Raw genomic sequence first — 55,749 nt, 5'->3', positions numbered from 1 at the left:
CCAATGAAGAACGCCTGCTGCACCGCGTGACCTGGGCCGAGAAAACCTTTCGCGGTGAAGCCGAACGCGGCGATGCCGACTACCTGTTTGTGCTGGAAGACGACGACGGCAAGGTGGTCGGTATTTCGGCCATTGCCGGCGCCGTGGGCCTGCGTGAGCCGTGGTACAACTTTCGCGTCGGGCTGACCGTCAGCGCGTCGCAAGAACTGAATATTTACCGCGAAATTCCGACGCTGTTTCTGGCCAACGACCTGACCGGCAATTCGGAACTGTGCTCGCTCTTCCTCGGCGCGGATCACCGCACCGGCCTGAATGGCCGCTTGCTGGCCAAGGCGCGGATGCTGTTCATCGCCGAGTTCCCCGAGCTGTTTGGCAACAAGATCATTGCTGAAATGCGCGGCATGTCTGACGAAGCCGGGCGTTCGCCGTTCTGGGAAAGCCTGGGTCGGCACTTTTTCAAAATGGAATTCAGCCAGGCCGACTACCTGACCGGGGTCGGTAACAAAGCGTTTATCGCCGAGCTGATGCCCAAGTTTCCCGTGTACACCTGCTTCCTGTCCGAAGACGCGCGCGCCGTGATCGGCAAGGTGCATACCCACACCGAGCCGGCGCTGAACATGCTTAAAAGCGAAGGGTTCAGCTATCAGGGCTACGTCGATATCTTTGACGCGGGCCCGGCGGTGGAGTGCGAGACCGACAAAATCCGGGCGGTGCGCGAAAGCGAAGCGTTGGTGCTGGCCATTGGCACACCGGGCGACGACGCCACGCCTTACCTGATTCACAACCGCAAGCGCGAGGACTGCCGCATCACCGCCGCCCCGGCGCGTCTGGCCGCGGGCACGCTGGTGGTCGATCCGATGACTGCCAAGCGCCTGCAATTGAGCGCTGGCGATCAAGTGCGCGCGGTGACGTTATCCGCCCAGCCAGTGGCCCCACGGGAGAAGCAATAATGAGCACGTTGTACATCGCAGGCGCATGGCAAAACGGGCAGGGCGAAGCCTTTGAATCGCTGAATCCGGTCACCCAGCAGGTGCTGTGGTCAGGCCAGGGCGCCGATGCCAGCCAGGTGGATGCCGCCGTCAACGCAGCGCGTCAGGCGTTTGCGGGCTGGGCCAAACGTTCTTTCGACGCGCGCCTGAAAGTGCTGGAAGCCTTTGCCGACAGCCTCAAGGCCAACGCCGACGCGCTGGCGCGCTGCATCGGTGAGGAAACCGGCAAGCCGCTGTGGGAATCGGCCACTGAAGTCACCAGCATGATTAACAAGGTGGCCATCTCGGTTCAAAGCTACCGTGAGCGCACGGGCGAGAAGAGCGGCCCGCTGGGGGATGCCACGGCCGTGCTGCGGCACAAGCCCCACGGCGTGGTGGCGGTGTTCGGCCCTTACAACTTTCCGGGGCACCTGCCTAACGGTCACATCGTTCCGGCCCTGTTGGCCGGTAACTGCGTGGTCTTCAAACCGAGCGAGCTGACACCCAAAGTGGCCGAGCTGACCGTCAAGTGCTGGATCGAAGCCGGTCTGCCTGCCGGGGTGCTGAACCTGCTGCAAGGCGCGCGCGACACCGGTATTGCGCTGGCGGCCCATGCGGGTATCGATGGCCTGTTCTTCACCGGGTCGAGTCGCACCGGTAACGCCTTGCATCAGCAGTTTGCCGGTCGCCCGGACAAAATCCTGGCGCTGGAGATGGGCGGCAACAACCCGCTGGTGGTCGATCAGGTGGCTGACGTTGAAGCGGCGGTGTACACGATCATTCAGTCAGCCTTTATTTCAGCCGGTCAGCGCTGCACGTGCGCGCGCCGCTTGCTGGTGCCCGAAGGCGCCTGGGGCGACAGCCTGCTGACGCGTCTGGTCGAGGTCAGCCAGCGCATTGAAGTGGGTGCGTTCGATCAGCAGCCTGCGCCGTTCATGGGCTCGGTCATTTCGTTGCAGGCCGCGCGGGCCCTGATGGATGCGCAAGAAGTACTGCTCGGTAGCGGGGCGGTGGCCCTGCTCGAAATGAGTCAGCCAGACAGCAATGCCGCGCTGCTGACGCCGGGCATCATCGATGTGACCGAAGTCAGTGAGCGTAGCGATGAAGAGTTGTTCGGCCCGTTGCTGCAAGTGATCCGTTACGCTGATTTCGACGCCGCGATAGCGGAGGCCAATAACACAGCCTTTGGTCTGGCTGCCGGTTTGCTGTCCGATTCCGAAGCGCGTTATCAGCAGTTCTGGCTCGAAAGCCGTGCCGGCATCGTCAACTGGAACAAGCAGTTGACCGGGGCTGCCAGCAGCGCGCCTTTTGGCGGAATCGGCGCTTCGGGTAACCACCGTGCCAGTGCGTATTACGCCGCTGATTATTGTGCTTACCCGGTGGCCTCGCTGGAAACGCCGACCCTCGCGTTACCGACGGCGCTGACGCCGGGCGTACGTTTGTCATTTTGAAGTGCTTATAAAAACCGTTTGCCGGAGCCTCGCTGATGAAGTCCTTTGAAGTCAATTTTGACGGTTTAGTGGGGCCGACCCATAACTACGGCGGGTTGTCCTTCGGCAACGTCGCGTCCCAGAGCAACAGCCAGCAGGCTTCCAACCCCCGGGAAGCCGCGCTGCAAGGCCTGGAAAAAATGAAAGCGCTGATGGACATGGGCTTTGTTCAGGGCGTTCTGGCTCCGCAAGAGCGTCCGGACGTGGCCGCCTTGCGCAGCCTGGGGTTTGGCGGCACCGATGCGCAGGTCATTGAAAAAGCGGCGAAAGAAGCCATGCCCTTGCTGGTGGCCAGTTGCTCGGCATCGAGCATGTGGGTGGCCAACGCAGCGACGGTCAGCCCGAGTGCCGACACGGCAGACGGGCGCGTGCATTTCACTGCCGCCAACCTTAACTGCAAGTTCCATCGCAGCATCGAACACCCGACCACCAGCCGTGTGCTAGGGGCAATGTTTGCGGACCCTGAGCATTTTGCTCACCACGCAGCCTTGCCGGCCGTGGCGCAATTTGGTGACGAAGGCGCGGCCAACCACACCCGGTTCTGCCGTTCATACGGCGAAGCGGGCGTTGAATTCTTTGTCTATGGGCGCAGCGCGTTCGACAGCCGTTACCCGGCCCCGCAGAAATACCCGGCACGCCAGACGCTTGAGGCCTCTCAGGCGGTCGCGCGGCTGCACGGCCTGAGTGACGCGGGCGTGGTGTTCGCGCAGCAGAACCCGGCTGTCATCGACCAGGGCGTGTTCCATAACGACGTCATTGCGGTGGGGAATGGCGAACTGCTGTTTCATCACCAGGATGCCTTCCTGAACACCGAGCACGTGCTGGCCGAATTGCACGGCAAGCTGCAGGCACGTGGGGCGGCCTTCCAGTCTATTAGTGTGCCTCGCGACCAGGTGGCCGTTGAAGATGCCGTGCGTTCGTACCTGTTCAACAGTCAATTGCTGAGCCGCGCCGATGGTTCGATGCTGCTGATCGTGCCAGAAGAGTGCCGCAGCAACCCGCGCGTCTGGCAGTACCTGCAAAGCCTGACCGCCAGTGGCGGGCCGGTCCGTGAGGTCAAGGTGTTCGATCTCAAGCAAAGCATGCAGAACGGCGGCGGCCCGGCTTGCCTGCGGCTGCGGGTCGCACTGAAAGAAACAGAGCTGGCGGCGGTCAATCCGGGGGTTATCATGACGCCCGCGTTGTACGGCACGCTCACCCGCTGGGTGAACACGCACTACCGCGATGCGCTGCGCGAAAGCGATCTGGCGGACCCGCAGTTGCTGCTTGAATGCCGGACGGCACTGGATGAACTGACGCAAATCCTTAAACTGGGCGCGGTCTATCCATTCCAGATCAATTGAATAGCGCCTTGTACCGGCATTGATGCCGGTCCTGGCCACTCCACTTTTCACTGAGTACGAAACTATGAGCGATTCCCTGCAGCTGATCCTTGAAGACACCGACGGCACGCAATTGCAAACGTCCTGCACCCGCGTGGCGGTCATGTGGCAGGGCAAGGAGCTGTGGATTCAGCAAGACGGCCGCGGCCAGTTGCTGATCGGTGTAGACGTGGAAGAAGGCGACGCCGAATATGCCAACCTGCTGTTGCGTCCATTGGCCACCAACCTGGTGAGCCTGCAACTGGAAATGGAACCGGCTGACATGAGCGATGACGAAGACGGTCACGTCCACGGCCCGGACTGCAATCACTGATTAAGGATGCACTATGCTCGCCCTCGGCAAACTGCTTGAACTGACCCTGGCCGGTCGCGAACCGGCCCAGAAAATTCAACTGACGGCCGATGGCGTGCGATTGCGCTGGCTAGGCGAGGGTGCGCTGGAGGTGACGCCGCCCGGTGGTCAGGACACGGGTCTGGATTTACTCTTGTCAGCGGGCATTCACGGTAACGAAACAGCGCCGATCGAACTGCTCGATCGCCTGTTGCAAGGCATCGCACGGGGAGACATCAAACCGCGTGCACGTATTTTGTTCTTGTTCGGCAATCCGGGTGCCATGCGCACGGGGAATCGTTTTGTCGAGGAGGACCTCAACCGGCTGTTTAACGGCCGTCACGAATGCAGCTGCGGCTCTGAAGCCCTGCGCGCCTGTGAACTGGAGCAACTGGCCACGGCGTTTTTCAGCCTGGCTGGCCGGACCCGTTTGCACTATGACCTGCACACCGCCATTCGCGGTTCGAAACTTGAACAATTTGCCTTGTATCCGTTCAAGGAGGGGCGCGTCCCTTCACGTCGCGAACTGGCGCGTCTGCGCGCGGCGGGGATGGAAGCGGTCTTGTTGCAAAGCAAACCGTCGATTGTCTTCAGTGCCTTCACCTGTGAACAACTGAATGCCGAGGCGTTCACTCTTGAGCTGGGCAAAGCGCGGCCGTTTGGGCACAACGCCGGGGTCAATGTCGTACGTCTTGAACAACGTTTGAAACAGATCATTGAAGGCACTGAGCCGTCACTGGAAGAGGCGTCGCTGGACGGTTTGCAGCTGTTTAGTGTGGCGCGGGAAGTGATCAAGCACAGCGAGGCGTTCATCCTGCATTTGCCGGCCGATGTTGAGAACTTTTCAGAGTTGCCCAAAGGTTATTTGCTGGCCGAAGATGCCGGGAAAACCCGCTGGATCATTGAGGAAAAGGGCGCGCGGATCATCTTTCCCAATCCAAAGGTCAAGAGTGGCCTGCGCGCCGGAATCATTATTGAGCCTGCGTCCGAAGCGTTGCTGGATCAATCATTGGCGTAATAAATGTAGGTTTTGCGCAGTTGCAGGCCCAGCTCCTCGAGTAACGCATTTTCGGTGTAGGGGGTTGGGTTAGTGACGCGGGCGGGGGTCGACGGGTCGGCGTCGAAGTCAAACGGTTCAACATTGCACGGCAGCCCAACGACCTGCAGTTCGAGGTTATTGACCATGGGCGCGGACTTGGTCCCGCTGTGGCCGTCAGGGCTCATCCCCTCGAAGACCGAGCCTGTTACAAAGTTATAGGCATGACACAATTCGTGATACAGCGTTGCGAGCGGGATGTCTTCGGTTTCTGAATAGGTCGGGTTGTAGTAAACCGTGCCGCCGTAGGCCCGCGTACCCGGCCTTCCCGATACAACGAAGGCGGTGCCGTCATTCAGAGTGGGGACATACAGGCCGTTTCGCACATGCTTGAACTCGGCAATGGTGATGGGTTTTTTGCTGTCACGGATGCTTTTGGTCAGTGCCTTTAACAGTTGATGACCATTGGCAGAGCCGAGCAATAACCTGAGGTCGTCCTGAACCCGCTCAATGAACATGTCGCTGCCTTCGATCATCAGTCCAGTCTCGGACAGTGGCTGTGACGTGACCTTGAAGACCGTTCCAATTTGCGTGTCGGGCGTAATCCTGCCTTCTGAGAGGGATGTAATGTCGCTGCCTGTGAAGATCCGGTCAGTGTCCTTGATGTTGTCGAGGATGTTTTGCCCGGCGCCTGTGTAGATCACGTTAGTGGCCGGGCCTGCGGTGATCAGGTCATCCCCGTCGTTGCCACTGATGATGTTATGGCCCTGCCCACCGATGAGGACGTCGTCACCTTTACCGCCATCCACAAAGACCCTGCCTGCATCTCCCCGGAAAAAGTCGGCGCCACTGCCCAGATAAGCCGTGGTAGTGCCTGAACCACTGACATTCACGATGTCATTGCCCTGGCCCGTATTGATATAACTGCGCCCGGCACCGGTCATCACCATGTCGTCGCCAGCCCCTGTGATGACGTTTGATTTTTTCGCGAGGGTGACCACCGTGTCATTGCCGTCACCGGTTTGGATATGAAACGGATTTTTGAAGGCGCTGGCGACATACACCGTGTCGTCACCGTGTGAGGTGTGGAGTTCGATGATCTGTCGGCTGCTGGCGGGGCGAATGTTGAAGCGCTGGTGGTTGAGGTCAATCACGATCGTGTCGTTTTCGCCTTGAGTCACGAAGATGGACGAACGTGGCGCTGTAGAGCGGAACTCCAGCCGGTCAACAGGTCTTTCGAAAAACACACCCTCAGTGACGTAGCGCACGATCGAGGCATACGTGCTCAGGTGCAGCAGGCTTCGGGTGGTGGTTTGGGGGGCGTGCGGTGTGGGGCTGGAAACGGTTTTTTCGATCAGTTCCGGCGGTGCTGTGTCGCCGCCGTCTATATCAAACTGATGGCGTGCAGGTTCGGGACCCGCTGTTGCTGAAGGGGGGGAAGGGCACATAGGCAAGACTCCATCGCAGTGTGTTCAAACGTCTGGGGGTTCCCAGTGGCAACGATTGAAACGCGTTGAGGGCTTGCAGGTGCTTTAGATAGTTAGTGCGCGATCCCGACGGCCCGCAGGCGGGGCAGTCGGGAATTCAGGCGTTATACAGCGCGTTTTTGCTGGGTATCGAGACGCTTGATATGACGGATTTTCTGCAGGGTATCGACGCAGGTTTTCGCCGCCTCCTGGCCTTTGTGCACAAAGTGGTCAAAGAAAAACTTCTGGTGCTCTTCGCCCGCATGGAAATGATGCGGGGTCAGGCTGACCGAGAACACGGGGACTTCGGTTTCCAGCTGCACTTGCATCAGGCCACTGACGACTGACTGCGCGACGAAGTCGTGGCGATAGATGCCGCCGTCCACCACCAGTGCCGCGCCCACAATGCCTGCATAGCGACCGGTCTTGGCCAGCAGCTTGGCATGCAGCGGGATCTCGAAGGCACCGCCGACTTCAAAGAAGTCGATGTCGCTTTCCTGATAGCCCTGTTCAAGCATCTCGGCCAGAAAGCCCTTACGACTTTGATCGACGATTTCTTTGTGCCAGCTGGCCTGAATGAACGCGACGCGCTCGTTGTGGTGGTTTTTGCTTTTGCTGTCGATTGCGGTGGGTTGCATGTTCAGACTCCTGTTTGTGTGAAAAACAGGGCATATGAATCGAATGGGATTTAAGGGTGCGTCCAGACAGGCCGCGCGAGCAAGTAACCTCGACACTGACCTGTCCGACTGACGGCCCTTTGGCGCCAATCCCGTTCTCTCTTCATCCGGACTATGACCGTCGGCCCCGGAATCACACCGGGTCTGCTGACCTTGCCAGGCCGTCAGCCGTAGCTTTGGGACCTGCCAAGCGCTCGCGGGCTATACGCATTGCGCGTAATTACCGCCGGTGGGGAGTTACACCCCGCCCTGAGAACGTTGCCGCCAGCCTTTCTGGCGGCGGGCATTTTGTATCACAAATGTTTCAGGGATGCATCGATGCTTTTTGCTAATGGTCATCGAAATTTCTGATGGTTTTAGCGGCCGGTTCGAGCAATACGGTTTGATTCATCTCGCCATAACCCGCACGCCTCTTGTTCGACAGGTTATTCACCGCTTAGCATCCAGTGCTTATCTCCTTTGGCCGAGGCTTCCAATGACTGTTATCGATCTTCGCAGTGACACCGTGACTCAACCCGGGCCTGGCATGCGTGAGGCCATGGCCGCTGCGCCGCTCGGGGACGATGTGTATGGCGAAGACCCGACGGTCAATCATCTGGAAGCCGAGTTGGCGCACAGGCTCGGGTTTGCACAGGCCCTGTTTGTGCCCACCGGGACCATGAGCAATCTCTTGGCCCTGATGGCGCATTGCGGGCGGGGCGAGGAATACATCGTCGGGCAGCAGGCCCACACGTATAAATACGAAGGTGGCGGGGCGGCGGTACTGGGGTCTATCCAGCCGCAGCCGCTGGAGGTTCAGGCCGATGGCTCGCTGGATTTGAAACAGGTAGCGGCCGCGATCAAGCCGGATGACTTCCATTTCGCCCGGACCCGCTTGCTGGCCCTGGAAAACACCATGCAGGGCAAAGTGCTGCCGCTGGAGTACCTGGCGGCGGCGAGTCGCCTGACCCGCGAGCATGGGCTGGCGCTGCACCTGGACGGCGCGCGGCTGTATAACGCAGCCATCAGGCTGGGGGTGGACGCCGCCGACATTACCCGCCACTTCGACTCGGTGTCGGTGTGTTTGTCCAAGGGGTTGGGCGCGCCGATAGGCTCGGTGCTGTGCGGCTCGGCCGAACTGATTGCCCGGGCCCGACGCCTGCGCAAAATGGTCGGCGGGGGAATGCGGCAGGCCGGGCAGTTGGCCGCGGCCGGTTTGTATGCGCTGGATCATCAGGTGCAGCGCCTGGCGGATGACCATGCCAATGCGCAGTATCTGGCTGAGGGGCTGCGTGCCTGCGGCTATGACGTTGAACCGGTACAGACCAATATGGTGTACGCCGATCTGGGCGACCGCGCCGAAGCGCTCAAAGCCTTTGCCGCCACGCGCGGCATCAAGCTGAGCGCCGCCCCGCGCCTGCGCATGGTGACGCACCTGGACGTCAGCCGCGGGCAAATTGAGCAAGTGGTCACGGTTCTGGACGAATTTAACCGGCAATGAGTGCGTAACCCGTCCAATTGAGGGTGCCTATCGTATAAACACGCTGTACCCAGGGCGCAGGGCCGATATAATGCGGCCCTTTGCGAGTCGCACTGTCGACCGACCTGATTGACTTGCCTCTGGCCTCAGCCTCCGTGGAAGAACCTATGAAAAGCGCAGAAATCCGTGAAGCCTTCCTTCGCTTCTTCGAGGAGCAAGGTCACACCCGTGTCCCTTCCAGCTCCTTGGTGCCGAATAACGACCCGACCCTGCTGTTCACCAACGCGGGGATGAACCAGTTCAAGGACTGCTTCCTGGGTCAGGAAAAGCGTGCATACACCCGTGCAACCAGCAGCCAGAAGTGCGTGCGTGCCGGTGGCAAGAACAGCGACCTGGAAAACGTCGGTTACACCGCCCGTCACCACACCTTCTTTGAAATGCTCGGCAACTTCAGCTTTGGCGATTACTTCAAGAAAGACGCGATCAATTTCGCCTGGACCTTCCTCACTGGCGTGCTGAAGCTGCCTGCCGACAAGCTGTGGGTGACCGTCTACGCCAGCGATGACGAAGCCTATGACATCTGGACCCAGGACGTCGGCGTACCCGCCGAGCGCATGATCCGCATTGGCGACAACAAAGGCGCTCCGTACGCATCCGATAACTTCTGGACCATGGGCGATACCGGTCCGTGCGGTCCCTGCACCGAGATTTTCTACGATCACGGCCCCGAAATCTGGGGTGGCCCGCCAGGCTCGCCAGACGAAGACGGCGACCGTTACATCGAAATCTGGAACAACGTGTTCATGCAGTTCAACCGCACCGCCGATGGCGTGTTGCATCCGTTGCCAGCGCCGTCGGTAGACACCGGCATGGGCCTGGAGCGGATCAGTGCGGTGATGCAGCACGTCAATTCCAACTACGACATCGACTTGTTCCAGAGCCTGCTCAAAGCCGCCGCCGACGCCATTGGTTGCGCCAATGAAGGTCAAGCTTCGCTCAAAGTCGTGGCGGACCACATTCGTTCGTGCAGCTTCCTGATTGCGGATGGCGTATTGCCGTCCAACGAAGGCCGCGGCTACGTGCTGCGTCGCATCATTCGTCGCGCTTGCCGCCATGGCAACAAGCTGGGCGCGACCGGCAACTTCTTCTACAAGATCGTGGCTGCGCTGGTGGCTGAAATGGGTGCCAGCTTCCCCGAGCTGGTGCGCGAACAGGCCAACATCGAGCGCGTACTCAAGGCTGAAGAAGAGCAGTTCTCCAAGACGCTCGAACAGGGCCTGAAAATCCTGGAGCAGGATCTGGCTGACCTAAAAGGCACCGTGGTGCCGGGCGACGTGGTGTTCAAGCTGTATGACACGTACGGTTTCCCGATGGACCTGACGGCGGACATCGCCCGTGAGCGCAACCTGACGGTCGACGAAGCCGGTTTTGAACGTGAAATGGAAGCTCAGCGGGTACGTGCCCGCTCGGCCAGTTCGTTTGGCCTGGACTACAACACGCTGGTCAAGGTGGATGTGCCGACCGAGTTCATCGGCTACAACGCCACGCACGGTTCGGCGAAGGTGGTGGCCCTCTATAAAGAAGGTCAGTCGGTCCAGACCCTGAATGAAGGTGATGAAGGTGTGGTCGTGCTCGACCGGACGCCGTTCTACGCTGAATCCGGCGGTCAGGTGGGTGATTGTGGTTACCTGCAGGCGGGTGCTGCGCGCTTTGACGTGCGTGACACCACGAAAACCGGCGGTGCGTTCCTGCACCACGGCGTGGTTGCCAAGGGCGGCCTGAAAGTGGGCGAAACCGTCGAGACTCAGGTTGATGCCGATGTGCGCCACGCGACGGCTTTGAATCACTCGGCCACGCACTTGCTGCACGCTGCATTGCGCAAAGTGCTGGGTGAGCATGTTCAGCAAAAAGGTTCGTTGGTGGACAGTCAGCGCATGCGTTTTGACTTCAGCCATTTCGAGGCCATCAAGCCTGAGCAGATCAAGGCCCTGGAAGACATCGTCAACGCCGAGATTCGCAAGAACACACCGGTGGAAACCGAAGAAACCGACATCGAAACCGCCAAGCAAAAAGGCGCCATGGCGCTGTTTGGCGAAAAGTATGGCGACAACGTGCGCGTGCTGAGCATGGGCGGCGATTTCTCTGTGGAGCTGTGTGGCGGTATTCACGCCCAACGCACGGGCGATATCGGCCTGATGAAAATCACCAGCGAAGGCGGCGTGGCGTCGGGTATTCGTCGAATTGAAGCGGTGACCGGTGCGAGCGCACTGGCTTACTTGAGCGCCGCTGAAGAGCAGCTCAAGGAAGCGGCGAACCTGATCAAGGGCTCGCGCGAAAACCTGGTCGACAAGCTCTCGGCGGTGCTGGAACGTAACCGTCAGTTGGAGAAGCAACTGGAGCAATTGCAGGCCAAGGCCGCAAGCGCGGCTGGCGACGATCTGTCGGCGTCGGCTGTGGACATCAAAGGCGTGAAAGTCCTGACCGCTCGCCTGGACGGTCAAGATGGCAAGGCGCTTCTGGCGCTGGTGGATCAGCTGAAGAACAAGCTCGGCCGTGCAGTGATCCTGCTGGGTGGGGTTTATGAAGACAAGGTCGTGCTGGTTGCAGGCGTAACCAAAGACCTGACCGGCCAACTCAAAGCCGGGGATTTGATGAAGCAGGCCGCTGCGGCAGTGGGCGGGAAGGGCGGTGGTCGCCCGGACATGGCGCAAGGTGGCGGTGTTGATGCTGCTGCTCTGGACGCCGCGCTGGCCCTGACTGTGCCATTTGTCGAACAGGGTATCTGAGGTCCAGAACGCGCCGCTGTCTAGTGGCGGCGCGTCGTTTGAATGATAAATGGGCGCCCTTTAGGGGCTGAGGCTGCTTTGAAATGGCTTTGATCGTACAGAAATTCGGAGGCACCTCGGTCGGCACTGTCGAACGAATCGAACAGGTCGCCGATAAAGTTAAGAAGTTCCGCGAAGCCGGCAATGACCTGGTGATTGTCTTGTCGGCAATGAGTGGCGAAACCAACCGCCTGATCGATCTGGCCAAACAGATCAGCGATCAGCCGTTGCCGCGCGAGCTGGATGTGATCGTGTCCACGGGCGAGCAGGTGACCATTGGCCTGTTGGCCATGGCGCTGAACAAACGGGGCGTGCCGGCGGTGTCCTACACCGGCAGCCAGGTGCGTATCCTCACCGACAGTTCCCATACCAAAGCCCGCATCCTGAAAATTGACGATCAGAAGATTCGCGCCGACCTCAAGGCCGGGCGTGTGGTTGTGGTCGCCGGATTCCAGGGCGTGGACGAGCAGGGCAATATCACCACATTGGGCCGTGGTGGCTCCGATACGACGGGTGTGGCGCTGGCGGCGGCGTTGAAGGCTGACGAGTGCCAGATCTACACCGACGTGGATGGCGTCTACACCACGGACCCGCGCGTGGTGGCGCAAGCCCGGCGTCTGGAGAAGATCACCTTCGAAGAAATGCTGGAGATGGCCAGCCTGGGCTCCAAGGTGCTGCAGATCCGTGCGGTCGAGTTTGCCGGCAAGTACAACGTTCCGCTGCGCGTATTGCACAGCTTCAAGGAGGGTCCTGGCACCCTCATTACTATTGATGAAGAGGAATCCATGGAACAGCCGATCATTTCTGGTATCGCGTTCAACCGCGACGAAGCCAAGCTGACCATCCGTGGCGTGCCGGACACCCCCGGCGTGGCGTTCAAGATTCTGGGGCCGATCAGTGCGGCCAACATCGAAGTCGACATGATCGTGCAGAACGTCGCGCACGATAACACCACCGACTTCACCTTCACGGTGCACCGTAACGACTACAACGCGGCGCAGACCGTGCTGGAAAACACCGCCCGCGAGATCGGCGCGCGTGAAGTGGTCGGCGATACCAAGATCGCCAAGGTGTCGATCGTGGGTGTGGGCATGCGCTCGCACGCCGGTGTGGCCAGTCGCATGTTTGAATCGTTGGCTAAAGAGAACATCAACATTCTCATGATCTCGACCTCCGAGATCAAAGTGTCGGTGGTGATCGAAGAGAAATACCTGGAGCTGGCCGTGCGTTCCTTGCACACCGCTTTTGAATTGGACGCGCCTGCCCCACAGGGTGAGTAACGCGTTGCCCGAAGGGCGCGGTTGATCCGCGCCCTTTGTTTTTTTGATAAATGTGAACGAAGGCCTCTTGTTTCGTCATGTTGGTCAATACTGAAGGCGCGTCGGGCTATAGCTATTTAGCTAGTAGGCCGAAGCCCTTTTTTTTTGCAGACTGTTGTCCCTGAATGAATAGCGTGAGGAGAAACCTATGCTGATTTTGACTCGCCGGTGCGCAGAAAGCCTGATCATAGGCGACGGTGAAATTACTGTGACCGTGCTCGGTGTCAAAGGAAACCAAGTGCGGATCGGTGTGAATGCCCCCAAAGAAGTGGCTGTACACCGGGAGGAAATCTACCTGCGGATCAAGAAAGAAAAGGACGAAGAACCAAGTCTTTAATTTTATTTAAGTTTTTGGTTGCATGCGGGGAAAAGGCTGGTTATTATACGCCCCGTGTTGCGGAGAGGTGGCCGAGTGGCCGAAGGCGCTCCCCTGCTAAGGGAGTACATCTCAAAAGGGTGTCGGGGGTTCGAATCCCCCCTTCTCCGCCATTATTCATGTAGCACGTTCGAATCTAGCCATTTCAGTAAGTCGTTGATTTTATTGAAAAAAACACTTGGCAGAGAGATTCAACGGTCTATAATGCGCAGCTTCAAATGCACTCGTAGCTCAGCTGGATAGAGTACTCGGCTACGAACCGAGCGGTCACAGGTTCGAATCCTGTCGAGTGCACCATTTAAGAGTTAGTTGCTTCGGTAGTTAGCTTGGCTCCAACCAGGGTGGTCTGGTTTAACAAGCACACTTGCACTCGTAGCTCAGCTGGATAGAGTACTCGGCTACGAACCGAGCGGTCACAGGTTCGAATCCTGTCGAGTGCACCATTTAAGAGTTAGTTGCTTCGGCGGTTAACTTGGCTTCAACCAGGGTGGTCTGGTTTAACAAACACACCTTGCACTCGTAGCTCAGCTGGATAGAGTACTCGGCTACGAACCGAGCGGTCACAGGTTCGAATCCTGTCGAGTGCACCAAACACCAAAAAGCCCGCCTTCAAAGCGGGCTTTTTGCTGTCTGTCATTTATGTTTTTTCCTCTCGTGTGGGGTCTGATGACGCTGCGCACAGGTGTGCTCACCACCGATCAGGAATTAACCCGCTCCAAGGGTGTCTGTTAAAGGGTGTGATGCGCCTGAGCCGTTTTTCGCAGGGGCGTGTGTTCTCTTCCTTGAATCCGGCGTCGCAGATTCAGTCTCGCGACCATTGGGTTGCGCATGATGCGCAAGCTTTTGTATCCCCGAGATTTTTAAGCGTCATTAATTTTTTAAGCCGTGTATGATTGCGCCCGTCAGCCCCGCCGGGGCTTGTGGAATACCTCCATGGACTTACCCAGTAGTAACTCAGCATCCCGCTTTACCAATCATGAATTGACTGATTGAACCTTCCGGCGTGCCCTGCTGCTGGGAGTGGAGTTCGCCTATGACCGAAGTTGAAGTAAAAAAGACTCAAGACAGCCTGCAAAGCCGTCTTGCGCAAGTGATTGAACTGCTTAACCGCCAGCGTGTGGTCGAAGACCTGACACATCGTCAGGAAGGCCATCACCATGATCGGGTCGAGAACCTGGTTCACCGGCAAAACCTCGTAGAACTTCAGCGCAAGCTGGAAGACCTGCACTCCGCCGACGTTGCTTACATTCTAGAAGCGTTGCCTCTGGACGACCGTCTGACGGTCTGGCAGTTGGTCAAGGCTGACCGTGACGGCGACATCCTGCTTGAAGTGTCGGACTCGGTTCGAGAAACCCTGATCGCCGACATGGACGATCATGAGCTCCTGGCAGCCGCCAAGGAGATGGACGCTGACGAGCTTGCTGACCTGGCCCCTGAGCTGCCGCGAGACGTCGTCCATGAGCTGATGGAAACCCTCGACGGCCAGCAGCGTGAGCGTGTGCGCTCCGCGTTGTCCTATAACGAGGACCAGGTCGGCGCCTTGATGGACTTCGAGATGGTCACCATCCGCGAAGACGTCAGCCTTGAAGTGGTTCTGCGTTACCTGCGTCGCCTCAAGGAGTTGCCCGGCCATACCGACAAATTGTTCGTGGTCGATTACGACGGCGCATTGAAAGGCGTGTTGCCGATCAAGCGCTTGCTGGTCAATGACCCTGAAAAGCAAGTGTCCGAGGTGATGGCCAGCGATCCGGTGAGTTTCCATCCGGATGAAGACGCCTACGATGCGGCGCAGGCATTTGAGCGGTACGACTTGATCTCGGCGCCGGTGGTCGACAAGAACGGCAAGCTGATCGGTCGTCTGACCATCGATGAAATGGTCGACCTGATTCGTGAAGAAAGCGAAACCGAAGTCCTCAACATGGCCGGTTTGCGCGAAGAAGAAGACATTTTCGCTTCCGTCTGGAAATCCCTGCGCAACCGTTGGGCCTGGCTGGCAATTAACCTGATCACCGCGTTTCTTGCCTCGCGGGTCATTGGGTTGTTTGAGGGGTCGATTGAAAAGCTGGTGGCACTGGCGGCGCTGATGCCTATTGTAGCGGGCATTGGTGGCAACTCCGGTAACCAGACCATCACCATGATCGTACGGGCGATGGCGCTGGATCAGGTCAACACAGGCAGTACCTCGCGCCTGATGCGCAAGGAGCTGGCGGTCGGTCTTATCAATGGCCTGGTGTGGGGCGGGGTGATTGGCGTAGTCGCCTATCTGCTCTACGGCAGTTGGTCGCTGGGGGTGGTGATGACCGCTGCCATGACGCTCAACTTGTTGCTGGCGGCATTGATGGGGGTATTGATCCCGATGACGCTGGCGCGGCTGGGCCGTGACCCGGCCATGGGGGCCAGCGTGATGATTACGGCTGTAACAGACAGTGGCGGGTTCTTCATCTTCCTGGGGCTGGCCACGATCTTCCTGCTCTAACCATCAACGGCTTGATCTGACTGTGTCGATCAAGCCGTTTTTGTTTCCGCTGAGCGGGAGTGTGCGGCCCGGCCACAAAAAAGCCAGCACAAGGCTGGCTTTTAATACCGCGTCTAGATCACGATGCGTCGGATGCCATTTCGACATCATGCGCAATCAATGAAACCAGTGCGTTTTGCTGACGATGTGACAGCTGGCGGAAGCGTTGCAACAGTTCGCGTTCATGCATGGACAGCTCCGGGCTGTCGAGGCGCAGCGCGGGCTCGTCGCCCAAGGCGCCTTCCTGGATAAGGCTCTGTTCCAGGCGGGCGATGATTTCTGAGTTCATGCTGCGATGGTGATTACGTGCCACCTCGGCAATGCGCTCGCGCATTCCGTCTGGCAGGCGCACTACGAACTTGTCAGCCGTACGGCTGGAATAAATAGCCTGTTTCAATGGGCGCATATAGTTAACCGGTTAGTTCAGGGGAGCGGTTCTCGGGATCGGCCGCAGGATGTGTTTTAAGACCATCCTTGAGGCCAAATGTTCAACCTGAATTGCTAAGAGGCCGGCATCATGCCTCAAATTAGCCACTTCCCTGGCGTCAATTCTGTGACAAATATTGAACCGGATACAGGCTTTTTGCCAGTAGTGATTATCAGAAATGCGCACTGGGTTGGATAGCGGTAACCGGTTCCATTCATCTGAAACACGTCATATAACGCCATTTGCGCGCAAATTGTTTGGAAGACGGAGCGGCAACCCTTATTTAAACCGCCACGGGTGCAGCGCCAGGATTTAACCGATCAGCATCAGAAGAGGGTCGCAGATGTCAGGCAAATTGATCTATTTGATGGGCCCGTCTGGCTCGGGCAAAGACAGCCTGATCGAAGCGGCACGTCCCTATCTGGCCGAGCGCGGGTGTGAGGTGATGCGGCGTGTCATCACCCGCTCTGCCGAATCTGTGGGTGAGGACGCACAAAGTGTTTCAGCCCAAACGTTTGAAGCGCTAAAAGAGCAGGGGGCCTTTGCCTTGCACTGGCAGGCGCATGGCCTCAGCTACGGAATTACCACGCAGTTGGATGACTATCTGCGACAGGGGCGCCACGTCTTGGTCAATGGCTCACGCGCCTACCTGCGCCAGGCCCGCGAACGCTATCCGGATTTAGTCGCGGTCATGTTGTGTGTCAACACAGAGGTACTGCACGAAAGGTTGCTTAAGCGGGGCCGCGAAACGCCGGAGCAAATCCGGCAACGCTTGCAGCGTAATGAGCTCTTTCTGGATGCGATGGCACTCTTGGGGGACGATGCCATCGAGGTGCTCGACAACTCCGCCAGCATCACCGTCGCGGTGCGAGGGTTGCTGGCCTTGATTGATGACGCAGCGGGGTATCCGGCTTCAGCGTAATTGCGGGTCAAACTTGATGCGTCGTCCTACCAGCAACGCCACCAGCCAACAGCTGAAAAACGTAGCGGCGGCAAATAACGGCACGTCGCCCAGCGTCCCGTTAGGGATAAAAATATCCAGCGCCAGACTGGCCAGCGCCAACATCAAAAAACCAAATGCAATTTTGGACATGATTCTTTAAAGCTCTCTTTAGAAAACCCAGCGTTCGCCCTGAACGGCCTGCGTCTGCGCAGCGTGCTCGGAGGTCAGGTGAGGTGTGCCGCTTTGACCGGGTGTCATCACCGCCAACTGGGGCAATGGCGCGTGGGGTTTGTACATTCCCGCCACTTCAACGCCCTGTTGATCAGTCGCCTCATCGGGTTGGAATTGAAAAATGACCAGAACGGCCAGCGTGAGTGCATTCAACAGGATCAATGTGCTGTTCATGGCGGTCATCTCTGAGGGCATGGACTTAATACTGTTGTGGTTGCAGTCTTCGTGCCAACGCAGGATACCTATAAAAGCCTTGTAAAACAGTCATTTACTGTCGATTTTTAAGGGGTGTGAGTTGCAAATTGCAATGACGCCATTTTGCTGCAATGCAAATTGCACGATGGCCAAGTGACGCTGTCCAGCACGCCGATCCATGGGCGTATATGAGCTATGCAGGCTGATGTCCTGTCTGGCAGGCATTGAAGCCCTTACAACTAAAAAGCCAACGGACGACATGACAAATCCCGACATCGCCGTTACCATGCACGCCGACCTGCACACCACGTCCTGTGCGTGGTACGCGTGATCAGTCTCAGTAGCTCAATTGGATAGAGCATCCCCCTCCTAAGGGGAAGGTTGCAGGTTCGAACCCCGCCTGGGACACCATATTTCACAAGGCTCTAACGTTAAACGCGGTTTTCACAGTTTGCTTTTTGGGTGCAAGGTGGGTGCGTTTGCAAGGTGGGTGCGTTTGATAGGTGAGGCCTTCCTGGGTAGCTGCTCCGTGCGCTCAGTTTGCAAAGAGTTGGCACGCCAAGTGAAGTCATCTCGTGCATAAAACCCTCTATTCCCATCACAGATGAGCTTGAGCTTCTCATTCAAGCCATTGGCGACTCATTTACTGACGATTCTCCTCTTTACATGGGTCATGACCACTGGACATTCCCAGGCCTCACCCGCTTGTGCAGCTCCTCATCTACCGGTCGCCCCTGATACTTGCCTGCAGCTTTCGCCTTCTCAATGCCCTGAGCCTGACGCTCGCGACACTGCTCTTAATCCTTGCGCGCGATCGCGGCCATTATTTCCACTCGCATTGAGTTGATCGCCCCCAGCATCCGGCGGGTGAATTCGTCCCCCTTAACGCTGGACAAGCTGCTGTGTCAGCTGTCATCCGCCTTGTTCTTGTCCTCCCGGATCATGGTTAGCACCCTGATCCGGGGATGACTGGCCAAGGGCTCTCATTCATCGATGAACGCGAAGCCCTGCCTTTGCGCTCATATGTTCATGATCGTCCTGAAGGTGAACCCAATGGTGGGGCGTCGCGCTAGATGTCTTGGGCGCTTTTAACCGGGAAAGAGACAAAGGGTTTGATTTCTTTCAATACGAACATGCTCTGCATCTCTTTGATACCCGGCAATCGCCTGACGACTGACATGGCGAAATCGGCAAAAGAGTCCAGATCACGGGCGACCACTTGCAGCAAGAAGTCGGCGTCGCCGCCGATGCTGTAGCAGGCTACAACGTCTTCGAGGAGCAGGACTTGCTCCTCGAACTTTTTGGCTTCTGCCTCGCTGTGGTGACCAATGCTGATACGCACAAATACCATGACCCCTAAACCGATCTTGCGTCGGTCCAGTACCGCGCGGTACCCCTGAATGTAGCGGTGCTCTTCGAGTTGGCGCACGCGGCGCCAGCAGGGGGACGCAGACATGCCGATCTGATCGGCTAAGGTCTGGTTGGTGATCCGGCCGTCCTGTTGCAAGGCCGTAAGAATGCGCACATCTGTAGTGGTTAGCACCGGCGTGGTCATAAATTCCAACTCCCTGTCATCAGGCGCAAGATTCTACCTAAATCGATTCGTGCGGCAATCAAAATAGAAATAATTATTCTGCTTAAAGGTTTAGTATTTTTTAACGTCTTAATCGTCAACTTGCACGCACACCTTGAATAATTTTCGTGGTGAGGGTTAACCCTTGCTTATATAAAAATAACAGCGATGTGCGCCGTGGGGTGCATGTTCAGGGGATTGCATGATTCTTCATTTGGTGTTTTTCAAGTTTATTGAGCCGTATCAATGGGGTGATGAAGAAGTTATTGATGCTGAATTAACGACCCGCCAACACCCTTTACATATTGATGAGATTCGGGGTTGGGCCTGTGGGCGCAATATAAGTGAGCGCGCACAGGCTATGGATTTTGTGGTCATGGGGTTGTTTGAAGATCACGCACACTTGTCCGCTTACTTGATACACCCGGATCATATGTGTGGCGTGCATAAGTGGCGGCGTATTGCGACGTGGTCGGTGGTGGATATTGAAGTGGACAGCCAAGCCTCCAGTTTTTCCGGGTGGTTGGCCGGGGGCGTGGGTGGCCAGATAAAACAGTGGGATATTTTGAAAAGCCGGCAAGTCCAGGGAGAGACACATGAAGTTTGATGCGGCCATTCACAAGTGCGTCATTGTTGTCGACAAGGCTCTGGGGCTGGGGCATGCAGCCAATGCCATCAGTGTGATCGGGGTCAGTTTCGGCGGGGCGATCGAAGGCTTGGTAGGTCCGAATCTGCACAGCCGTGATGGTATTAACTACCCCGGTGTCATTTACGCACCGTTGCCTATTCTGGTGTCTGACAATGCGTTGTTGCACAGCCTGCAAGAAAAGGCACTGGCGGATGAAGGCGTGCATGTGATGCCGTTTAGTGCGTTGGCGCAGTCCTGCAAAACCTATGAGGAATATGAGTCGCGTATTGCCGAGGCTGACAGTCCGGCCATTGAGTTAGTTGCCATTGGTCTGGTGGGGCCGAAAAAGATAATCAGTAAGTTGACCGGCAATCTCGCGCTCTTCAAATAACAAGGAGGTTATGTGTACGCATTATTCAAGCCTGAACGTTTAGACCTGGCGCGCGCGGTGAACGTCACATTGTGGGGATGATAGGTCCTACTGAATTGCATTCTGCGTACATCAAGTCCGGCCCCTATCAGGGCTTCGGCCTGAAGTCCGTGGTGGTCAAGTTGGGCGAGGCTGCCAAAGGCCCGTCGCACAGTGGCAGTGTGTTGATCTATGACGAACCCGGTGCGTCACCCGTGGTGGCCGTGGATGCCGGTGCAATCACGCAGATTCGCACCGCGTCAGCTTCGGCCTATGCCACCGAGTTGCTGGCGCATCGCCAGGCTTCACGCCTCGCCATACTCGGCACCGGGTTGCAAGCACGTGCTCACGTGTTGGCCATGCAAAGCGTAAGGCCAATCAAGCACGTTTCAATTTGGGGCCGTAACCCGCGAGCCACCCGTGAATTGGGCCAATGGATCCAGAGCACTTGCGATCTGCCGGTGAGCGTATGCGCCAGCACCGCAGGGGCGGTCCATGACCGCGACATTGTGTGCCTGACCACGGCCGCCAGGTCACCGATTATCAGGCGCAGTGATCTACCCAGGCGCTGCCACGTCAATGCAATCGGCTCATCGGCGCTGGGGTTTCAGGAGCTGCATGAGGATGTGTATCAAGACAGCCTTCTGTTCACCGATTGCAATCAGTCGGTGTTGGCCGCCAGTGAATGCGTGATCAAAGCGGTCAACCAAGGCGTTTTGAACCCGCAGGGCGTGGGCGCTGAAATCGGTGCTGTGCCGACTGATCGACTGTGGCGGGCGGAAGGGGGCGTCACACTCTTCAAGTCCGTAGGGTTGGCGGTGCAGGACCTGGTGTTTTCTCGTGAGGTAATCCGCCAGTGGCTCGCCTCATCGGGCTGAGGAAACAGACCGGTTTGAGCCCTGGCCCTACGTAAAATTTATGTCCCGAGGGGGAACGCTATGCTCGATTTGACACAGGTACTCACCTACAGCGCGGCATTAGGTATCGCCGCAGCCATTCCGGGGCCAGGCATGGCTGCACTGGTGGCCAGAAGTGTCAGTGGCGGTGCACTGACCGGGTTTTGTTTGTTGTTGGGTTTGATTCTGGGGGATTTGACGTACCTGTCATTTGCCGTGTTTGGCCTGGCGATGATCGCTGAGCACTTTAACGAGCTGTTCCAATTGGTACGTTGGGGGGCTGCGCTGTATCTGTTCTATCTGGCCTGGCAATTCTGGTTTGCCGATCATCAGGCGATTGAAGTCGGTAAGCCTGTGAAGCGTAAAGAACTGCTGTCAGCGGCGGTCTCAGGTTTGACCATCACCTTGGGCAATCCTAAAACCATTGCGTTTTACCTGGCCTTGCTGCCGTTGGTGATCAACCTTGAAACCGTATCACTGGCGACGTGGGGGTTGATGCTGGTGCCGTTAACGGTGCTGGTGCTACTGAGTGTCGGGGCACTGTTTGTTTTGGGTGCGGTGCGTATTCGTCACCTGTTGTCGAGCCTGCGCGCGCAACAGCGATTGTTTCGCGGTGCGGCCGCGATCATGGTGGCAGCCGGTGCGGCCATGCTGGTTCGCTAAGGGGCGTGACTGACTGGCCTGCCCAGATGCTCGGCGCAGGGTGTGCCGCGTGTGCGGGTCAGCCGGTATCAGGTGCTCGATGCGCAAGGAGGTCACCGTGACATCCTGCGGCCTGCCAAATGCTGTGAAGGTCGACAGGAAGTTCAGCTTGCCCTGTTGAGAGTTGACCCGCGTTATCACCCACGGTGGCAGCTCATCGCTCAACACGTCCGGCATGGCAGGGGCGGGCAGTTGCTCCGGCAGGTGCGCCAATTCGCGATTGCCAAGGCTTTACGCGCAGCCCTTTGTCAGGCAACACGCCTGATTTCAGAGGCATTGATCCTAGTTTCGCGACATGCCCACAGATTTGCCTGATCAGGTCTTTCACGTAGCTGCCGCTGGAGCTGAGTGCCACATATTTCGGATATCTTTTCGGAAATACCCTACATCCGATATGCCCCCCTTCGCAATAGACTGCCCACTCTGACCACAAGGAGTGAAACGTATGGCTAATCACAGCTACATGACCATTATCGGAAAAAAACAAGGTTTGATTTCCGCTGGTTGTTCCAGTCGGGACTCTATAGGGAACAAGTGCCAGGCTGGACATGAAGACGAAATTATGGTGCTGGCTTACTCTCATAATATGGCCGCTGGTAATGACGGAACCACGTCAGGTGGCCGTGGCAAACATATGCCCGTCGTTATTACAAAAAATATTGATAAATCTACGCCTTTGTTAGCTAGTGCTCTTCATGAAGGCGAAGAAGTTGAATGTAAAATTAACTTTTATCGAACCTCTCCTGCTGGCTTTCACGAAAAATATTTTACTGTAATGCTAGGTGGTGGCCGTATTGCCAATTTAAGCGTTCAAGTACCGCATGCCATTCATATGGGTGACGCGCAGCCACAGGAGCTTATGGCCATTAGATATCGTGAGATTAGCTGGGTACACCACCAAGCAAGTACAAGCGCCTATAGCTCTTGGGGGAACGAAGGTGAATGAAGAGTCATGTGATATTCATGATGTAGCCAAAGCAGGTTCTGACCTAGTGGCATTAGGGTGTACGATTGGCGCTACGAATTTCTATGAAGGCTTTATGCAGCTTCAGTTCAGTTCAATTATCTCTCATTATGTGAGCGAAGTTATAAAGGATGTTAATGACGGTGTAATAAGTGCTTGGGAGGGAGTGAAAGAGATAAGGGATGAATATGCTGACCTATCTTCCAAGGCCATTTTTTACGCTAAAAACGGCATCGGGGTTGTTGCCGGAGCCATGCAGGTTGAGGTTGGCATCACGGTTACGGGGGCTTCATATGGTTTGGGGGCGCCAGTAGGTGCGTTTTTTATCGGACACGGCGTGAATAATATGTATGAAGGTGGGATGAATATCTATAACGGCCCTGATGGTCCGGCAGTACAGGGGCCTACTAGACGTGCCTATCAATTCTTTATGGGGGATGATTATAAAGGGGGTATGGCATATGGAACCATCGACTTAATTTTGTCTGCTGGTGGTATGATGCGGCCAATACGCAAGACGGATTCATTACAACTTTTCAGGCGAGACCCTTTGAATTATGAGTCGGCATACCAGCAAGCCGGAAAGTTAGCTTTATTTTTTGAAGTCTTAGTTGATTCAATTACAGTTCATTCTATGATTTCAGAAGAAAGACCTGAAGTAGAAGGTAAGTGATATCGTGAGTGGTGATATTAATTACCACGTATTGCGTAGTCTGGGGATATAAAAGCGCAAGCCTAAGGTGACGATAATAAGGAACACAACGCCGCTGACAACCCAATAGGGGGTGCCTTTCAGGGGGAACACTTTTGTTATTCCCCACACAATAGCCATTGTATAGCCCATAGAGCAGCCGATAACAACCAACCCCAAGCTTACCAGATATCTTATCGTATACATGTCCTATAAAACCCCTTAGCTAAAAACTCATAAGCCAATATACCCTCAATTCATCGAGTAAGTGCAACGCTTGAAGCAAGAGAGTGAGTACGCACCGCTGGTAGATACTAGGTTCTCACACCAAAGGACTCAAGCAGCAAAGAAAAACCGAGACGCTGGTTTTCACGAAAGTAAACTCACACCTCATCAGTCATCGTCCAGTATGACCCCGGCGAGATCAATATGCTTGGACTCCAGTTATCCCAGCGGTTTGGCTGTTAGCTTCTCTTTCGATTTGTTCCCGTAGGTGCATGGTGGGTGCAAAAAGAACTACACGGGGTCGTTTTTACGGACACAACCAGACACATTGGCCAAAAAAAACTGGCTTCATCAATGATGGCTGGGCTTTATATGACCACCCTAAGGGGAAGGTTGCAGGTTCGAACCCCGCCTTGGACACCATTTCACGTCATCGCCTTTCAGTGTCTTCCCTTCAGATTGTCTCTTCCTGCCCTTCGAGCTCGGCGTGTTTGAGCCAGGACTCGGTGATGCGGCGTTCGAGTTCTTCCAGGTCCGCCATGCCCAACACACGTGTGGTGTTCAGGCCGCGTATATACCCCATCAGTTGATTGGCCGCGGTGCGCTGAGCGTCAGGGCAGGCATGGTCGTCGTGAAGCACCTCTTCGTAAGCCATCAGGTACTCGGCGACACGTTCGCGGTATTGCGGCAGTACGGCTTCACGGATGCGGTCGAAGGTTCGCAGTTTTTGATTGGTATTCACGGTTGACCCTTACTGGAAGAATGGGCTGTTGTTTTTGTTACAACCAGAATTGAATGTAACCCACCCGTGACCCTGACCGCGATACCTGTGCACGTTTCAGCGGTCAGGCCGCACCGGCGGCCTTGTTCGCGTTTTAACGTTTATGCCTCAGGCAATGGATGTCCCCCCGGTAATGCCGAAAATCTCACCCGTGATGTAGCTCGATTCCTGGCTGGCCAGCAGCACATACAGCGGTGCGCACTCGGCCGGTTGCCCTGCACGACCGATGGGGGTTTCGGCGCCGAAGGTGGGGATTTTTTCCTGAGGCTGTCCACCGCTCGGTTGCAGTGGTGTCCAGAACGGGCCGGGTGCTACGGCGTTGACGCGAATGCCCTGGCCGATGACCTGTTTGGCCAGTGCTTTGGTAAACGCAGCAATGGCTGATTTGGTCGGCGCGTAGTCGAGCAAGGTTTCAGACGGCTGATAGGCCTGGATCGACGTGGTGTTGACGATGGTGGCACCGGCCGGCAAGTGCGGCAGCGCGGCTTTGCACAGCCAGAACAAGGCGTAAACGTTGGTTCTGAAGGTCGCGTCAAACTGCTCGGTGGTCAGGTCGGCGATGGCTTTTTGTGCGGTTTGTTTACCCGCCACGTTCACCAGAATATCCAGCCCGCCCAGCCCCTGGACGGCCTGGCTCACCAATGTCTGGCAAAACGCTTCTTGGGACAAATCGCCCGGAATGCAGAGGGCCTTGCGACCTTCGGCTTCGATCAAGGCGACCACCTCCCGTGCGTCAGCTTCTTCCTCGGGCAAATAGTTGAGCACGATGTCCGCGCCTTCGCGGGCGTAGGCAATGGCAACGGCACGGCCGATCCCTGAGTCAGCCCCGGTTATCAGCGCCTTGCGGCCCGCCAGTCGGCCAAAACCTTTGTAGGATGTTTCGCCGTGGTCAGCATGCGGCTGCAATTTATGCACTGAACCGGGAGCCGGTTGCGGTTGCTCAGGAAAGCCCGGCTGAGGGTATTGCGTCACCGGGTTTTGCATTGCGTACTGGTTTTCGGTCGTCATGTGGGCTGCTCCAGCTCAGATTGAAAGAACAAGCGCTGTTGCGCGTCTCTAAAAATCGGAGTTGGAGCACGGTTTGATCGTTCAATCGGATTTCAGGTGTCTTGAAACCGGGCAATGGTCAACGGCTGGGGGCGGGCACACCCTGTGGCGCTGGCCCGCTACTGGCCCGGCTTGAGCGCAACAGCATCAGCGCACCCAGTAAGGCGGTTCCGGCCAGGAAGTACATGCCCGCATGGGGGTTATCGAAGTGTTGCTCGACAAAGGTTTTCACCGTCGGTGCCAGAAACCCGCCCAGATTGCCCAGCGCCCCGATCACGGCAATCCCGCTGGCGGCCGCCGCGCCGCTCAACAGCCGCGTGGGCAGGGTCCAGAACAAGGGTTGCACGGTGATAAACCCCGACGCCGCCAGACAAAACGCCAGAATCACCAGCGGCAGGCTGGCGCTGAGGGTCGAGCCGACCATCCCCAGTGCCGCGAGCGCCAGCATCCAGGCGGCATAGCGGGTTTGCTGACCCTTGCGGTCGGCATGTCGCGTCACCGCGTACAGCATGCACACCGTGGCCATCCACGGAATCGAGGTCAGCGCGCCCACGTGCAGACCAATCCCGGTGCCCAGCAGCTCGGCAATCCGGGTGGGCAGGTAAAACAGAACGCCATACACACTGACCTGAATCGTGAAATAGATCAGGGTGAAGTACAGCACGGCCGGGTTGATCAGGGCGGCGCGCCAGGACGACGGGCCCTGATTGGCTTTTTGCCGCTGTTCGATATCCAGTGCCTGCTCGATCGCTGCCTTTTCCTCGAAGTTCAGCCACTTCGCATCCCGCGGGCGGTCATTGAGGTAAAAGAACGCAACCACGCCGATCACCGAGGCGGCCAATCCTTCTGTCACAAACATCCATTGCCAGCCTGTCAGGCCAAACTGGCTGCTTTCCAGCAACCAGCCCGAGACCGGGCCGCCGATCATCAGCGAGAGCGGTACGCCAAAGTAGTAAATGCCGTATGCCGAACCCCGCTGGTTCTGCGGGAACCAGTAGGTCAAATACAGCACCACCCCCGGCGACAGACCCGCCTCAGCCACACCCAGCAAGAAGCGCAGGATGTAGAAGCTGGTTTCATCATGAGCAAACATCATGGCTGCCGACACCAGCCCCCACGTGACCATGATCCGGCTCAGCCAGACGCGGGCGCCGATCTTGTGCAGCATCAAGTTGCTGGGGACTTCAAACACCGCATAACCGATGAAGAAAATCCCGGCCCCCAGCGCAAATGCAGCGTTGCTCAGGCCTGTGTCAGCCTGAAAGGCGTGTTTGGCGAAGCCGATATTGGAGCGGTCGATGATGGCCATGGCGAACATCAGCGCCACGAACGGCAGGATGCGCCAGCGGATCTTTCTCAGGGCTTGTTTCAACGCGGGAGTGGACATGTAGAACTCCGATTATTGTTTTTGTGGAGTACAACAACATCAGGTGTCAGTTGGGCCGGGCGCGCAATGCACTGCGGGCGTAGGCCGCGACAATCAAAAAGCAGCCTGTCGGCAGCAGGTACGCCACTGCCGTTGAAGAATGGTCGGCCACCAGCCCCATCACGTAGGGCAACAACGCGCCGCCGACGATGGACATGATCATGAATGAACTGCCGCGCTTGGTGTGCGGGCCGAGGTTTTTGACCCCCATGGCAAACAGCGTGGGAAACATGATCGACATAAAAAAGAACGTCGCCACCAACGCGATCACCGACACCCCCTCCAGCCCGCTGACCACCACGACGCAGAGCCCAGTGTTAATCAGCGCATAGGTCAGCAGCAGGCGCTGCGCGTTTACCCGGCCCATCAACCAGGTGCTGAAAAATCGCCCGAACATGAAGCTGAGCATCGCCACCGAGAGCAAGTACGCCGCTTGCTGGTTGCTCATCTGCGCCCAGTGCTCAGTCACGTAATTGATGAAGAACGCCCCGACCCCGACTTGCGCGCCGACATAAAAAAATTGGGTGATGACCCCCGTAACGAATTCGCGATGCTGCCACAGGGTTTTGTCGCTGCGCTGTTGCACGGCGCTTTCCTGCTCGCGCAAATCCGGCAACGGGGTGCGGCCAATCAGCAGTGCCACCAGCAACACCAGTCCGGCGATCACCAGGTACGTCATCTGTAGCGATTGCGTGGATTCGAGATGGCTGGCACCGCCGAAGAACAGCGCGCCACCAATCAGCGGGCCAAAAAACTGCCCCAGCCCGTTGAACGACTGCGCCAGGTTCAAGCGCCGCTCGGCGCCTTGCGGTGCGCCCAATACGGTGGCGTACGGGTTGGCGGCGGTTTCCAGGCAACCGAGGCCGCACGCAATCACGAACAGCGCAAACAGAAAAAACGCGAAGCTCTGCGCCGAGGCTGCGGGCATGAACAGCAACGCGCCGATGGCATAGAGACACAGGCCGAGCAGGATGCCCGCCTTGTAACCGTATTTATCCATCAGCAGCCCGGCGGGCAGGGCGATCACAAAGTACGCGCCGAAATAAGCGCTTTGCAACAAGCCTGATTGCGCCTTGCTGACGTGCAGCGTGTCTTGAAAGTGCTTGTTCAACACATCCAGCAAGCCGTAGGACAACCCCCATAAAAAGAACAGACAGGTCACCAGTATCAGTGCCCGGCGATAAGAAGAAACCGCCGCCGGACGGGGCGACGCTGCAACGGTGGAATGCTTGAGTGACATAACGCATCTCCTGCTTATTGTTGTTGTGTCGTTGCTGCCGGGTGTTAAAGGTCTCGCGCTTCGCCCGTGGCGCCCGTGTGGGGCGCGTGCAGGCTGAATATTTGTGCCATCGGCGTCCACTTCTGGTGCCTGGCCGTCCATGGCGTGGGCTGTTGAAAGCGCCACATCAGCGCCTCCCATGCCTGTACGTGCGGGTCGCTGGCCGCGGCGCGGGCAAAGGCTTCAGGGTCGAACCCGCAGGCCGTGTCCATGACCATGAACAGGCGCGTGCCCAGTCGCCAGATCTGCATGTCCAGTACCCCGTTGTCGAGCAGGTGCTGGCTGATCTGCGGCCAGATCTGGCGGTGCAGGGCTTCGTATTCGGCAATCAGCGCCGGGTCGTCCTTGAGGTCGAGGGCCAGACAATGACGTTGCGCCGTCATGTCAGCGCCCGGTCCAGGTGGGTGTAGCCGCCATCGACCACCAGCCATTGCCCGGTGGTGTGGGAAGACCTGGACGACAACAGGAACAGCACGCTGTCAGCGATTTCTTCGGCGGTTGTCATCCGCTGACCGAAGGGGATCTTCTCGACGATGCTGGCCAGCTTGGCCGTAGGGTCGGCAAAGGTGTCGATCCAGCGTGCGTACAGCGGCGTCATGACCTCGGCCGGGATCACCGCGTTGACGCGTACCCCGTCATTGCGCAGCGATGTGGCCCATTCCCGGGTCAGCGACAATTGCGCGCCCTTGGCGGCGGTATAGCCACTGGTGCCACCTTGGCCGGTGAGGGCGGTTTTGGAGCTGATATTGACGATAGAGCCGCGACTGGCTTTGAGCGCATCCACGCACAAGTGGGTCATGACGTAGTAATGGATGAGGTTTTTTTCCAGCGACTCGACAAACCCCGCCCGACCGGCTTCCAGCCCCACGCCATCATTGACCCCGGCGTTGTTCACCAGCCCGTCGATGCGTCCGAAACGTGTGAGTACCTGGGCCACGGCGGTGCGGCAGGCGTCTTCATCGCGCAACTCCACCTCAATGAACAGGCTTTGCGCCTGACGCTGGTCCAGTGCCCGCGCCAGCTCATCCGGCAACGGACTGTGGCCGAAAATCACCGGGATCGCGCCTTCATCGGCCAGCCCCAGTGAAATGGCCGCACCAATCCCCGAACCGCCGCCCGTAACGATAAACACCTTGTCCTGCAAATACAGATTCATGGGTTAACTCCTTCAATCCCGTAGACACGGCCCGCGGTGCCGCCCCAAATGGCGGCCTGTTCGGACGTGCTCAGTGGCTGCACCGCCTGCTCAACCAGGGCGCAGGTGCCGATGTAGTCGCTGGCCAGCAGGCACACCGGCCAGTCCGATCCGAACATCAGGCGATCGGCGCCGAACAGCTCCAGCGCGGTGTGCAGGTAGGGCAGTAAGGGTCTGCAGTCGCGCGATTGCCAGTCACCTTCGGTCATCAGCCCCGAGAGCTTGCAACTGACATGGGGCAGCGCCGCCAGCCCCGCGAGCTGCTGAGCCCACTCCCGCAGGCCCTGCGCTTGCACGTCGGGCTTGCCCAGATGATCGAGCACCAGGTGATGCCCGTCGTGCTGTTGGCACAGCCGGGTCGCGGCAGGTAAATCCCGCGCCTTGATCAGGACTTCATAGACCAGCCCCTTGCGTTGCAGGGTGCTGAGCCCGCGATTAAACGCCGCGTCCTGCATCCACGCGGCGGGCACGGGTTCGTCTTGCAACTGATGACGAAACCCGCGTAGCACGCGGGCATCTGCCCATTGTTCAAGGGACGGCTCAAGGCGGGCCGAACGCAGGTCGGTCCAGCCCACCACGGCCCGTATCCAGGGATGCCTGTGGGCCAGGACCAACAGGCGATCCGTTTCGGTTTCGCAGGCGCGGGCCTGCACGGCAATGCAGCCATCAAGCCCGGCCCGGTCCAGCAAGGGTCGCAAATCATCGGGCTGAAAGTCCTGACGCAACGCTGGCATGTCGCCCGTGATCCACGGGTAGCGTGCCGCGTCGTAGCGCCAGAAATGCTGGTGGGCATCCAGCCGTAGTGAGTGTCGGGACGACATTATTGTTGTGCTCCGTCCGCTGATGACTGGGTTTCAATCCCGGTAGCGATACTGCTCGCGGGATGCGGCTTTCATCTGGATCGAAAACCCCGGTGCCTGGGGCGGCATGTACGCGGCATCGCGAATCACGCACGGGTCTTCGAAATGCTCATGCAGGTGATCGACAAACTCCACCACTCGCCCTTCATGGGTGCCAGCGATGCACAGGTAATCGATCATCGACAGGTGCTGCACGTACTCGCACAGGCCAACCCCGCCTGCGTGCGGGCACACCGGCAAGTTGTACTTGGCCGCCATCAGCATCACCGCGAGCACTTCGTTGACCCCGCCCAGGCGGCAGGCATCAATCTGCACCACGTCGATAGCCTCGCGCATGATCAGTTGCTTGAACACGATGCGGTTTTGGCACATCTCGCCGGTGGCCACTTTGACCGGCGCGACGCCCAGTCGGATAGTGCGATGTCCTTCGACGTCATCCGGGCTGGTGGGCTCTTCGATAAACCACGGGTTGGCGAAGGACAATTCGCGCACCCAATCAATGGCGGTGTCGACTTCCCACACCTGATTGGCATCAATCATCAATTTGCGGTCCGGGCCCAACACTTCGCGGGCGATGCGCACGCGGCGGATGTCGTCTTGTAGGTCATGCCCGACTTTCAATTTGACGTGGGAAAACCCCGCATCCACGGCTTCCTGGCACAGGCGGCGCAGCTTGTCGTCGGCGTAACCCAGCCAGCCGGCGGACGTGGTGTAGCAGGGGTAGCCGTGGGCTTCGAGCAGCGCCATGCGTTCGGCCTTGCCGTTGGCGCGCTCGCGCAGCAGGCTCAGCGCCTCGTCGGGGGTGATGCAATCAGTGAGGTAGCGAAAATCGATGCAACGCACCAGTTGCTCGGGGCTCAGGTCGGCCACCAGGCGCCACACCGGTTTGCCTTCAGCCTTGGCCCACAAGTCCCACGCGGCGTTGACCACAGCGCCGGTGGCCAAGTGGATAGCGCCCTTGTCCGGGCCGATCCAGCGCAATTGGCTGTCGCTGGTGACGTGACGCCAGAAACGGCCCATGTCCTCGGCGATCCAGTCCAGTTTCAAGCCCACCAGCAGGCTGGCCAGGGCCTTGATTGAAGCGCAGCAGATTTCATTGCCGCGGCCGATGGTGAACGTCAGGCCATGGCCTTCAAGGCCGGGGGTGTCGGTTTCGAGGATGACATAGGCCGCGGAATAATCCGGGTCCGGGTTCATCGCGTCGGACCCGTCCAGCGACTGCGAGGTGGGGAAGCGAATGTCTTCGACCCGTACGGCGGTAATGGTGGTCATGGCGCAACTCCCTGTCAGTCGGCATCTACCGTGCGTTGGTGTTGTTCACCCAGGCCACTGATGCCCAGGCGGATCTGCTGGCCGGCGCGCAGGTACACGGGCTCTGGCTTGATGCCCAGGCCGACGCCGGGCGGGGTGCCGGTGGAAATCACATCACCGGGTTGCAGGCTCATGAATCGGCTCAGGTAACTGATGATGGTCGGGATCTGGAAAATCATGGTTCGTGTGTTGCCGTTCTGATAGCGCTTGCCATCCACTTCCAGCCACAGGTCGAGCTGGTGCGGGTCGGGAATTTCATCGCGCGTCACCAGCCACGGGCCGAGCGGGCCAAAGGTGTCGCAGCCTTTGCCCTTGTCCCATGTGCCGCCCAGCTCCAGCTGAAACGCGCGCTCGGACACATCGTTAATCACGCAATACCCGGCCACATGTTCCAGCGCATCGTCTTCGCTGATGTAGCGGCCGCCCTTGCCGATGACCACGCCCAGTTCCACTTCCCAGTCAGTCTTGTGCGAATGACGCGGGATTTCGATGTCGTCGTTGGGGCCGACAATGGCGCTGGTCCATTTGCCGAACACCACCGGCTCGGCCGGAATCGGTGCGCCGGTTTCGGCGGCGTGATCGGCGTAATTGAGACCGATGCAGATGAATTTTCCGACTTGACCGACACATGCACCCAGGCGCGGCGAACCGGGTACGCGGGGCAACGAGGCGGGGTCGATGTCTCGCAGACGGTTCAGGTTGTCGGGGCTCAAGGCCTGGCCTGCAATGTCCGTGACCACGGCAGACAAATCCCGCAGCTCACCGTTGTCATCCAGCAGGCCTGGACGTTCCTGGCCTTTTTCGCCAAAGCGCAGCAGTTTCATAAAAGCTCCTTGAAGAGGTAAAGAGAGGGCGCAGCGGTGGGCTAGTTGCTCCAGCCGCCGTCAATGATCTGGGTGGTACCGGTGGTGAAGCCGCTGGCGCTGGACCCCAGGTACAGCGCCAGTTGCGCGATTTCTTGCGCCGAGCCGATACGGCCCATGGGCTGGCGGCTGACGAACGCGGCGTACACCTCGGCTTCGCTGCGCTGTTCGCGCAGGGCCTGCTCGGTGATGCGCTGGCGCAGGGAGGGGGAGTCCACCGTGCCGGGGCAAATGGCGTTGCAGCGAATGTTCTGGCTGACGAAATCGGCCGCGACGGCGCGGGTCAAGCCAATCACCGCGCCTTTGCTGGCGCAGTAGGCGAAGCGGTTGGGCACGCCTTTGATGCTGGACGCCACCGACGCCATGTTGATGATCGAGCCGCCGCCGTTGCTCAGCATTGCCGGCAGAAACGCACGGATCATGCGGTACATGGCTGTGACGTTCAGGTCGAGGGCGAAGGCCCAGTCGGTGTCGTTGCATTCGAGGATGTTGCCGCTGTGTACCACCCCCGCGCAGTTGAACAGCACGTCCAGCGGGCCCAGCTCGGCGGCGAGGCGCTCAATGGCGTGCGGGTCGGTGACGTCGAGCAGGTGTTTGTGCGCGCCGTGCAGTGAGTCCAGGGCGGTGGCATTGATGTCGGTGGCGAAGACCTCGGCGCCAGCGGCGAGGTAGGCCTGCACACTGGCCTGGCCAATACCTTGGGCTGCCGCGGTGATGAGGACGCGTTTGCCGGAAAGATCCATGGATGCTCCGTGACACTGTTCATTATTGTTATTTGGCCCAATGGTCAGGCCATTGTAGGCGTGCGCATGGCAAAACCGGGGAAGGATTGGGCGGCGCTTTGCGTTATGATCGCTGTACGTTACCCATCCAATGGTCAGGCCATTGAACCTTTTGTAGCATGCACGTTGCACCGCAACAAGCGCCTTTTTACGGCCGCGTGGCGTGCAGAGCGCCGAATTGAGCAGGACAAAAACCGACATGCCTTTTCAAGTGATTGATAACCAACGGCTTTATCGACAGATCGCAGATCAGTTGCGCGCCCTGATCGACAGTGGAGAATTTCCACCCGGCAGCCGCTTGCCCGCTGAACGTGAACTGGCCAAGTTGTTGGGCGTCAGTCGCGCGTCCGTGCGTGAAGCCATGATTGCGCTGGAAGTGATCGGGCTGGTGGACGTGCGCGTAGGCAATGGCGTTTTAGTGTGTGAGCCGCCAGTCAAACCCGTGTCCGATGAACCGGTGATGGCGCAAGTCACGCGCAATCAGTGGCAAGAACTGGACCCGGAACTGGGCATCGAGGTGGATTTCAGCGCGGAAATTCCGCCGTTTGCCTTGCTCCAGGCCCGTCGTTTGATTGAGCCCGAAGCCGCGGCGCTGGCGGCCGTGAATGCCAGTGATGAAGAGCTGGCCGGGATTCGTGAGGCGTTCGAGCGCAACGTGCAGGACAACCGCGAAGGCTCGCACACCCACCCCGGCGACCGCCTGTTTCACATCCGGATTGCACAAGCGTCTGACAACCCGGCGTATGCGCTGATGATTCAACATTTGCTGGGCCATCGTTACGGCAGTCTGTTCCAGCGCCTGCAAAGCCATTACACCTCAGACGACATGCCACACCGTTCCGAAGACGAGCACCGCACCCTGCTGCATGCCCTGGAGCAGCACGACGCGCAAGGCGCGCGTCAGGCAATGGCTGACCATCTGGACGAAGTCATCCGCATCTTCAGTCGAAACGCGCAATAAGCGGCAGGCATTGCGCCTGCCGCGTGGCGTGACGGTTTACTGAAAGCGGTAGGGCGTGAGCGCGGTCGGGTCGATGTTTCGCTCGACAGTCGCCATCGCGGCCTTTAGCGGGCACAGCAGGCCGACGCGGGTGGTGCGGCAGTCCGTGGCGCTTTTGAACTCGCTGTTCAGCGGTTTTGCCTGGCCTTGCAGCTGCGTCAGGTTGCGAATCTGGTCCATCGACTGGGCTTCAAACGCGATGCGCAAGAAGTAGTCCCCGGTGCTGACTTCCCTGTAGCGCTCAAACTGCAACGTGCCCACGGGCGGAATGTTGTTTTCAATGTAGTCGCCCAGCTTCCAGCCAAAGCCAAGCATGGTGCGCAGGTAAGAAATGTTGGTGTCGTGGGCCACCAGCAGCATCAGCGGCACGTCAGGCGGCGTGTCGGTGACGTTTTTGGCGGCTAGCGCCGTGCCTTGTTTGAGTGCCAGAGCAATCTGGTTCATCAGCTCCGACGCTCCCCGGCTGGCGATGTAGGGGATGTCGTTCAGGTAATCGTATTTGGCTTTGGTCAGTACCATCAGGGCCGACACGTCCGCAGCCGTGGGGGCGTGGCCGAACGCGACTTTATCCAGCGGCAGGCCCTGGCTGTATTCAAGGCGGAACACTTCGCCCATGTTGGCGCCCGCGCTCAGGCCCTTGATCGAAAATCGGCCCTTTTCGTTTTGCACCAGTTTCCAGGGTTCGTGGCCGTAGGGGCAGTTCACGTCTGGCAAGCAGGCCACTTCACGCAGGGTTTCTTCAAACGGGGCGTAACGCTTCTGGGCGGCCTCCACGCTGCCGCCCAGTGCCTTGAGGATCTGCGCCTTGGCTTTTTCGGCGTCCAGCGCGGCAAAGCTCATTTCATTGGCCTGGAACAGGGCGTCCTGTTTGCCCGCCACGTAGGTGGGCTGGAAGCCGCAGCCGGGGAACATGCCGTCGAGTAACGCCTGGGCCGTGGCCTTGGTGCGTTGCAGGGGGCTGGCATGTGCCAGCACCGTTTTGGCGTCCGGGCAACCCTGGGGGATCAGCCCGGCGTGGCGCAGGACCGTGCCGCGATAGCGGCCCATTTCCACCGCCCCGGTGTAGCCGTGACCGGTCAGATTGCCCAAGGGCACCAGCCAGGTCGGCCATTGGCGCTGCGTGACCTGAGTCAGCAGTTTTTCATTGGACGCGGTCGGGGGCCGTACGCCGTGGCGGCTGACTTGCACCACTTTATCCAGCACGTAGCCATCGCTGCTGGCGGTTTGGGCAAGCGCGACGGGCGTGAGTGCACTGCCCAGCAACAGGCCAAGCGCGAAACGGGTGACAGAGAACGCGGAGTCTTTCATGGGATTTCCTTTTGGCAACGCGGCGCAGGGGAACCAGCCGGTTCTTCCCCGACACAAGTGGCGACAAAGTCTAGTCGGCCAAATCCAGAGGCGCGGCATTTTGTGTGCGCTGGCGCAGGCTACTTGATGTCGCAGCCCGCGCCCCCGTTGTCAGGGATAGCGGTACGCGGTCAGGGCGGTGCGGTCGATGGCCGTGTTCAGGCGCTCGGCAAAATCCTTGAGCGGGCACAAGGTGCCGACCTGAGTGACCTTGCAGCCGGGCAGGCTGAAGTCAGCCTGCAGCGGCGGATTGTCGGCATTCAACGGCGTGAGGTGGCGCATTTGATCCGGCGTCTGGGTGACGAACGTGGTGCGAATGAAGCGCTCGCCGCTGTCCGCGTCGCGGTAGCGTTCAAACGCCAGGGTGCCGGTGGGCGGGATATTGCCCGGCTGGTACTCGCCCAGCGTCCAGTGAAACCCGAGCATGGTGCGTAACTGCGAGAGGTTAGTGTCATGGGCCACGATCACCAGCAACGGTGCCGTCGGCGGGTTGCCCAGTGGATCGGCCTGCTCCAGGGGCGTGCCTTGCTCCAGCGCCAGGCGCAGCTGATTCATCAGTTGCGAACCGCCACGCCGGGCGATGTGTGGCGTGTCATTGACGAAGTCGTATTTGGCCCGGTGCAAGCGCGTGAGTGCCATCACCTGTTTGGCATCGGCTGCGTGGCCGAACGCTACCTCGCTCATGGGTTTGCCCTCGCTGTATTGCAGGCGGAAGGTTTCGCCCAGCGAAGAGGCTTTATCCAGCCCCTTGATTTTCAGGCGCCCCTCATCGTTTTGCTTGATGACCCATTGCGCGTCGTAAAACGGGCACGGTTTGCCCTCGACACACGCGGCGGCCTTGAGCAGGTCGAGGTCGGGTTGCAGGCGGGCCTTGGCCGCTTGCAGGTCGCCACCCAGCGCCGTGAGGATTTCAGCCTTGGCGATGGCCGGGTCGACGCGGGCGAAGTCCATCTTGTCAGTCTGAAACAGCGGATCGAGGGACTGCGCGCTGGCGTGGGGTTTCTCGCCGCAGCCGGGGAACATGCCGTCCATCAATGCGGCGGCGGTGGCGCGGGTGCGTTGTTTGGGGCTGGAAACCGCGTACAGCGTGCCGTTTTGCGGGCAGCCGGCTGGCAGCAGACCGGCCTGGCGATACTGCTCGGCTTGCCAGGCGCCCATCAAACTGGCGGCCAGATAGCCGTGGCCGGTGAGTTCACCGTCGCGCACCAGCCAGGTGGGCCATTGGCGCTGTGTGGCCTCCACCAGTTTGGCGGTGTCGGTTTGCGGGCGTATGCCGTGGCGGCTGACCTGCACCGCTTTTTCAAGCACGTAATGGCCTTCGGCCTGAGCGTGGGCCGTGAGTGGGCTGCTCAGGCCCAGGGCGACGCTCAACAGGGGGCCGCCCAGGCGGGCAAGGCGTGAGAGAGAAACGTTCATTCGCAGTCTCCAGCAGGGATTGAAGGGCAGGGCGCGGTCAGAATTTGTATTTGAAGCCCACGCGGTAGCGGGCCTGACGCTCGTCGGTGTTTTTGTCGACGTAGACGTCCGCCACTTCAACGTACGGGGTGAAAGAGTGGGTCAGCTTGTAGTCGATATACAGCTTGTTGCTGTAGTTACGTTTTTTGCCATCGAAGGCGATCTGGTTGCTGTAGATCTCTTTGCGCGCCACGCCGATGGACATGTGTTCCATCTTGTACTTGCCGCCTAAGGACCAGACGTTGTCGCGTTTGGTTTCGTTGCCGTTCTTGTAGGTCGTGACTTTGTAGTAATAGCCGGGCGTGGCGGAGAAGCCGTAACCCAGTTCATACGGGAACTTCAATGCAGGCTTGTAGGACTTTTTGTCTTTGCCCTGTGAGTAGGTGAACTTGGGTTTGAACTTCAAGTGTTTGGTGAGTTTGTGCGAGTACTTGACCTTGCCCTTGAGGGAGTCTTTGGTCATGTGTTCAAACGGCTGGCCCGGCTGGCCATTGCTTTTTTCGGCCGGGCTGGCGACGAACTGGAAAGAGAACGCCAGACCGTTATCCAGGGCCTGGGTGATCATCACTTTGTCGGTGTGATCGCGATCTTTTTCGTTGTACTGGTGCTGGTAATCCAGTTCCAGCGCCTGAGCCGCGCCAGGCATCAGCAACAGGCTGCCTTGCAGGGCGGCGGCACACAGGGCGGCCATCAGGGCGTGGTTGTAAACAGGTTTGCACACGTGTGCAATTCGGGGCGTGCTCAATGGGTTAGTCATCGTGTTGGCTCATTTATTGTTGTTGTTAGATCCAAGACAAATACGCGGGATTTGAGGGGCTTGGTTAACACAACTCCTTGCTGGCATCTGCCAACTATGCGGGGTGAATGTTTCAGGGATATGTCACTTTTTGTTTCAAAATCAACAGGCTGTTCAGGGCTGCACCGGCACCAGGGTTTCTTTGCGCTTGGGCAAGGTCGGCGGCCTGCGCTGTTGCAGGTGCAGGGCGAACAGGGCCGTCATCAGTACCGAGACGAGTGAGGCGCAGACCCAGAAAATCGACAATGTCTGGAAGTCATATGCCTTGCTGCCATCACTGAGCACTGTGGTGCCGTGTTCGATTAACACCCCGGTGAGGATTTCCCCGGCGGCGGCTCCTGCGTAACTGGCGATGCCAATCATGCCCAGTGCAGCGCCCGCGGCCCCTTTGGCGGCGATGTCGGTGGCCATCAAGCCGCCCAAAAAGCACAGCAGCGCGCCCATCGACAGGCCGAAAAACAGCATGGCGGTTGCGTCGAGCCAATAGTGGCCCGCCGGAACGAACAGGAATGCGCTCAGCGACAAGGTGTTCATCAGGCCGAACAGCATCGCCAGTGCGTTGCGTTTGCCATTGAAAAAACGGTCGGAGATCAAGCCGCTGAGCCCGGTGCCGATGATGCCGAACACGCCGGTGATGGAGATCAGTGTCGAAGCGCTCAAGGTGTTGTACGCCTTGGCGTTCTCCAGAAAAAACACGCCCCAGGAGATCACCGCGTAACGGCCGATGTACATCAGGCACGACGCCATTGCCAGCAACCACAGGGCCGGGTTTTTCAGCAGGGCCAATTGTTTGCTGAAGATGCTCGGTGCGGGCGAGTCGCCGGGGGTGGGCGTTTGCGCTTCATGGTGCACGGCAGGGAAGCCGCAGCTTTGCGGCGAGTCCGCCATGAAAAAGAAGATCAAAGCCAGCCCGGCCAGCCCCATCAGGGTCGCCAGCCCGTAGCCATACTGCCAGCCCCACGTGACCACTACGGCGGCCACGGCCACGTAGGTCAGGGCCTCGCCCAGGCTGTGGGCAATCGACCAGAAGCCATAAAACGTGCCGCGTTCCTTGTCGCTGTACCAGCGTGACAGCGAGACCACGCACGGCCCGACGCCCATCGACTGCGCCCAGCCGTTGAGGCCCCAGATCAGGGTCAGAATCACGGTGTTGGTGGTCAGGCCCATGCAGGCATTGACGAGGGCGCTGAGCAGCAGACCCAGCATCATGAAACGCCGCACGTTGGCGTGATCGGCCAGAAACCCCTTGACCAATTTGCCGATGGCGTAGGCGAAGAACAGTGCCGATCCGATGATCCCCAGTTGCGCGGGGCTGAGCAGGTTATGGGCGACCAGCGCGGGCTTGACCACGTTGAACGACAGGCGGCACACGTAGAACAGCGCGTAGCTTAGGGACATGGATATAAAGGTTTGCCAGCGCAACCGCTTGAACCGATCCATGTCCGGGTTGGCCGGGCCTGGCCGGGCGGGCGCTGCCTTGAAGGCATTGAGCAAAGAAATCATGGCGCAAGGTTTCCTGTTTATTGTTTTTCAGTTCGCGCCCTGCAGGCACGCGCTGTTTCAGGTCAGGCAATGCTGTGGGTCAGGCGCTCAGCGACGGTCCGATCAATTGCGCCAGCGCAGGGTAGAGCTGCGGGGCGGCGACCAGTAACGGGTTGCCGTCGGTCAGGCCGTCGTTGCGCAAAAAGTCGCTGCAGTGCCCGCCGGCTTCGCGAACCAGCACCAGCCCGGCCAGGCAGTCCCAACTGTTGATGTGGGTTTCGTAGTAGCCGAGCAAACGGCCTGCCGCGACGTAGGCAATCATTAATGCGCCCGAACCATTACGAATGAACATGCCGCCTTCATCCAGCAGGCGATTGAGGAACGGCAAAAAGTGTTCTTTGCCGCGCCGGTGGGAGGTGCCGACCCCGGTCAAGCCCTGGGTCAGGTCGGTGGCCGGGTTCACTTCAATACGGGTCTGGTTCACAAAGGCGCCGTGGCCCCGGCAAGCATGAAACAGTTCGTCATGGTTGGCATCGGCCACGGCGCCCAGCCACGGTTCGCCGTCCACCAGCAGGCCAATCGACACGCACCAGGTGTGCAAGCCGTTGACGAAACAACTGGTGCCATCAATGGGATCGACCACCCAGATGCAGCGTGCTTGCAAATCGCTGGCGCCGGTTTCTTCCCCTACAAAGCCGTCCTGCGGGAAGTGCTCGCTCAGTTGCTGCTTGATGAAGGTTTCAAGCTCGCGGTCGGCGATGCTGACCACGTCTTGCCCCACGCCCGCCTTGTGACTGACTTCCAGGCTGGCGCGCTGGCGGTAATAGTCGAGCCCCAGTTGCGCCGCTTGCACCGCGATGCGCTGAGCCTGACGGTAGCGTTCCTCAAGGGCGAGTGGCTCGGGCGGCAGAAGGGCAGAAAGACGGTTCGGCATGCTGACATCCTCAGGTTTGCACACGTGTGCAATCGGGTTTCAAAAAAAGTGAGTCGTCCGGCTGCAGGAGAGAGGGTGCAGGGACGACCCACTGTTGAGGCCATACAGCACGAAATAAAAATTCAATTCAAGTTCAAAATAAAACAATTATTCCAAAGTGCTGTTGCGTCTGACCAGCGTGACCGGGATAGAGCGGTGCGGCGTTGGCAGAAGAAAATTTTTCCGACGGGCGACAATCGCCGCGACGGCACCGTTGGCCAGTTCGCGGCTGTCCTGACGCAAGCTGGTCAGGCGGTAGGCCAGATGGGCGGCTTGGGGAATGTCGTCAAAGCCGATGATTTGCACATCGTGGGGCACTGCCAGGTGGTGCTCAATACGCACACCGTCCATGGCGCCCAGGGCCAGCATGTCGGTGGCGCAGAAGAGGGCGTCGGGCCGCACCGCGCCACTGAACAAGTGCCGGACCGCCGCCAGTCCGCCTTCATAGCCGGGGGCTGCATCCTGCACCGCCAACGGGGTGATGCCTGCTGCGGCCAAGCCCTCGCTGAAGCCCAGCCAGCGTTCGCGACTGCTGAAATTGTGCAGGCCCTGGCCGATAAACGCCGGGCGCCTGGCACCGCTGGCCAGTAACGTCTGCGCCGCCAGCCGACCGCCGCCGCGATTGTCGCTGCCAATGATGTCGGCGCCCTCCAGTTCGTGACCCCGGTTAATCATCGCCACGGGGATGTGATGCTTGAGGTAGTGCTGAACGACCGACAAGGGCGGCGAGGCCGAGGTCAGAATCACCCCGGCAATTTGATAACTCAACAACGTGTGCAGCGATTGCTCCAGTTGCTGAGGGTTGTCGGCATTCATCAGCAGCGGCATCAGCCCCTGTTTGTTCAGGGCGTCGGTGATCGGGCTGAGCAGGCTGGCGCGGAACGGGCTTTCGAACCCGGCCGTGACCACCCCGACAAAGTTGCTGTAGCCCTTGTTCATGGTGCGGGCGATCAAGTTCACCTGATAGCCCAACGCCTGCGCGGCGGCCAGCACCTTGTCGCGTGTGTGGGGCGCAACGCTGGCGCCCGGCGTGAACGTGCGCGAAACCGCAGAACGCGACACCCCGGCGTGGCGGGCCACATCGTGGGCGGTGATTAAATGGGCGTCGTCTTTAGGCATACCGGGCACTGCGCGAAAAAGTAGAATCGCCACCCTAATGGCTTGCGCCCTAAATGCATAGGGAACCGGGCGCAGGATTTCAGGGATTTAACCCACGCGCGCTTGAAATACCGAACAGGTGGTGCGTATTTTGTACGGGTCGCCGTTCGCGGCTTGTACAACAACAAGGAAAGAGTCATGACGACCGATGGCCAGGGTTCACTCGCGCAGCGACTGACCGGCATTGATGAGATTGAATGTGTGACGCCGGATTTGAATGGCGTTCCCCGCGGCAAAGTGATGACCGCCGAGGGGTTCCTCGAAGGGCGACGCTTGCAGATGGCCCGTGGGGTGCTGCTGCAATGCATCATGGGCGGTTACCCGGAGTCGCGCTTTTACGGCAGCGATGACGGCGATCTGGCGCTGGTGCCCGATGCCGCGCACATTCATCGCCTGCCGTGGAGCACTCCACCCCGGGCGCTGGCCATCTGTGACGCCGACGAGCTGACGGGCGAAAGTTCGCGCCTGTCGACCCGGGGCCAGCTCAAAGCCGTGATCGCCCGGTATGCCGCCCGCGGCCTGGCGCCTGTGGTGGCCACAGAGCTTGAGTTCTTTGTCTTTGCGCCCAACACCGACCCGACCCAGCCGTTCCAGCCACCGCTGGGCCTGGACGGTCGTCGTGAAGTCGGCTTCTCGGCGTTCAGCATCAGTTCCAATAACGGCCTGCGTCCCTTCTTCAATGAAGTCTATGAATGCATGGCCGCGCTCGGGTTGCCCCGTGACACTTTCATGCACGAAATGGGCGTCAGTCAGTTCGAAATCAACTTGCTGCATGGCGATCCGCTGTTGCTGGCCGACCAAACCTTTCTGTTCAAACACCTGCTCAAAGAGGTCGCGCTCAAGCATAGCCTGACGGTGGTGTGCATGGCCAAACCGCTGGCGAAAACCGCCGGCAGTTCGATGCACATTCATCAAAGCGTGGTGGAGCTGGGCACCGGGCGTAACGTGTTCAGTGATGCGGCGGGCCAACCGACCGCGACGTTCCGTCATTTTATCGGCGGTCAGCAGGCCGGCATGGCGGACTTCACCGCCTTGTTTGCGCCAAACGTCAACTCCTACCAGCGCCTCTGCCACCCGTACGCGTCCCCGAACAATGCGTGCTGGTCCCACGACAACCGCGCTGCGGGCTTGCGCATTCCTGCCAGTTCGCCGGTGGCCCGGCGTGTCGAAAACCGTTTGCCGGGTGCCGACGCCAACCCCTATCTGGCGATTGCGGCCAGCCTCGCAGCGGGCTTGCACGGCATCGAAAACCAACTGGAGCCGACCCCTGCGATTCAAGGGGAATTCGAGGTGCCTGAGGCATTGTCATTGCCATGTACCTTGCATGCCGCTCTGGAGCGTCTCAAACGCAGTCACTTGGCGAAGGAACTGTTCGGCAAGGAGTTCATCGAAGGTTACATTGCGTCCAAGACGATGGAGCTCACCAGCTTCTTTGATGAAATCACACCCTGGGAACGCCGCGTGTTAGCGGCTCAGGCTTAATCGTCCAGACGGCACAGGCTTCGGCTCAACCGTTTGAACCTGCTGCGTGCGGGCTGCCTTGGGGCAGCGCGCACGCCACTGCATGGAGTCGCGGGGAACGCCGATGCGCCAAATCTGGAAGTCTTTTAAAGCGTTGTATTTCGCCTCGCTGATGATGTTGATCGGCTCGGGCTTGCTCAGTACCTACCTTGCCTTGCGTCTGGCTGCCGACAATGTCGACGGCCTGTGGATCGGTGCCCTCATGGCGGCCAACTATTTTGGTCTGGTGCTGGGGGGCAAGATTGGTCACCGGTTGATTGCGCGGGTGGGGCACATCCGCGCGTATGCCACCTGCGCCGGGATTGTCGGCGCGGCGGTGCTGTGTCACGGCCTCACCGACTGGCTGCCGGTGTGGCTGCTGCTGAGGGTGATCGTTGGCCTGGGCATGATGTGCCAGTACATGGTCATTGAAAGCTGGCTCAACGAGCAGGCTGATGCCAAACAGCGTGGGGTGGTCTTTAGCCTGTACATGATTGCCTCGTACCTGGGCCTGGTGCTCGGGCAACTGATTCTGGTCATCCATCCGGCCCTCGGCCCGGAACTGCTGATGCTGGTGGCAATGTGTTTTGCGCTGTGCCTGGTGCCGGTGGCCATGACCCGGCGCATTCACCCGGCGCCGTTGCACCCTGCGCCGATGGACCCGAAGTTTTTCATCCAGCGGGTGCCGCAGTCCTTGATTGCCGTGCTGGGGGCGGGGTTGCTGGTGGGGTCGTTCTACGGTCTGGCGCCGCTGTATGCCACGCAGCAGGGCTTGTCCACCGAATTGGTCGGCTTGTACATGGGCTGCTGCATTTTTGCCGGGTTGCTGGCGCAGTGGCCACTGGGCTGGTTGTCCGACCGTTATGACCGGCCCCTGCTGATTCGCGTGTTCGCGTTCATTCTGGCGGTGGTGTCGCTGCCGCTGGCGATCCTGCCCTCAGTCCCCCTGGAGGTGCTGTTTATTGCGGGCTGGTTGAGCGCGCTGGTGCAGTTTTGCATCTACCCGCTGGCCGTGGCGTTTGCCAATGACCACGTGGAAGCGGATCGCCGGGTGTCACTGACGGCGATGCTGCTGGTGACCTACGGCATCGGGGCCAGTATTGGGCCGTTGGTGGCGGGGGTATTGATGAAGGTGTTGGGCAGTCAGATGCTCTACGCGTTTTTCAGCCTGACGGGCCTGGTGCTGGTGTGGCGTATTCGTCCGAATGCGGTGACCAACCTGCATCAGGTCGACGATGCGCCGCTGCAGCACGTGGCCATGCCGGACAGCATGTCCAGCTCGCCTTTGGTGGCGGCGCTTGACCCTCGGGTCGATGAGCAGGTGGTGCAGGATCAGATGCAGGACAACGTAGAACCGACGGTCGTCCCTGAAAGCGCCGAAGGCCCTCAGCCCGAGGGAGAAGGCGCTGATCAGCCGCGTGTTTGAATCACTGTGAAATCTGCACCCTCTCCCGGTGGGAGAGGGTGAGGCGCTGCCTCAATAGTCGTCGTCTTTATCGAACCGTCGCGCATCGCGCTGCAGTTGATACACAAAACGCTCGACCTGACGCTGCACGCCGCCGCTCATGTTGTGAAAGCGCATGCCGGCAAAAGTGATGTTGAGGCGTTCTTCAAAATGCAGGTAGCGCAATTCCACGGGCGTGGTCATAGGGCCGAAGGGCAGGGCGGCGTTGAAGCGCTCGTAGACTTGCCCCAGTTGCAGGCGCTCGCTGACGTCGCCTTCAAAGCGCAGTTTGCAACCCGTGGCTGAGACATCCAGCAACTTGCCTTCCAGCGGGAATTTGATTTTGTCGCCATCGACTTTCACATTCACCAGATCCGCCAGCTTGAGGGCGGCACGGAACGCATTGCGGCGCTGGTGGTAGACGATCTCGGTCGGCAACGCACCGTGGTAGCAGCGGTGGCCGTCTTTGTCGTCAATGGTCAGTTGCGTGGTGCACTCCCAGGCAATGCGAACGCCGTCATGAAAGCCTTCAACGCGAAACGGCTCACCGGCTTCAAGGAAACGCTCACCGTCACGCGGGATCATTTCGTCAAAAGCCAGGGTCGCGGTGTCGCGATCAACTTCGACCAGATAGCTCTGAAAACGCTGACTGCGTTCGTGGAAGGTGATGATCAGCGGGTCGTGGCTCTCTTGTAGCATCCGCAAATGGGCGGAAATTTCCAAAGGCGTGGTAAGCACCTTGGGAGGCTGCGGAGCATCTTCAGCATGGGACACGGTTCATCAATCTCCAGACAAAATACAACAACACGCAAAAAAGAGGCATTTTGCCAGTATGTTGCGTCTTTAGGATAGTGCGGTCACGCGGGCTCACGCCTGGCTGAAAGCGCGTGGTTTGTTGACCAGTGCGGTGGTGCCGCGGGCGTCATACAGCGTATGGGCTTCGCCACCGTGCAAAATGCGCTGCTGATTGGCTGTGATGAGTTGTTGGGTCTGGATGGCCTGGCCGTTGATCACATTGGCGGCCTGACAATCGGCCAGCACCTGATTCAATGCCTCGCTTTGGGCGAGCAGTTGCGGGCCGAGGTCCGAGTGGCTGGCCAGTTGCTCAAGCCCGCTGCGGTTGGCCGGCAATCCAAGGCCCACCAGAATTTCGCTGCGCTTGCGGCCATGCTGATCGAGCAGAATGATCAACGACTGTTTGCGCGCCAGAATGTCTTCGAGCACCAACATGTCGCGCCCTTGCAGGGCAATGGTTTCGTCCTGCAGCAAGGCGAGCAGTTTCTCGGCAGGGGCGAAGTCGTCGTTGATCAGTTGCAATAAAGTCGTGTCGTGCATGGCTGGCTCTGGAATTTAAGCGTCCAAAAGCCTGGCGCTTGCCCCAAGGGCTAGCGCTGGGCTTCCAAGTTGAGCAATTTGCTGGCAACCCGATTGCTGTCGACGGTGTAGGTGCCGTCGGCGATGGCTTGTTTCAACTCGGCCACTCGGCCTTTGTCGACAATCGGTTGATCGCGCAGCGAATCGCTGATTTTTTGCAATTGTTGTGCCCCGTCACTGAGGTGCACAGATTCACCGCTCGGGGCGCTGACGCCCGTTTGCTCCTGAGTGGCAGGGGCCGATTTAGTGGCGCTGCCTGCTTCCTGACTGCTGTTGCTGCGCGCAGTGCCGGTTAAAGGCGCGGCGTTGTTAAGGCGACTGAAGTCGATGACCATGATGGAAAACCTCTGGGTATTTGGACGCTTGCCATGTTTTCGGCCATACCCGAGAAAACTTTAGGCACGATTAATCATACGGCGACGCGCAACCGTACTGATCTGCGTCAAGCGACAGTGTAGGAAAGTTGAGAGACGTATGCCAACTGTCCTACAAAGCCACCTCCACTTGCCCCGGCCCGGTAATGCGCGCTTTGATAACCCGTTTGGAGTTCAGGTTCTTCACCCGCACCTGTTCACTGAGGCCGCCGTCGGACAGGGCTTCGCCGGGCATTCTCACCGTCAAGGTGCCGCTACGGGCATTGATCACCACTTGATCGCCCTTGCGCACCACAGCCGCTTGCTCCAGGTGCGTCAGGGTCAGCACCTGATCGGTGACCATGGGCCGCAGGAGTTTTTGCCCGACTACCAGTTCCACGGCGGTCATGTAACCCTGCGTGATCAGGCCCACGTCGCGCTCGCGCAACACCACATCGTCATCGCTGATGATCGTGCCGCGTTTGAGGGGGTGGAGCACGGTCACCACCTCGCGAAATAACTTTACCTGTGCCGGGACAAAAATGGTCCAGGGCGAGCTACCCTCACAGCGCACACGCACCGTCACGCGGCCCATGGGTTGCGCCGGGCTTTCGAGGGTGGCTGTCAATTCCTTGTCGCACTGAGCGAGGCGCAAGCGCGGATCAAGGTTATTGACCTGAATCTCGTAGCGGCCTTCTATCTGACCAGTGGCAAGGTAGTCTTCGACGGTGAATTCAAGAAAGCCTTGGGTCACGCCGATAAGCTGTGTAGGAGAAGTAAATCCATCTGCGTATGACTGTGTGCCCACGCTTATCAGGCAGACAGCCGCAAGCATACTTGCACAGCGAAGGCGCAGCGTCTGAAGGATCGGCCGGTGGCAAGAAATTGTCGTTTTTGCATTCATGGCGGATAAATAGCAAAGCCCGTGCCGTTTACCGGGCGATGTGCGTCGCAACTTAAAGTTTCTAAGGGGAACCGTGTATGGCTGGGGTGATGGATTCGGTTAACCAGCGCACACAACTGGTCGGGCAGAACCGCCTGGAACTGTTGTTGTTTCGCCTGGATGGGCCACAGCTGTACGGGATTAACGTGTTCAAGGTGCGCGAGGTGCTGCAATGCCCCAAGCTGACCGTGATGCCCAAATCCCATCCTGTGGTGTGCGGTGTTGCGAGTATTCGGGGGGCGACCATTCCGATTCTGGATTTGGCCATGGCCACCGGTTCAGGCGCGCTGAAAGATCAAAGCAGCCCGTTTGTGATTATCACGGAGTACAACACCAAGACTCAGGGGTTTCTCGTGGGCGCGGTCGAGCGCATCGTCAACATGAACTGGGAAGAGATCCATCCGCCGCCCAAAGGCACGGGGCGTGACCACTACCTGACGGCGGTGACACGGCTGGACAATCAACTGGTCGAAATCATCGACGTTGAAAAAATCCTGTCAGAGGTTTCGCCGTCATCGGAAAGCATTTCCCACGGGGTGGTCGATGTCGACACCCACACCAAGGCCGTGTCGTTGCGGGTGCTGACGGTCGATGACTCGTCAGTGGCGCGCAAGCAGGTGTCACGTTGCCTGCAAACGGTGGGCGTGGAAGTGGTCTCGCTTAATGATGGTCGCCAGGCGCTGGAATATCTGCGCAAACTGGTGGACGAGGGCAAGGACCCGTCAGAAGAGTTTCTGATGATGATCTCGGACATCGAGATGCCGGAAATGGACGGTTACACCCTGACGTCTGAAATCCGTAGCGATCCGCGCATGCAAAATTTACACATCATTCTGCACACTTCGCTGTCCGGGGTATTCAATCAGGCGATGGTCAAGAAAGTCGGCGCCAATGACTTTCTGGCAAAATTCCGCCCTGATGACCTGGCATCCCGGGTCGTCGACCGGATCAAAGAAGCAGATCACAGCTAAGGACGCAGTCCTTGGCGGTCAACACGATTTATAGAGGCAGGATCATTTGTCTACGGCTAATTTGGATTTTGAGCAGTTCCGGGTTTTCCTGGAAAAAGCCTGTGGCATTTTGCTAGGGGAGAACAAGCAGTACCTTGTTTCCAGCCGACTGAACAAGCTGATGGAACAGCAAGGTATCAAATCACTGGGTGAGCTGATTCAGCGCATCCAGAGCCAGCCCCGCAGCGGGCTGCGTGAGCAGGTGGTCGATGCGATGACCACCAACGAAACCCTGTGGTTTCGCGATACCTACCCCTTTGAAGTGCTGAAAAACAAAGTCCTGCCTGAGTTGACCAAGGCCCATCCGGGGCAACGTTTACGCATCTGGTCGGCCGCCTGCTCTTCGGGGCAGGAACCGTATTCGCTGTCGATGGCCATCGATGAGTTTGAGCGCAGCAACCTCGGGCAATTGAAAGCGGGGGTGCAAATTGTTGCCACCGACCTGTCCAGCCTGATGCTCAACAACTGCAAGACCGGCGAGTACGACAGCCTGGCGATCGGCCGCGGTTTGTCCCAGGAGCGCTTGCAGCGTTACTTCGAGCCTAAAGGGCCGGGGCGCTGGATGGTCAAGGCGCCGATCAAGAGCCGTGTGGAGTTTCGCTCGTTCAACCTGCTGGACAGTTACGCCGGGTTGGGCAAGTTCGACATGGTGTTCTGCCGCAACGTGCTGATCTATTTCTCGGCAGAGGTCAAAAAAGACATCCTGTTGCGCATTCACAGCACCTTGAAGCCGGGCGGCTATTTATTCCTGGGCGCCTCCGAAGCGCTCAACGGGTTGCCGGATCACTACCAGATGATCCAGTGCAGCCCGGGGATCATCTACCAGGCCAAGTAATCCTAACGGGAGCCCACAAGGCTCCCGTTTTTTATGGCGCTGCGGGGCGGCGGTGCGAGTGTCCCGTGCAACAAAGCGGCAGAAAAGCGGCAGTCGGCGGTCAGTGATTGCCGCTTTTCTGGCATTGCCGCGCCCCAGCCCCCGGCAAAGCCTTGAAATACGGGCATGTGAATATTGGCACGGGGTTTGCTCTATCCAGAGCAAGAAGGACCTGAACCACATGTTCAGGTCAGCCCACAAAGGTTTTTCGACATGAGCATCAGCTTCGATAAAGCGCTCGGTATCCATGAGCAAGCCCTGGGTTTTCGCGCCCAGCGCGCTGAAGTCCTGGCCAATAACATCGCCAACGCCGACACCCCGAACTACAAGGCTCGGGATCTGGATTTTGCTTCTGTGCTCGCTGCACAGAATGACAAGAACAAGAACGGCAGCTTTGCCTTGAACATGACCAACAGTCGCCACATCGAAGCCCAGGGCTTGAGCAGCGGCGATGAATCGCTGTTGTACCGCACGCCGATGCAGCCCTCCATCGACCAAAACACGGTCGACGCTCAGCTCGAACAATCGAATTACGCAGAGAACGCGGTCAACTTCCAGGCCAGCTTCACCCTGCTCAACAGTAAATTCAAAGGGCTGGTGTCAGCCCTGCGCGGAGAGTAATCCATGTCTCTAGCCAGTGTTTTCAATATTGCCGGTAGCGGCATGAGTGCTCAGACCACGCGCCTGAACACCGTGGCCAGTAACATTGCCAACGCCGAAACCGTGTCGTCGAGCATCGACCAGACTTACCGCGCACGGCACCCGGTGTTTGCCACCATGTTTCAAGGTGCGCAAAACGGCACAGGCGATTCGCTGTTCCAGAATCAGGATGCCGCCGGGCAGGGCGTACAAGTACTGGGCGTGGTCGAAGACCAGAGCAACCTCGAAGCCCGCTACGAACCGAACCATCCTTCTGCCGACGCCAAGGGGTATGTGTACTACCCCAACGTCAACGTGGTTGAAGAAATGGCTGACATGATTTCCGCCAGTCGTTCGTTCCAGACCAACGCAGAAATGATGAACACCGCCAAAACCATGATGCAGAAGGTCCTGACCCTCGGTCAGTGATAAGGAACGACGCAAATGAGTGTGACCGATTCCGTCAGCAACAAGACCCTTAATCAGGTGCTGGCCAACTCCTCTCAGGCCAAGGCCACGGACACCAGCCTTGCGGCTGCTTCCAAGGCCGTGGCGGGCAACAGCAAGGCATTGGGCAAAGATGCGTTCATGCAATTGCTGGTCACCCAGTTGAAAAACCAGAACCCGCTGGACCCGCAGGACAACACCGCATTCGTTGCGCAGTTGGCCCAGTTCAGCAGCCTGGAAGGCATCACGTCCCTGAACGAATCGGTGACGGCCATCACCGGCGGCTTGCAATCCTCGCAGGCGCTGCAGGCTTCGTCGCTGGTAGGGCGTTCCGTGATCGTGCAAACCGGTGAAGCCTTGGTGGACCCTGCCAGCGAGAAGCCGTTCAACGGCACCGTGGTGGTCAAAGATGCTAACTCCTCACCCACCATCAAGATCACCGATGCCGATGGCGTTGTGGTCCGAACCCTCGAAATGGGCGCCCAGAAAGCGGGCAATGTCGATTTCACCTGGGACGGCAAAAACGATGACGGTGAACTGATGCCCAAGGGCAACTACACCTTCACCGCGTCGACAAAAACTGACACCGGAACCACGGCCCTCACCACGTACCTGCCCGCCACTGTCAACAGTGTGACGCTGAGCAAGACGGGGGGGGAAGTGATGCTCAATCTCGCAGGCCTGGGCAGCATTGGCATGTCCAAAGTCCAGACCATTGGCCTCTAAGCCGACTCATACGCCTTAAGGAGTGCAACATGTCTTTCAATATCGGCCTTAGCGGCCTCTATGCGGCCAGCAAGCAACTCGACGTGACCGGCAACAACATCGCCAACGTCGCCACATCCGGCTTCAAATCGTCCCGTGCCGAGTTCTCGGACATTTACTCGGCCAGCAAGCTGGGCATTGGCAGCAAAACCATCGGCAGCGGTGTGAACCTGGCCAACGTCTCGCAGAACTTTGGTCAGGGCGCTATCAACAACACGGGCAACCTGTTGGACATGGGCATCCAGGGCAACGGTTTTTTTGTGCTGAGCGACAACGGCTCCCTGAGCTATACCCGTGCCGGTACGTTCAAGGCCGATAAAGACGGCTTCGTGACCAACACCGACGGGACCGCGCGCTTGCAAGGCTATGGCGTTGACGCCAACGGCAAGATCGTCAACGGCGTACTGACCGACCTGCGCATCGACACCTCGAACCTGGCGCCACGCGCCAGCGGCTCGGTGGAATCGACCATCAACTTGAACTCGACCAGTGATGTGGTCGATCAGGTGGCCAACAAGTTCGATCCGCTGAAGTCCGAGAGCTACTCCAGAAAATTCTCCACCACCATCTACGACACTCAGGGCAACCCCCATGAGATGGATCAGTACATGGTGAAAACGGACTCCAACACCTGGAAAGCCTACACCCTCGTCGATGGCCGCAACCCGGACGGCAGCCCGGTGACGGGAACGGGCGCCAAGGACCCAGTGCCTTCGACCATGGTGTTTGATTCTGCAGGCGCCCTGACCAGCGTCACCACGCCAAACCCGGTGCCGGGCGAACCGGACATCATCAGCAGCACCTTGACGGTGACTGACTGGGTGCCGGGCGCCACTGTCAACGGTGCGTGGGTTTCTAACGGTGCAGCCGCCAAAGATGGCGGTATTGCCATCAACATGGCCAAAACCACCCAGTACAACACTGACACCTCGCGCAACCCGCCGACTCAGGACGGCTACGCCACTGGCCAGATCACCAACCTGACCATCGATGGCTCGGGCGTGATGTTTGCTAACTTCAGCAACAACCAGAGCCGTGCCATCGGACAGATCTCCCTGGCCAGCTTCACCAACGAACAAGGCTTGCAGCCTGTGGGCGGCACGGCGTGGAAAGAGACATTCGCTTCGGGCCAGGCCGGTTACGACGCACCGAAGGTCGGTACCCTGGGGGCAATCCAGTCCAACTCGCTGGAAGACTCCAACGTGAACCTGACCAACGAGCTGGTTGACCTGATCAAGGCGCAAAGCAACTACCAGGCGAACGCCAAGACCATCTCCACCCAGAGCACCATCATGCAGACCATCATTCAGATGACCTGATGGGCGAATGCGTCTTCAAAAAGCCCCTCGAGTGAGGGGCTTTTTTTCGCCTGCAGATTCATCACGGCCTGGCACGGAGCTCCGCGTCATAGCTGTTCGAGTCAAGGGGCGCTGGATTTTTCACCCGCCAAAACAAAACCCCCGTTAAACCCAACTGTTGCCAGGGTTTAACGGGGGTTTCAGTCAAGCGGTGTGACCCGCTGGACAGCTCAGCTTATTGACACGCTTCGCAATCCGGCTCGTCAATGGCGCATGCTTTTGGCACCGGAGCCGGGCCCGCAGGGGCGGCGGCGACGTCTTCACTTTTGTTGCCGCTCGATACGGCGTTGAGCTTGCCAGTGTTGACGGTGGACTTCTCGGTGCTGGTGGCAGCCAGGGCACGGAGGTAGTACGTGGTTTTCAGGCCGCGGTACCACGCCATGCGGTAGGTGACGTCCAGCTTCTTGCCCGAGGCGCCCGCGATGTACAGGTTCAGCGACTGAGCCTGGTCGATCCACTTCTGGCGGCGGCTGGCAGCGTCAACGATCCACTTGGTGTCGACTTCAAACGCAGTGGCGTACAGCTCTTTGAGCTCTTGCGGGATGCGTTCGATCTGCTGCACGGAACCGTCGTAGTACTTCAGGTCGTTGATCATGACCGAGTCCCACAGGCCGCGGGCCTTGAGGTCGCGAACCAGGTACGGGTTGATCACGGTGAATTCGCCCGACAGGTTCGATTTCACGTACAGGTTCTGGTAGGTCGGTTCGATCGACTGCGAGACGCCAGTAATGTTGGCAATGGTCGCGGTCGGTGCGATGGCCATGATGTTGGAGTTACGAATGCCTTTCTGAACACGGGCGCGAACCGGTGCCCAGTCCAGGGATTCGTTCAGGTCAACGTCGATGTACTTCTGGCCGCGCTGTTCGATCAGGATCTGTTGCGAATCCAGTGGCAGGATGCCTTTGGACCACAGCGAGCCCTGGAACGTCTCGTAAGCGCCACGCTCGTCAGCCAGGTCGCAGGACGCCTGAATGGCGTAGTAGCTGACCGCTTCCATCGACTTGTCGGCAAACTCGACCGCTGCTTGCGAAGCATACGGAATGTGCTGCAGGTACAGCGCGTCCTGGAAGCCCATGATCCCCAGGCCGACCGGACGGTGCTTGAAGTTCGAGTTACGCGCTTGCGGCACCGAGTAGTAGTTGATGTCGATCACGTTATCGAGCATGCGCACGGCCACGTCGATGGTGCGCTTGAGCTTGGCGGTGTCCAGCTTGCCGTCCACGATGTGGTTCGGCAGGTTGATCGAGCCCAGGTTGCAGACCGCGATTTCATCCTTGTTGGTGTTCAGGGTGATCTCGGTGCACAGGTTCGAGCTGTGAACCACACCCACGTGCTGCTGCGGGCTGCGCAGGTTGCACGGGTCTTTGAAGGTCAGCCATGGGTGGCCGGTTTCAAACAGCATGGACAGCATTTTGCGCCACAGGTCTTTGGCCTGGATGGTCTTGAACAGCTTGACCTTGCCCGGGTACTCGGTCAGGGCTTCGTAGTACTCGTAACGCTCTTCGAAGGCTTTGCCGGTCAGGTCGTGCAGGTCCGGTACTTCGGAGGGCGAGAACAGGGTCCACTTGCCGTCATCGAAGACGCGCTTCATGAACAGGTCAGGGATCCAGTTGGCGGTGTTCATGTCGTGGGTACGACGACGGTCATCACCGGTGTTCTTGCGCAGCTCGATGAACTCTTCGATGTCCATGTGCCAGGTTTCAAGGTAAGCGCACACGGCGCCCTTGCGCTTGCCACCCTGGTTCACGGCGACGGCGGTGTCGTTGACCACCTTGAGGAACGGCACCACGCCCTGGGATTTGCCGTTGGTGCCTTTGATCCATGAGCCGAGCGCACGTACCGGGGTCCAGTCGTTGCCCAGGCCGCCTGCGAATTTGGACAACATGGCGTTGTCGTGGATCGCGTGGTAAATGCCCGACAGGTCGTCCGGCACGGTGGTCAGGTAGCAGCTGGACAGCTGTGGACGCTGAGTGCCGGCGTTGAACAGGGTCGGTGTCGACGACATGTAGTCGAAGGACGACAACAGGTTGTAGAACTCGATGGCGCGGTCTTCTTTTTGCTTCTCTTCGATCGCCAGGCCCATGGCCACACGCATGAAGAAGATCTGCGGCAGTTCGAAACGCACGCCATCCTTGTGGATGAAGTAACGGTCGTACAGGGTTTGCAGGCCTAGGTAGGTGAACTGCTGATCGCGCTCGTGGTTGATCGCCTTGCCCAGTTTTTCCAGGTCGAAGGTGGCCAGCACCGGGTTCAGCAGGTCGAACTCAATACCTTTGGCAATGTAAGCAGGCAGCGCCTTGGCGTACAGGTCGGCCATCTCGTGGTGAGTGGCGCTTTCGGCAACATTGAGGAAATTCAGGCCTTCGGCACGCAAGGTGTCCATCAGCAGGCGGGCGGTCACGAACGAGTAGTTCGGCTCACGCTCAACCAGGGTGCGGGCCGTCATCACCAGCGCGGTGTTGACGTCGCTCAGGGCCACGCCGTCGTACAGGTTTTTCAGGGTTTCGCGCTGGATCAGGTCGCCGTCCACTTCTTCCAGGCCTTCGCAGGCCTCGGTGACGATGGTGTTTAGGCGGCCCATGTCCAGCGGCGCGAAGCTGCCGTCGGCGCGGGTGATGCGGATCGACGGGTGCGCTTGCACGGCGTCTTCGGCCGGTGCGCGGGTGGCGCGCTCCTTGGAGCGGGCATCGCGGTAGATCACGTAGTCGCGGGCCACTTTCTGCTCGCCGGCACGCATCAGGGCCAGTTCAACCTGGTCCTGGATTTCTTCGATGTGGATGGTGCCGCCCGAAGGCATGCGACGCTTGAAGGTTGCGGTGACCTGTTCGGTCAGGCGGGCAACGGTGTCGTGAATGCGTGACGAAGCGGCTGCATTGCCGCCTTCAACTGCAAGAAACGCTTTGGTGATGGCGACGGTGATCTTGTCATCGGTGTAAGGAACGACGGTTCCGTTACGCTTGATCACGCGCAATTGGCCTGGCGCAGTTGCCGACAGATCCAGATTTGAATCGTTCTGCGACGCGGTGCCCTGCGAGTTCTCGCGAGTTGAGTCGGTTTGCATGGGTGTCTCCACATTCTCTATGTTTATTTGGGCGCCTCAAAAAGGTGCCCACCGTTCCGTCCTGACGCACTACAACCGGGGATAAACCGGGCATAACGACCTCGGGACGTACAGAAAGGGGTGTTTTGGCCGCTTCCTTGCCGAAGTCTCAGATTTGCGCATACCGCCTCAAATCTTATTCCTGGTGGGTGACAGTCTTTGTACTGCAACACCCGGGCCGCTTTCCGCGCCAGCGCTGGAAAACGGTTGCCATCCGCATGAGCGGTTTGGGCTTTGAAAACGCTGTTTGGTTCAACCCGACAGGGGCGAGAAAAGCACTTGAAATTCTCGGCTGAGTTGTGTTGGGTTTTTGCCCTAAAACCCTATATGTGGGGTCTTTTGGCGGAATTGATACAAGATATGCGTTTTACAGGAGGTGTGCAATGCACCACCTGTGGATAACCCTGTGTGTAATTTGTGTATGAACCCTCGAATCTCCACGTAGGCCGCATGACACCG

55 protein-coding genes, 5 tRNA genes, 2 pseudogenes and 1 riboswitch (1 of these 63 cut by a window edge) are annotated in these 55,749 nt (G+C 58.7%); of the genes and pseudogenes, 33 read left to right on the top strand and 29 right to left on the bottom strand.

Annotated elements, in window-relative coordinates:
• The 5 genes from astA to astE all read left to right on the top strand — a co-directional run.
• On the top strand, positions 1-950 hold the 3' portion of the coding sequence (gene astA / locus IF654_RS16725) for an arginine N-succinyltransferase (RefSeq protein WP_047276965.1). 88 nt of this gene lie to the left of the window's left edge; 950 of the gene's 1,038 nt are visible here — the last part of the coding sequence; its start codon lies beyond the left edge, outside the window; it ends in the stop codon at positions 948-950.
• Positions 947-2,419, top strand: coding sequence for a succinylglutamate-semialdehyde dehydrogenase (gene astD / locus IF654_RS16720; protein ID WP_169836956.1), 1,473 nt, complete (start codon positions 947-949; stop codon positions 2,417-2,419). Before astA ends, astD begins: the two co-directional genes overlap by 4 nt.
• 35 nt (positions 2,420-2,454) lie before the next feature.
• Positions 2,455-3,801, top strand: a complete 1,347-nt coding sequence (gene astB, locus IF654_RS16715; RefSeq protein WP_047276960.1) for an N-succinylarginine dihydrolase — start codon at positions 2,455-2,457, stop codon at positions 3,799-3,801.
• A 64-nt stretch (positions 3,802-3,865) separates the two neighbouring features.
• Positions 3,866-4,153, top strand: coding sequence for a hypothetical protein (locus IF654_RS16710; RefSeq protein ID WP_047276959.1), 288 nt, complete (start codon positions 3,866-3,868; stop codon positions 4,151-4,153).
• Positions 4,154-4,166: 13 nt separating this feature from the next.
• Positions 4,167-5,189, top strand: a complete 1,023-nt coding sequence (astE, locus tag IF654_RS16705; protein ID WP_194862208.1) for a succinylglutamate desuccinylase — start codon at positions 4,167-4,169, stop codon at positions 5,187-5,189.
• On the opposite strand, the gene IF654_RS16700 is transcribed toward astE, so the two are convergent.
• Together IF654_RS16700 and IF654_RS16695 are read right to left on the bottom strand one after the other, a co-directional pair.
• Positions 5,174-6,655 (bottom strand): M91 family zinc metallopeptidase, encoded by a 1,482-nt coding sequence (locus tag IF654_RS16700; RefSeq protein ID WP_052892966.1) that lies wholly within the window; start codon positions 6,653-6,655, stop codon positions 5,174-5,176. The genes astE and IF654_RS16700 overlap by 16 nt on opposite strands.
• A 143-nt stretch (positions 6,656-6,798) precedes the next feature.
• Positions 6,799-7,311 (bottom strand): 6,7-dimethyl-8-ribityllumazine synthase, encoded by a 513-nt coding sequence (locus tag IF654_RS16695; RefSeq protein WP_047276954.1) that lies wholly within the window; start codon positions 7,309-7,311, stop codon positions 6,799-6,801.
• A gap of 129 nt (positions 7,312-7,440) precedes the next feature.
• Positions 7,441-7,611, bottom strand: a riboswitch (FMN riboswitch).
• A 214-nt stretch (positions 7,612-7,825) separates the two neighbouring features.
• Here IF654_RS16695 and ltaE point away from each other — a divergent pair.
• The 9 genes from ltaE to mgtE all read left to right on the top strand — a co-directional run bounded on the left by ltaE (position 7,826) and on the right by mgtE (position 15,805).
• The gene (gene ltaE, locus IF654_RS16690; RefSeq protein WP_094988047.1) at positions 7,826-8,830 is read left to right on the top strand and encodes a low-specificity L-threonine aldolase; all 1,005 of its coding nucleotides are present in this window, start codon (positions 7,826-7,828) and stop codon (positions 8,828-8,830) included.
• A 146-nt stretch (positions 8,831-8,976) separates the two neighbouring features.
• The gene (gene alaS / locus IF654_RS16685) at positions 8,977-11,595 is read left to right on the top strand and encodes an alanine--tRNA ligase (RefSeq protein WP_194862209.1); all 2,619 of its coding nucleotides are present in this window, start codon (positions 8,977-8,979) and stop codon (positions 11,593-11,595) included.
• Between the two features lie 83 nt (positions 11,596-11,678).
• Complete coding sequence (locus tag IF654_RS16680; RefSeq protein ID WP_047278104.1) at positions 11,679-12,914, top strand: aspartate kinase; 1,236 nt, start codon at positions 11,679-11,681, stop codon at positions 12,912-12,914.
• A 187-nt stretch (positions 12,915-13,101) separates the two neighbouring features.
• The gene (csrA, locus tag IF654_RS16675; protein WP_003175645.1) at positions 13,102-13,290 is read left to right on the top strand and encodes a carbon storage regulator CsrA; all 189 of its coding nucleotides are present in this window, start codon (positions 13,102-13,104) and stop codon (positions 13,288-13,290) included.
• Positions 13,291-13,351: 61 nt separating this feature from the next.
• Positions 13,352-13,442: transfer RNA gene (locus tag IF654_RS16670), tRNA-Ser, on the top strand.
• A gap of 107 nt (positions 13,443-13,549) precedes the next feature.
• Positions 13,550-13,626, top strand: a tRNA-Arg gene (locus IF654_RS16665).
• Positions 13,627-13,695: 69 nt separating this feature from the next.
• A tRNA-Arg gene (locus tag IF654_RS16660) sits at positions 13,696-13,772 on the top strand.
• 70 nt (positions 13,773-13,842) lie between these two features.
• Positions 13,843-13,919, top strand: a tRNA-Arg gene (locus IF654_RS16655).
• 443 nt (positions 13,920-14,362) lie between these two features.
• On the top strand, positions 14,363-15,805 hold the full coding sequence (gene mgtE / locus IF654_RS16650; RefSeq protein ID WP_047276945.1) for a magnesium transporter: 1,443 nt from the start codon (positions 14,363-14,365) through the stop codon (positions 15,803-15,805).
• 118 nt (positions 15,806-15,923) lie between these two features.
• On the opposite strand, the gene IF654_RS16645 is transcribed toward mgtE, so the two are convergent.
• Positions 15,924-16,250 (bottom strand): Arc family DNA-binding protein, encoded by a 327-nt coding sequence (locus IF654_RS16645; RefSeq protein ID WP_047276944.1) that lies wholly within the window; start codon positions 16,248-16,250, stop codon positions 15,924-15,926.
• Positions 16,251-16,614: 364 nt separating this feature from the next.
• Between IF654_RS16645 and phnN the strand changes: the two genes are divergently transcribed.
• Complete coding sequence (gene phnN, locus IF654_RS16640) at positions 16,615-17,193, top strand: phosphonate metabolism protein/1,5-bisphosphokinase (PRPP-forming) PhnN (protein WP_047276942.1); 579 nt, start codon at positions 16,615-16,617, stop codon at positions 17,191-17,193.
• Here phnN and IF654_RS16635 read toward each other — a convergent pair.
• A complete protein-coding gene (locus tag IF654_RS16635) occupies positions 17,185-17,364 on the bottom strand; it encodes a PA3371 family protein (protein ID WP_047278099.1) in 180 nt (59 codons plus the stop codon). The genes phnN and IF654_RS16635 overlap by 9 nt on opposite strands.
• Positions 17,365-17,382: 18 nt before the next feature.
• Entirely contained in the window at positions 17,383-17,619 is a 237-nt protein-coding gene (locus tag IF654_RS16630) for a hypothetical protein (protein WP_083334347.1), read from the bottom strand.
• 355 nt (positions 17,620-17,974) lie between these two features.
• On the opposite strand from IF654_RS16630, the gene IF654_RS16625 reads away from it, so the two are divergent.
• Positions 17,975-18,051, top strand: a tRNA-Arg gene (locus tag IF654_RS16625).
• Positions 18,052-18,338: 287 nt separating this feature from the next.
• Here the strand turns inward: IF654_RS16625 and IF654_RS23055 are convergent.
• Positions 18,339-18,527: pseudogene (locus tag IF654_RS23055) on the bottom strand (recombinase family protein); the annotation flags it as partial.
• A 182-nt stretch (positions 18,528-18,709) separates the two neighbouring features.
• Positions 18,710-19,195, bottom strand: a complete 486-nt coding sequence (locus IF654_RS16620) for an Lrp/AsnC family transcriptional regulator (RefSeq protein WP_047276878.1) — start codon at positions 19,193-19,195, stop codon at positions 18,710-18,712.
• 220 nt (positions 19,196-19,415) lie between these two features.
• On the opposite strand from IF654_RS16620, the gene IF654_RS16615 reads away from it, so the two are divergent.
• The 4 genes from IF654_RS16615 to IF654_RS16600 all read left to right on the top strand — a co-directional run bounded on the left by IF654_RS16615 (position 19,416) and on the right by IF654_RS16600 (position 21,809).
• On the top strand, positions 19,416-19,820 hold the full coding sequence (locus IF654_RS16615; protein ID WP_070413888.1) for a Dabb family protein: 405 nt from the start codon (positions 19,416-19,418) through the stop codon (positions 19,818-19,820).
• Positions 19,810-20,232 (top strand): DUF2000 domain-containing protein, encoded by a 423-nt coding sequence (locus IF654_RS16610; protein ID WP_070413887.1) that lies wholly within the window; start codon positions 19,810-19,812, stop codon positions 20,230-20,232. The genes IF654_RS16615 and IF654_RS16610 overlap by 11 nt, the downstream gene beginning before the upstream one ends.
• 95 nt (positions 20,233-20,327) lie before the next feature.
• Positions 20,328-21,128 carry an ornithine cyclodeaminase family protein gene (locus IF654_RS16605; RefSeq protein WP_230683720.1) on the top strand — a complete coding sequence of 267 codons (801 nt, stop codon included), beginning with the start codon at positions 20,328-20,330 and terminating at the stop codon, positions 21,126-21,128.
• Between the two features lie 60 nt (positions 21,129-21,188).
• The gene (locus IF654_RS16600; RefSeq protein WP_047276872.1) at positions 21,189-21,809 is read left to right on the top strand and encodes a LysE family translocator; all 621 of its coding nucleotides are present in this window, start codon (positions 21,189-21,191) and stop codon (positions 21,807-21,809) included.
• Between the two features lie 27 nt (positions 21,810-21,836).
• On the opposite strand, the pseudogene IF654_RS23050 reads toward IF654_RS16600, so the two are convergent.
• Positions 21,837-22,129: pseudogene (locus IF654_RS23050) on the bottom strand (helix-turn-helix domain-containing protein); the annotation flags it as partial.
• A gap of 164 nt (positions 22,130-22,293) precedes the next feature.
• On the opposite strand from IF654_RS23050, the gene IF654_RS16595 reads away from it, so the two are divergent.
• Positions 22,294-22,794 (top strand): Hcp family type VI secretion system effector, encoded by a 501-nt coding sequence (locus IF654_RS16595; RefSeq protein ID WP_194862211.1) that lies wholly within the window; start codon positions 22,294-22,296, stop codon positions 22,792-22,794.
• A complete protein-coding gene (locus IF654_RS16590) occupies positions 22,787-23,485 on the top strand; it encodes a DUF4225 domain-containing protein (protein ID WP_194862212.1) in 699 nt (232 codons plus the stop codon). Before IF654_RS16595 ends, IF654_RS16590 begins: the two co-directional genes overlap by 8 nt.
• Before the next feature lie 697 nt (positions 23,486-24,182).
• Here IF654_RS16590 and IF654_RS16585 read toward each other — a convergent pair.
• From IF654_RS16585 to IF654_RS16540, 10 genes are all read right to left on the bottom strand, one after another.
• On the bottom strand, positions 24,183-24,452 hold the full coding sequence (locus tag IF654_RS16585) for a hypothetical protein (RefSeq protein WP_405625333.1): 270 nt from the start codon (positions 24,450-24,452) through the stop codon (positions 24,183-24,185).
• 165 nt (positions 24,453-24,617) lie between these two features.
• Positions 24,618-25,517 carry an SDR family oxidoreductase gene (locus IF654_RS16580; protein WP_047281045.1) on the bottom strand — a complete coding sequence of 300 codons (900 nt, stop codon included), beginning with the start codon at positions 25,515-25,517 and terminating at the stop codon, positions 24,618-24,620.
• Positions 25,518-25,635: 118 nt separating this feature from the next.
• Complete coding sequence (locus IF654_RS16575; RefSeq protein WP_194862214.1) at positions 25,636-26,943, bottom strand: MFS transporter; 1,308 nt, start codon at positions 26,941-26,943, stop codon at positions 25,636-25,638.
• Positions 26,944-26,989: 46 nt separating this feature from the next.
• Positions 26,990-28,222, bottom strand: coding sequence for a sugar MFS transporter (locus tag IF654_RS16570; RefSeq protein ID WP_047294948.1), 1,233 nt, complete (start codon positions 28,220-28,222; stop codon positions 26,990-26,992).
• Positions 28,223-28,266: 44 nt separating this feature from the next.
• The gene (locus tag IF654_RS16565) at positions 28,267-28,644 is read right to left on the bottom strand and encodes an L-rhamnose mutarotase (RefSeq protein WP_047276859.1); all 378 of its coding nucleotides are present in this window, start codon (positions 28,642-28,644) and stop codon (positions 28,267-28,269) included.
• A complete protein-coding gene (locus IF654_RS16560; RefSeq protein ID WP_047276858.1) occupies positions 28,641-29,417 on the bottom strand; it encodes an L-fucose dehydrogenase in 777 nt (258 codons plus the stop codon). Before IF654_RS16560 ends, IF654_RS16565 begins: the two co-directional genes overlap by 4 nt.
• On the bottom strand, positions 29,414-30,277 hold the full coding sequence (locus IF654_RS16555) for an amidohydrolase family protein (RefSeq protein WP_047281044.1): 864 nt from the start codon (positions 30,275-30,277) through the stop codon (positions 29,414-29,416). Before IF654_RS16555 ends, IF654_RS16560 begins: the two co-directional genes overlap by 4 nt.
• A gap of 33 nt (positions 30,278-30,310) precedes the next feature.
• Positions 30,311-31,588, bottom strand: a complete 1,278-nt coding sequence (locus IF654_RS16550) for an L-fuconate dehydratase (RefSeq protein WP_048376425.1) — start codon at positions 31,586-31,588, stop codon at positions 30,311-30,313.
• A gap of 14 nt (positions 31,589-31,602) precedes the next feature.
• Positions 31,603-32,451 carry an ureidoglycolate lyase gene (locus IF654_RS16545; protein ID WP_194862215.1) on the bottom strand — a complete coding sequence of 283 codons (849 nt, stop codon included), beginning with the start codon at positions 32,449-32,451 and terminating at the stop codon, positions 31,603-31,605.
• Between the two features lie 41 nt (positions 32,452-32,492).
• Positions 32,493-33,233: an SDR family oxidoreductase gene (locus IF654_RS16540; protein WP_047276849.1), complete on the bottom strand. Its 741-nt coding sequence runs from the start codon at positions 33,231-33,233 to the stop codon at positions 32,493-32,495.
• 9 nt (positions 33,234-33,242) lie between these two features.
• On the opposite strand from IF654_RS16540, the gene IF654_RS16535 reads away from it, so the two are divergent.
• Both IF654_RS16535 and IF654_RS16530 read left to right on the top strand, forming a co-directional pair.
• Complete coding sequence (locus IF654_RS16535) at positions 33,243-33,491, top strand: hypothetical protein (RefSeq protein WP_194862216.1); 249 nt, start codon at positions 33,243-33,245, stop codon at positions 33,489-33,491.
• Positions 33,472-34,233, top strand: coding sequence for a FadR/GntR family transcriptional regulator (locus IF654_RS16530; RefSeq protein WP_047294941.1), 762 nt, complete (start codon positions 33,472-33,474; stop codon positions 34,231-34,233). The genes IF654_RS16535 and IF654_RS16530 overlap by 20 nt, the downstream gene beginning before the upstream one ends.
• A 36-nt stretch (positions 34,234-34,269) precedes the next feature.
• On the opposite strand, the gene IF654_RS16525 is transcribed toward IF654_RS16530, so the two are convergent.
• The 6 genes from IF654_RS16525 to IF654_RS16500 form a co-directional block, all read right to left on the bottom strand.
• Positions 34,270-35,580 (bottom strand): histidine-type phosphatase, encoded by a 1,311-nt coding sequence (locus IF654_RS16525; protein WP_194862217.1) that lies wholly within the window; start codon positions 35,578-35,580, stop codon positions 34,270-34,272.
• A gap of 150 nt (positions 35,581-35,730) precedes the next feature.
• Complete coding sequence (locus tag IF654_RS16520) at positions 35,731-37,035, bottom strand: histidine-type phosphatase (RefSeq protein ID WP_194862218.1); 1,305 nt, start codon at positions 37,033-37,035, stop codon at positions 35,731-35,733.
• Between the two features lie 37 nt (positions 37,036-37,072).
• Positions 37,073-37,831 (bottom strand): oligogalacturonate-specific porin KdgM family protein, encoded by a 759-nt coding sequence (locus IF654_RS16515; protein WP_048376433.1) that lies wholly within the window; start codon positions 37,829-37,831, stop codon positions 37,073-37,075.
• A gap of 153 nt (positions 37,832-37,984) precedes the next feature.
• Positions 37,985-39,373 (bottom strand): MFS transporter, encoded by a 1,389-nt coding sequence (locus IF654_RS16510; protein ID WP_194862219.1) that lies wholly within the window; start codon positions 39,371-39,373, stop codon positions 37,985-37,987.
• Between the two features lie 79 nt (positions 39,374-39,452).
• The gene (locus tag IF654_RS16505; RefSeq protein WP_194862220.1) at positions 39,453-40,286 is read right to left on the bottom strand and encodes an inositol monophosphatase family protein; all 834 of its coding nucleotides are present in this window, start codon (positions 40,284-40,286) and stop codon (positions 39,453-39,455) included.
• Between the two features lie 147 nt (positions 40,287-40,433).
• Positions 40,434-41,444, bottom strand: coding sequence for a LacI family DNA-binding transcriptional regulator (locus IF654_RS16500; RefSeq protein ID WP_047281037.1), 1,011 nt, complete (start codon positions 41,442-41,444; stop codon positions 40,434-40,436).
• Between the two features lie 279 nt (positions 41,445-41,723).
• On the opposite strand from IF654_RS16500, the gene IF654_RS16495 reads away from it, so the two are divergent.
• A complete protein-coding gene (locus tag IF654_RS16495) occupies positions 41,724-42,965 on the top strand; it encodes a glutamine synthetase family protein (RefSeq protein WP_169835827.1) in 1,242 nt (413 codons plus the stop codon).
• Positions 42,966-43,068: 103 nt separating this feature from the next.
• Positions 43,069-44,409 (top strand): MFS transporter, encoded by a 1,341-nt coding sequence (locus tag IF654_RS16490; protein ID WP_194862221.1) that lies wholly within the window; start codon positions 43,069-43,071, stop codon positions 44,407-44,409.
• A gap of 51 nt (positions 44,410-44,460) precedes the next feature.
• Here IF654_RS16490 and IF654_RS16485 read toward each other — a convergent pair whose 3' ends face one another.
• The 4 genes from IF654_RS16485 to flgA form a co-directional block, all read right to left on the bottom strand.
• Entirely contained in the window at positions 44,461-45,201 is a 741-nt protein-coding gene (locus IF654_RS16485; RefSeq protein ID WP_047278066.1) for a flagellar brake protein, read from the bottom strand.
• A 93-nt stretch (positions 45,202-45,294) separates the two neighbouring features.
• Entirely contained in the window at positions 45,295-45,762 is a 468-nt protein-coding gene (locus IF654_RS16480) for a flagella synthesis protein FlgN (protein ID WP_194862222.1), read from the bottom strand.
• Between the two features lie 50 nt (positions 45,763-45,812).
• Positions 45,813-46,136, bottom strand: a complete 324-nt coding sequence (flgM, locus tag IF654_RS16475) for a flagellar biosynthesis anti-sigma factor FlgM (protein WP_194862223.1) — start codon at positions 46,134-46,136, stop codon at positions 45,813-45,815.
• 151 nt (positions 46,137-46,287) lie between these two features.
• Positions 46,288-47,058 carry a flagellar basal body P-ring formation chaperone FlgA gene (gene flgA / locus IF654_RS16470; RefSeq protein ID WP_047276827.1) on the bottom strand — a complete coding sequence of 257 codons (771 nt, stop codon included), beginning with the start codon at positions 47,056-47,058 and terminating at the stop codon, positions 46,288-46,290.
• Between the two features lie 77 nt (positions 47,059-47,135).
• Between flgA and IF654_RS16465 the strand changes: the two genes are divergently transcribed.
• From IF654_RS16465 to flgE, 6 genes are all read left to right on the top strand, one after another.
• The gene (locus IF654_RS16465; protein ID WP_047276825.1) at positions 47,136-48,068 is read left to right on the top strand and encodes a chemotaxis protein CheV; all 933 of its coding nucleotides are present in this window, start codon (positions 47,136-47,138) and stop codon (positions 48,066-48,068) included.
• 46 nt (positions 48,069-48,114) lie between these two features.
• Complete coding sequence (gene cheR, locus IF654_RS16460; RefSeq protein WP_047276821.1) at positions 48,115-48,942, top strand: protein-glutamate O-methyltransferase CheR; 828 nt, start codon at positions 48,115-48,117, stop codon at positions 48,940-48,942.
• A gap of 252 nt (positions 48,943-49,194) precedes the next feature.
• Positions 49,195-49,602: a flagellar basal body rod protein FlgB gene (gene flgB / locus IF654_RS16455; protein ID WP_047276819.1), complete on the top strand. Its 408-nt coding sequence runs from the start codon at positions 49,195-49,197 to the stop codon at positions 49,600-49,602.
• A 3-nt stretch (positions 49,603-49,605) separates the two neighbouring features.
• On the top strand, positions 49,606-50,049 hold the full coding sequence (gene flgC, locus IF654_RS16450; RefSeq protein WP_047276817.1) for a flagellar basal body rod protein FlgC: 444 nt from the start codon (positions 49,606-49,608) through the stop codon (positions 50,047-50,049).
• Positions 50,050-50,064: 15 nt separating this feature from the next.
• Positions 50,065-50,793, top strand: a complete 729-nt coding sequence (gene flgD, locus IF654_RS16445) for a flagellar hook assembly protein FlgD (RefSeq protein ID WP_047276815.1) — start codon at positions 50,065-50,067, stop codon at positions 50,791-50,793.
• A 29-nt stretch (positions 50,794-50,822) separates the two neighbouring features.
• Complete coding sequence (gene flgE, locus IF654_RS16440) at positions 50,823-52,151, top strand: flagellar hook protein FlgE (protein WP_047281033.1); 1,329 nt, start codon at positions 50,823-50,825, stop codon at positions 52,149-52,151.
• 214 nt (positions 52,152-52,365) lie between these two features.
• Here flgE and IF654_RS16435 read toward each other — a convergent pair whose 3' ends face one another.
• Positions 52,366-55,251 carry a ribonucleoside-diphosphate reductase subunit alpha gene (locus IF654_RS16435; RefSeq protein WP_047276812.1) on the bottom strand — a complete coding sequence of 962 codons (2,886 nt, stop codon included), beginning with the start codon at positions 55,249-55,251 and terminating at the stop codon, positions 52,366-52,368.
• A gap of 125 nt (positions 55,252-55,376) precedes the next feature.
• Between IF654_RS16435 and IF654_RS16430 the strand changes: the two genes are divergently transcribed.
• Complete coding sequence (locus IF654_RS16430) at positions 55,377-55,586, top strand: hypothetical protein (RefSeq protein WP_141228740.1); 210 nt, start codon at positions 55,377-55,379, stop codon at positions 55,584-55,586.
• Positions 55,587-55,749: the final 163 nt, after the last annotated feature.

It is taken from the genome of Pseudomonas lundensis (assembly GCF_015377145.2).
GTDB lineage: Bacteria > Pseudomonadota > Gammaproteobacteria > Pseudomonadales > Pseudomonadaceae > Aquipseudomonas > Aquipseudomonas lundensis.
Note: the sequence above shows the minus strand (reverse complement) of the source record. Positions and strands in the feature narration are given on the sequence as shown.

Bases quoted from the DNA above. Each gene is read 5' to 3' on its own strand.
- astB (WP_047276960.1), top strand. From the start codon at position 2,455: ATGAAGTCCTTTGAAGTCAATTTTGACGGTTTAGTGGGGCCGACCCAT.
- IF654_RS16710 (WP_047276959.1), top strand. From the start codon at position 3,866: ATGAGCGATTCCCTGCAGCTGATCCTTGAAGACACCGACGGCACGCAA.
- astE (WP_194862208.1), top strand. From the start codon at position 4,167: ATGCTCGCCCTCGGCAAACTGCTTGAACTGACCCTGGCCGGTCGCGAA.
- IF654_RS16700 (WP_052892966.1), bottom strand. From the start codon at position 6,655: ATGTGCCCTTCCCCCCCTTCAGCAACAGCGGGTCCCGAACCTGCACGC.
- IF654_RS16695 (WP_047276954.1), bottom strand. From the start codon at position 7,311: ATGCAACCCACCGCAATCGACAGCAAAAGCAAAAACCACCACAACGAG.
- ltaE (WP_094988047.1), top strand. From the start codon at position 7,826: ATGACTGTTATCGATCTTCGCAGTGACACCGTGACTCAACCCGGGCCT.
- alaS (WP_194862209.1), top strand. From the start codon at position 8,977: ATGAAAAGCGCAGAAATCCGTGAAGCCTTCCTTCGCTTCTTCGAGGAG.
- IF654_RS16680 (WP_047278104.1), top strand. From the start codon at position 11,679: ATGGCTTTGATCGTACAGAAATTCGGAGGCACCTCGGTCGGCACTGTC.
- csrA (WP_003175645.1), top strand. From the start codon at position 13,102: ATGCTGATTTTGACTCGCCGGTGCGCAGAAAGCCTGATCATAGGCGAC.
- mgtE (WP_047276945.1), top strand. From the start codon at position 14,363: ATGACCGAAGTTGAAGTAAAAAAGACTCAAGACAGCCTGCAAAGCCGT.
- IF654_RS16645 (WP_047276944.1), bottom strand. From the start codon at position 16,250: ATGCGCCCATTGAAACAGGCTATTTATTCCAGCCGTACGGCTGACAAG.
- phnN (WP_047276942.1), top strand. From the start codon at position 16,615: ATGTCAGGCAAATTGATCTATTTGATGGGCCCGTCTGGCTCGGGCAAA.
- IF654_RS16635 (WP_047278099.1), bottom strand. From the start codon at position 17,364: ATGTCCAAAATTGCATTTGGTTTTTTGATGTTGGCGCTGGCCAGTCTG.
- IF654_RS16630 (WP_083334347.1), bottom strand. From the start codon at position 17,619: ATGAACAGCACATTGATCCTGTTGAATGCACTCACGCTGGCCGTTCTG.
- IF654_RS16620 (WP_047276878.1), bottom strand. From the start codon at position 19,195: ATGACCACGCCGGTGCTAACCACTACAGATGTGCGCATTCTTACGGCC.
- IF654_RS16615 (WP_070413888.1), top strand. From the start codon at position 19,416: ATGATTCTTCATTTGGTGTTTTTCAAGTTTATTGAGCCGTATCAATGG.
- IF654_RS16610 (WP_070413887.1), top strand. From the start codon at position 19,810: ATGAAGTTTGATGCGGCCATTCACAAGTGCGTCATTGTTGTCGACAAG.
- IF654_RS16600 (WP_047276872.1), top strand. From the start codon at position 21,189: ATGCTCGATTTGACACAGGTACTCACCTACAGCGCGGCATTAGGTATC.
- IF654_RS16595 (WP_194862211.1), top strand. From the start codon at position 22,294: ATGGCTAATCACAGCTACATGACCATTATCGGAAAAAAACAAGGTTTG.
- IF654_RS16580 (WP_047281045.1), bottom strand. From the start codon at position 25,517: ATGACGACCGAAAACCAGTACGCAATGCAAAACCCGGTGACGCAATAC.
- IF654_RS16575 (WP_194862214.1), bottom strand. From the start codon at position 26,943: ATGTCCACTCCCGCGTTGAAACAAGCCCTGAGAAAGATCCGCTGGCGC.
- IF654_RS16570 (WP_047294948.1), bottom strand. From the start codon at position 28,222: ATGTCACTCAAGCATTCCACCGTTGCAGCGTCGCCCCGTCCGGCGGCG.
- IF654_RS16565 (WP_047276859.1), bottom strand. From the start codon at position 28,644: ATGACGGCGCAACGTCATTGTCTGGCCCTCGACCTCAAGGACGACCCG.
- IF654_RS16560 (WP_047276858.1), bottom strand. From the start codon at position 29,417: ATGAATCTGTATTTGCAGGACAAGGTGTTTATCGTTACGGGCGGCGGT.
- IF654_RS16555 (WP_047281044.1), bottom strand. From the start codon at position 30,277: ATGTCGTCCCGACACTCACTACGGCTGGATGCCCACCAGCATTTCTGG.
- IF654_RS16550 (WP_048376425.1), bottom strand. From the start codon at position 31,588: ATGACCACCATTACCGCCGTACGGGTCGAAGACATTCGCTTCCCCACC.
- IF654_RS16545 (WP_194862215.1), bottom strand. From the start codon at position 32,451: ATGAAACTGCTGCGCTTTGGCGAAAAAGGCCAGGAACGTCCAGGCCTG.
- IF654_RS16540 (WP_047276849.1), bottom strand. From the start codon at position 33,233: ATGGATCTTTCCGGCAAACGCGTCCTCATCACCGCGGCAGCCCAAGGT.
- IF654_RS16530 (WP_047294941.1), top strand. From the start codon at position 33,472: ATGCCTTTTCAAGTGATTGATAACCAACGGCTTTATCGACAGATCGCA.
- IF654_RS16525 (WP_194862217.1), bottom strand. From the start codon at position 35,580: ATGAAAGACTCCGCGTTCTCTGTCACCCGTTTCGCGCTTGGCCTGTTG.
- IF654_RS16520 (WP_194862218.1), bottom strand. From the start codon at position 37,035: ATGAACGTTTCTCTCTCACGCCTTGCCCGCCTGGGCGGCCCCCTGTTG.
- IF654_RS16515 (WP_048376433.1), bottom strand. From the start codon at position 37,831: ATGACTAACCCATTGAGCACGCCCCGAATTGCACACGTGTGCAAACCT.
- IF654_RS16510 (WP_194862219.1), bottom strand. From the start codon at position 39,373: ATGATTTCTTTGCTCAATGCCTTCAAGGCAGCGCCCGCCCGGCCAGGC.
- IF654_RS16505 (WP_194862220.1), bottom strand. From the start codon at position 40,286: ATGCCGAACCGTCTTTCTGCCCTTCTGCCGCCCGAGCCACTCGCCCTT.
- IF654_RS16500 (WP_047281037.1), bottom strand. From the start codon at position 41,444: ATGCCTAAAGACGACGCCCATTTAATCACCGCCCACGATGTGGCCCGC.
- IF654_RS16495 (WP_169835827.1), top strand. From the start codon at position 41,724: ATGACCGCCGAGGGGTTCCTCGAAGGGCGACGCTTGCAGATGGCCCGT.
- IF654_RS16490 (WP_194862221.1), top strand. From the start codon at position 43,069: ATGCGCCAAATCTGGAAGTCTTTTAAAGCGTTGTATTTCGCCTCGCTG.
- IF654_RS16480 (WP_194862222.1), bottom strand. From the start codon at position 45,762: ATGCACGACACGACTTTATTGCAACTGATCAACGACGACTTCGCCCCT.
- flgM (WP_194862223.1), bottom strand. From the start codon at position 46,136: ATGGTCATCGACTTCAGTCGCCTTAACAACGCCGCGCCTTTAACCGGC.
- flgA (WP_047276827.1), bottom strand. From the start codon at position 47,058: ATGAATGCAAAAACGACAATTTCTTGCCACCGGCCGATCCTTCAGACG.
- IF654_RS16465 (WP_047276825.1), top strand. From the start codon at position 47,136: ATGGCTGGGGTGATGGATTCGGTTAACCAGCGCACACAACTGGTCGGG.
- flgB (WP_047276819.1), top strand. From the start codon at position 49,195: ATGAGCATCAGCTTCGATAAAGCGCTCGGTATCCATGAGCAAGCCCTG.
- flgC (WP_047276817.1), top strand. From the start codon at position 49,606: ATGTCTCTAGCCAGTGTTTTCAATATTGCCGGTAGCGGCATGAGTGCT.
- flgD (WP_047276815.1), top strand. From the start codon at position 50,065: ATGAGTGTGACCGATTCCGTCAGCAACAAGACCCTTAATCAGGTGCTG.
- flgE (WP_047281033.1), top strand. From the start codon at position 50,823: ATGTCTTTCAATATCGGCCTTAGCGGCCTCTATGCGGCCAGCAAGCAA.
- IF654_RS16435 (WP_047276812.1), bottom strand. From the start codon at position 55,251: ATGCAAACCGACTCAACTCGCGAGAACTCGCAGGGCACCGCGTCGCAG.